This is a genomic window from Cryobacterium sp. RTC2.1, assembly GCF_035018685.1.
Taxonomy (GTDB): Bacteria; Actinomycetota; Actinomycetes; order Actinomycetales; family Microbacteriaceae; genus Cryobacterium; species Cryobacterium glucosi.
Genome location: NZ_JASJXJ010000007.1, coordinates 1 through 52,883 on the forward strand (window position 1 = coordinate 1; position 52,883 = coordinate 52,883).

Below are 52,883 nucleotides of genomic sequence, written 5' to 3' on the forward strand. Positions count from 1 at the left end.
CGCCCGCACTGATTGCGGTGAGCACCCCGTCGTGCCCGAGCAGGCCCTGGACCCGGGTGAGCGCGTGGTGGATCCGCTCGTCTGGCCCGGAGTCCCAGAGACCCTGCTCGTGATCGGCTGTCGAGTCCACGCGTTCGGGGATGATCCGCACCCGGGTGATGGCGGCTTCGAGCTCGCTCGCACCGGGGCCGGCCCCCTGCAGTTGCCACCGCACCCGGTCGGCGATGTCCGCGCCGGTGAACCAACGCGGATGCCGCCACGAACGCGTGTGCACGGCTCCTGCCCCCGCCGCGGCCTCGGTGCACACCTCGATCGTGACTTCGGTGCAGACCAGGCGCGAGGCGGCGAGGTCGCCGACGAAGGCGTCGAGTCCCGCCCGGATGGCGAAGGTGACCTGGTCGACCCGGTCGAGGGGAGGTTCCCAGTCGAAGGCCACCTCCCGGTGGCGGGGAGGGACCCGGGGAACGACTCGGCCATCGTCCGCCGCCCCTGCGATCCGGTGGGCGCGGGCCGCTGCCGCTCCGAACCGGTGCCGCACCCGGTCGGCGGGGAGCGCCGCGAAGTCCCTCAGCGTGTGCACGCCCAGGCGGCGCAGCAGGGTCGCGAGGTCCCTGTCGATGAGCCCGGCGTCGACGAGGGTCGTGACCGGGCGGACGGCGAGAAAGGCCGCTGACCCCCCGGGGAGAACCACCCTGACCGGGGTGGGGGCCTGGTCCCTGGCGACCTGTTCCGCGGCGAAGGCGCCGTCCGCGATGCCGACCCGGGCGCCGGGGATCCCGAGCCCCACGACGCACGCGACGAGGGCGTCCGCGGCCGCCTCTTCGCTGCCGTAGAACCGGGCAGGCCCGCGGGAGCGGATGGCGCAGAGTCCGGGACGCAGGACCTGCACGCCGGGTGTCGTGTCCTCGAGCCGCTCGATGACGGGTTCGAAGGCCCGGTCGTCGAGTACGCGGTCGTAGCCGAGCACGACGAGCTCCGGGCAGCGGAACTGGGCCTCGCGTGCGGCGAGTCCTCTCCGCACGCCCGTCGTGCGGGCCGCCGGCGAGCAGGCAAATACGATGCCGCGGTCGACGAGCGCGAGGGGCACGTCCTCCGGGAGCCCGGCGCGCACCCTGGCCGCCGTCACGGGCCAGTCGGGGCACCAGAGCACCAGGGTGCGCTCGGGTCCGTGCGGGTGCCCCACTGTCGTACCGGTGAGTGCTGTCATTGTCAGACCGCCTCGCTGTACCGGTGCGCGCCGAAGGGGATACCGAGGCGGGGCGGGTCGACGGACTCTGCCTCCGCCGGGCCGCCGGCGAGCGACATCCGTGCGGTGCGGGGTGCGCCGGAGCGCGCGGACGCCGCGACGGTCACCTCGCGTCCCGTGAGGTGACCGTGACCGTCGCCGAGCCCGGTCCAGGTGCTTGAGCGCACGGAGAGCCTCGCCTCGGCCTGCGGCCAATCGCCGGCGACGAGGAGTGTGCACCCGCGTTGCCGGAGCCGGGCGGCGAGCCGGGAGGCCTCCGCCTCCGAGACCCGCCGCGTCGGTCGCACCGCGACGACGGGGAGAACGTCCGCGAGGGCCGCCGTGACGGTGAGCCACTGGTCGCCCGGCGCAGGGACCAGGACGAGGCGCGTGAGGTCGATGCCGAGGCTCGTCGCCGCTTCGGGGCCGAGGTCGGGCAGCCCGATGATCCCGCACCAGGACCCGGCCTGGGACGGCCCGGCGAGGAGCGCGAGAATGAGGGAGACGGAGCCGTCCACGGTGTAGACCGACCCGGGCCTGAGCGCGCCGCCCGGCAGGAGGCCGGCGAATCCCGTTGCCGCCTGGCGGCTTTCGAGTCCCGCCCGAGTGGATTCCATCCCGCGGATGCGCGCCTGCAACCCGGCCGCGAGTTCTCGCGGGTCGGGTCCGCTGCGGGGGACGGGGAAACTGGACACCCCACCATATTCGAACAGACATTCGATTAAGTCAAGACGATCCGGGGCGGGCGGATGCACGGCCGATGCCCGGGGAGAGGGTTGTCGGTGGGCCGCGCTAGCCTGAGACCATGTGTGGTCGATTCATCATCACGGACACGGCGCCGGACCTCGCCGCGATGTTCGACGTCGAGCATGAGGGCGAGGACCTCCCGGAACCGTCGTGGAACATCAAGCCAACCGAGCGGATTCCGATCGTGCTCGAGTCGGCGAAATCAGGCGCCGTCGTGCGCAGGATCGAGTCTGCGCGCTGGTCGCTCGTTCCCTCCTTCGCGTCGGCGCTCGTGTCGAAGTTCCCGACGTTCAACGCCCGGTCGGAGACGGTGGGGGAGAAGCCCACCTTCCAGCCCTCCCTCGCATCGCGGCGTGCTCTCGTGCCCGCCACCGGTTACTACGAATGGCACACCGAAGGCACCGTCAAGACCCCGTACTTCGTGCACTCGGACGATGGGCTGCCCCTGGCCCTCGCCGGTCTCTACGCGTGGTGGCGCAACCCTGCCCTCACGGAAGACGACCCGGCGCGATGGGTGCTGAGCGCCACGATCCTCACCCAGGAGTCGAGTGGCCGTCTCCGGGGCCTTCACGAGCGGATGCCCGTCGTGCTCCCGGAGGAGACCTGGGACCAGTGGCTCGACCCGCACACGGTCGGCGACCAGGAGTTCGTGGACGCGGCCGTGGCCGCCTCCGCGGAATCCGTGGAGGGTTTGCGGTTCCACGAGGTTGCGCCCCTCATCGGCGACGGGCCCGAACTCATCGAACCGGTCGCCTGAGCGGCTACGCTCGTCATGGCACGGAACGGCCGGGCCGGTGTCGAAAGGACCCCTATGAAAATTGTCGCCTTCATCGTCGCGATGGCCGTGTTCGTCTTCGGACTGTGGCTCTTCGGGTTCGCCTTCACGGTCACCGCGGGCCAGTTGCCCATCTTCTTCGGCGGGATCCTCTGCGTGGCCCTCGCCGTGGCGATTCCCGTCCAGATCCTGCGCGACTGAGCAACCCCGTGCAGGCCGAACAGCGTACCGATCCCCTCGCCTTCCACGGTGAGGGCCCCGTATGGTCCCCGTCCTGGGGCGGCCTGCGCTGGCTCGACATGTTCGCGGGAGACATCCTCTCGCTGGACGGTGACACCGTGCATCGCAGGCACGTCGGCAGCATGGTCGTGACCGTGCGGCCGCGCCGCGCGGGCGGCGCCGTCCTGGCCCTGCAGCGCGGTTTCGCCCTCGAGGATGCCGAAGGGACGATCACCGAACTCGGGGAGCTCTGGAGCGATCCGCTCCTGAGACTCAACGAGGGCGGCTGCGACCCGGACGGCCGGTTCTACTGCGGTTCGATGGCGTTCGACCAGTACCCGGGCGCCGGTTCCCTCCGCCGCCTCGACCCGGACGGCTCGGTCGAGGTCGTCCTGACCGGCCTCACCATCTCCAACGGGCTGGACTGGAGCCCGGACGGCTCCCTCGCCTACTACAACGACACCGCGACGGGCCGGGTCGCGGTGTTCGACTACAGTGCAGAGACGGGCCTGACGGGCCTGCGCAGTTTTGTCGAGATCCCGGCGGAGTCCGGCTTTCCCGACGGTCTCACCGTCGACAGCGACGGCGGGGTCTGGGTGGCACTCTACGGCGGGAGCGCCGTGCATCGCTACACGCAGGATGGCCGCCTGGACGAGGTCGTCGAGGTCGCCGCAAGCCGCGTCACCGCGTGCACCTTCGGCGGACCGAACCTGGACGAGCTTTTCATCACGACGTCACGGGAAGGCCTCGACGACGGGGAAGAGGCACTCGCCGGATCGTTGTTCCGGGTGGATGCCGGGGTCACCGGCCTGCCCGTGCGCGCGTTCGCCGGCTGAACGTCCGGCCCAGCGCCTGACCCGAAGCCGGGCTCAGTGCAGCAGCCCGGCGACGAGGTTGATCATCGTCGCAAGGATCACGGATCCGAAGAGGTAGGACAGCAGGCCGTGGCGCAGCGCCGTCATCCGGATGATGTGTGTCTTCAGGTTGGTGTCCGACACCTGGAACGTCATGCCGAGGGTGAATGCGAGATAGGCGAAGTCCCCGTAGCTCGGCGGCGCTGTCTGGTTGAATTCGATCCCGCCATCCGCCCCCTCGTAGTAGAGCCGGGCATAGCGGAGGGTGAACAAGGTGTGCAGAAGCGTCCAGGACAGCACGACGCTCAGCACGGACAACAGGGCCAGCACGACCTGCGCTGCTCCCGTCGTGGAATGCGTTTCGACGAGCAGAAGGCCGAGCGCGCCGAGGCTCGCGAGGCTGATCAGGAGCACGAGCAGGTCGGACACGCCCCGGGACGGGTCCTCACGGGTCGCATGCGTCGCGGTCGTCGCGGCGTCCATCGGCCCGATCACGATCCAGACCCAGGCGATGAACGTCACGCAGGCCGCTGCCCAGCCCACGATCGGGGCGAGCACCCAGTCGCCCCCGATCGACGCCACCACCCCGGCGGCAAGGCCGATCACGGCCATCACGATCAGGCGGGTGCTCGAGCGACGCACCGTCAGGCGTTCCCAGGTCTTCATGGGCCGATCGTCCCACAGATCCGTCAGGATCCCGTGAGCGGCTCGGGTGGGGCGAGATGACAGAAACGGTCGATAAGGTGAAGAGAACGTCTGACACAGGTCAGACCCCGGACGGCGGCTTGCCGCACACGATCGAACGAAAGAGACCGCGAGGATGTCAGAGAGCCCGGCGGCGGCATCACCCTATGAGGTGCTGGGCGTGAGCCCTGAGGCGACCAGCGAGGAATTGCGACGCGCCTACCGCAAGAGGCTGCGTCTCACCCACCCGGATGTCGGGGGTCGCGCCGCCGACTTCCAGGCCGTCCAGGTGGCGTGGGAACGGATCGGCAATCCCGAGAGCCGGGCCGATTACGACAGGCGCCGGTACCCGGACAACGAGCACGGGACCGTGCACACCGGCTCCGCCTCCGGTTCGTCCGGTTCCGGTTCGTCCGCAGGCTCGGCGCGCGCTTCGTCGGCGGCGACAGGTCCGCGTGCGCGGATGTACGGACACCCGGGGGGCCACGCCCGGCAACGGTACCTCGAGCTCCTGCGCGAGTGGGTCGGCCGCGGGACCGTCATCGACGATCCGTACGCGCCCCAGCTCGTCCGCTCCGCGCCCCGCGAGATCCGGCACTGCCTGGCCCGCGCCCTCGCCCAGGAATCGACGGCACACCTCGTGTCCCTGCTCGGCATCGGCTACACGGCCTGGCACGACGTGCTCGCGGGCTCCCACCCCGACCCGATCGACCATGTCGTCCTCGGCCCCGCCGGGCTGTTCGCAATCCTCTCCGAGGACTGGGGCGCCTCCGTCGAACTCCGGCGCGGCGAGCTCCTCGCGGAGACCCTCCGGCCGGAGGACCGTCCCGTTCATGAATTCGAGGATGCCGCGCGGGCGCTCTCGCGCGCCCTTGGCGTGCGCTTCACCGCCCTCGTCGTCGTGCTCCCCGACGACGCCCTGTCCGACCCGCTTGCGGTACCCGGCCGCGGCCGGCGTCCCACGGTCGTCATCATTCCGCGGTCGCGGCTCGTCGGCCTGTTGCGCGAGGGGCTGCCGGGGATGGATCGGGGCAGCTTCGAGAAGGTGTTCGACCTGCGCAGCCGCCTGCAGGACGGCATCCGCTTCGTCACCGACTAGCGGCCCGCGCCACTCGGCCCGGGTCTAGCGCAGGCCGAGTGTGTCGACCCAGTAGGCCAGGAAGTTCGCGCCGGCGGCGTCGTGGATCAGGTCACCCTCGATGATCACGGGGTACGGTCGCTCGAGGACCCCGTCGGACGGGCGCACATCCACGTGGGCGACCTCGTACCCGGCGGTGTGCAGGTGGTCGGCCATCAGGTAGTCGCTGCGTGAGTCGCCGACGGAGCGCCACACCCGGGGGAGCGGGCCGGTCTCGGCGAAGAAGGCGAGGGCGCGTTCGGCGCCGTGGTCTTTGTCGAGGGTGACGGATTCGATGTCCGTCGAGATGATCGTGGGATCGATCCGGAACGGCACAGCACCCGACGCGTCCGGGGAGACCCGGTCACCGAAGCGGACCCCGAGCCCGAGGCCCGTGAGGATCGCGAATGAGGCCTCGTTGAAGTCGGCAGCGGCCGCCGCGTAGTCGGAGTCTGCGGCATCCGTGCGTTGTTCGACCGAGACCATGGCCTGCTTGGTCTCATCGAAGAACATGGTGTCGGCGAAACGGTCGTGCACGAGCGAACGGATCGCGTCGACGGCGGCCGCAGGCAGTGCGACGCTCGGGTCGACGACAACGTCGCCCATTCCCGCTGCGGTGATCGGGAACCAGACGGCGCCCTTCTCGCAGACACCGTACATGCGCATGGTCTCCGGGAGGCCGGCCGCGAGGAGGGGCGTGATGACCTGCTCGCGAATGAAGAGCGCCGACCGGCCGGTGATGAAGGCGATCGGCACGTTCGCGGCCGCGAGCGTGATCAGGTCGGCGATGATGCTGTCGCGCCGGATCGTTCGGGTGACCGGACTGGCGATCGGCCCGTCGACGTCGAGGAGGAGGCCGAGGGGAGGGAGGCTGTCTGGCATGGCTCCATTGTTTCATGGGCCGCCCGGTGCATGGCCCGCCCGGTGCACGGCCCGCCCGGTGCGCGGCCGCCCGTCGACGGGCGTCAGCCGGTCGTGACGCGCACATCACCGTTGGTGGTCTGGGCGATGATCGTGCGCCGTGCGGAGGGATCGCTCGGGACGGAGCCTGTGTCGACGTTCCCGTTCGTCGTCCGCGCGTCGACGAGGTAGGAGAGTCCGGCTGCCGGCATGCGCACCGTGATCGAACCGTTGGTGCTGCGGGCCTCGACGGCCTCAGGGGCATCCCGGAAATCGACCTCGACGGCTCCGTTCGTGGTCGTGGCGACCACGCGGCGGGAACCGGCATCGCGCACCCTGATCGCGCCGTTGGTGGTGTGGACCTCCACCCGGCCGAGCGTACCCGTCGTCTCGACGGCTCCGTTCGTGGTCGTCAGCCTCAGCGCGCCGGTGAGTGCCGACGCCTCGATCTGCCCGTTCACCCCGTCCGCGGTGAGGGAGAGTGCCGCAGGGAGGGCCACCGTCATGTTCAGGGAGCAGAAGCCGAGCCACTGGCTCGGGCACCCGCCGGTGACCTCGGTCACGCCGTTCGCCGTTGTGATCGCCAGCGTCGGCGTGGCGCCGAGCGAACTGCCGTCTGCCCGCACGTGCACCTGCGAATCGGGGCTGGGTTCGAAGCGGATGGCGGAGTTCGGAACCCGGACAGCCACGCTCGACCCGGCCTCGGCATCCGCTGCGAGATGGACGGGCGTGCCGACCGCGCCGCCGGTCAGAAGAAGGATGAGCAGTGCGGCCCCGGCCAGGATGACGACGCCGAGCACAACGACGGCGACGATGAGGCCTGCCCGCCCTCCGCGGCGCCGATCCGGCTGCGGGGGCACGGCCGGCTGGGGTGGCACCGGCGTTCGGGGCTGGACCGGTGGACGTTCCGGCGGCATTGCGCTCGCGTTCATGCAGCAGACCATACCCGTGTCCTGCCCTCCCGGTACGGAGCGAGGCCTGGGCAGCGGTCAGCTGACGTGCACCGCCGGACGGCGCTTGACGTCGCGCTCGGCGACGCGGAGCACCTCGCGGGTCACCGGGGCGACCTCGCCGTTTCCGAAGAACAGGAACCTGGCCATGTTGGAGATCGGGCTGCCCTCTGTCCACTCGAAGTAGATCGTGGGGACGATGCCGGTCACGTCGCGAATTTCGAGGAGCACGGAAGCCAGGGTGTTGGGGATGTTGCCGCTGTAGACCTCGAGGACCCGGTAGCCGTGCTTGACGACGCCGCGAACGAGGAGGTCCTCCTCGAACTCGGAGGAGTCGGTGCCGTGCACCTCGAGGAAGATGGTCTGCGAGTCGCGGGGAATGTGCGAGTACCGGCGCTCGTCGCGGTCCTTGTGCCGGTACTCGTGTTCGCTGCCGTCGTCCGGTTCGTTCGCGATGACCCGGACTGCGCCGTCGGCGGCATCCGCTTTCACGAAAGCGAGGGCCCTCTCGTCGAGGGCCACGGATGTCGCCCGAAGCTGGAAGGACCGGCGTACCCGGGAGATCAGCGAGATGAGCAGGATCCCGGCGATGAACAGCCCGGCGATGCGCAGGCCGTCCGGGCGTTCGATGACGTTGAGGACGGTCGTGTACGCGAAGACGAGGGAAATGGCTCCGAAGCCGATCGTCCGCTTGCGCTGGCCCTGCCTGCGGGCGGACAGGGTCACAGCGGCGGACGCCGACGTGATCAGCACGAGAACGCCTGTCGCGTATGCGCCGCCCTGGGCGTCGACGCTGGCCTGGAAGACGACCGTGATGATGAACGCGATCGCGGTGAAGACGAGAACGAGCGGCCGCACGGCGCGAGCCCACTGCGGTGCCATGCCGTAGCGCGGCAGGTACCGGGGCACGAGGTTGAGCAGTCCGGCCATGGCGGACGCCCCGGCGAACCAGAGGATACAGATGGTGCTGACGTCGTACACGGTTCCGAACACCGGGCCGAGGAACTCGTGTGCGAGGTACGCGAGCGCGCGCCCATTGGCCTGCCCGCCCGGCTGGAATTCGGCCTGGGGGATCAGGAACGTCGTCATGAAGCTCGTCAGGATCAGGAAGCCGCTCATGATCACGGCGGCCGTCGTCAGCAGGCGGCCGGCGCCGCGGATGCGCCCTGCGGGACGCTCGGGTGTGTCCGTCGGGTCGCCGGTGATCTGCGGCATCACGGCGACGCCGGTCTCGAAGCCGGAGAGGCCGAGGGCGAGCTTCGGGAAGACGATGAGGGCGATCCCGACCATGATCAGCGGATCACCGTGCTGGGCGTTGAGCGCGCTCCACCAGTCGGTGATCATCACCGGCCGGCTCGCGATCTGCGCCAGGGAGACGCACACGACCACGAGGTTGAGCGCGAGGTAGACGCCGACGAGCACGACGGCGATGCCGATCGCTTCCTTGAAACCCTTGAGGAACACGATCGCGAGGAGCGAGATCAGGGCGAGGGTGATGCCGATCTCGTTGCCGTGGAACCATTCGGGGGCGAAGGGATTCTCGATGGCGTGTGCCGTGGCATCCGCCGCGGAGAGGGTGATCGTGATCATGAAGTCGGTGGCCGCAAAGCCGAGCAGGGCCAGGACGAAGAGCTTGCCCGCCCACCAGGGCAGGAGGTGTTCGAGCATGTGGATGGACCCGGAGCCGTTGAAGCTCTCGCGGGCGACCCTGCGATACACGGGGAGCGCGCCGAGCAGGGTCAGCAGGACGAGGACGATCGTCGCAAAGGGGGAGAGCAGGCCGGCCGCGAGCGCGGCGATGGCCGGCTGGTAGCCGAGCGTGGAGAAGTAGTCGACGCCGGTGAGGCACATGACGCGCCACCAGCTGTGCGTCTTCTCCGCTGTGCGGGCGTGCGGACCCTGGTGCGGGCGCTCACTGTCCTGAAGGAGCCAGTGCGAAAGACGGTCCCGCCGGGTGGTGACGGGTCGGGGAACCGCGGTGGAGCCGGCCTCCGTCGAGGAGTGAGGCATACGAGGGGCCCTTACTGGTCTGGAGGTCGCGTAGTGCAGAGATCAGCCTACGCGCACGAAAGGCCTGCTGGCACGTTCCTCAGCACCGAATTGACGCCGGATACCGCGGTGGTGTCGGGGATGTCGTCCGGGGTACCGTCCCGGGTGATGTCGGCGGACCAGACCCGGCCGGCGGCGATTATCCTTGAACACGATGATTACGAGACGAATGGCCGCCTTGCGACTGGATATTCCGCTCGAGATGGCGCAGCGACACGACCTTCCCTCGCGCCTGACCGAAGCGGAACTGGCCGAGATTGAGAACAACCCGCCGGACTGGCTGGTGCAGTCGCGGGCCAACCGCACGGGCAAGAAACCGGTCTGGGTCGAGCTCCGCTGCGACGTCTGCGGTTTCTCGGAGGCGGCCCGCCCGAAGAAGTGGTGGCCGGCCTTCACGTACCTCACGTGTGACGACCATGGCGCAGACGAACTGCCGGAGCCTGCCGCCGGTCTCAGCCGTACAGAGGTCGACGGTGTCGGCACCCGCTTCATCGGAATCGTCGACGAGACCCCCTGACCGGATCGGCCTCAGGCCCGGGCGCGCCGGGGCATCGACACCGCGGCGACCACGGTCAGCGCGGCGGTGATGGCGACCGCGACGAAGACGGCGACGGATGCCGCCTGAACGCTCGCGGCATCCCGCACGCCCGATGCCGACGAGCCGATGATCCCGTTCGCCACTGCGCCGAAGATCGCGACACCGACGGCACTGCCGATGGACCGGGAGAACAGGTTCGCGCCGGTCACGACGCCGCGCTCGTCCCATTCGACGCTCGACTGCGCCGCGATGAGCGTGGGTGTCGCGACGAGGCCGAGGCCGAGGCCCACGACGAAGCAGCTCAGCGCGGTCACCACCACCATCGGAGTGCCGGCCGTCCCCGCGAGGAGCAGGGCGCCGAACAGGACGATGGACACGCCGATCAGCGCCGTGTTCCGGAAGCCGATCCTGAGGTAGAACCGGCCGGACAGCGCCGCGGAGATGGGCCAGCCGACCGTGAGGGCGGCGAGAGCGAGTCCGGCGACGAGCGGCGGCGTGCCGAGCACGCCTTCGAGGTAGGTCGGAACGAAGGAGGTCAGCCCGATCAGGATCGCGCCGACGCCGACCGAGATCAACGCGGTACTGAGCAGCAGGCGCCTGCTGAACGCCCAGAGCGGCAGCACCGGTTCTGCGGCACGACGCTCCGCCAACCCGAACAGGACGAGGAGCACGGCCCCGGTCGCGAAGGCCGCGATGCTCGGCACGGAATCCCAGGCCCAGGCCTGACCACCCTCGAGGACCGCGAGGATCAGAAGAGTGAGTGCCGTCGTCAGGAGGACGGCGCCGAGGTAGTCGACGCGGTGCCGGCGGGCCGTCACGGTCTCGTGGAAGGTGCGTTGCAGCATCCAGGCAGCGATGAGGCACAGCGGGATGTTCACGAAGAAGATCCAGCGCCAGGACAGGAACTGCGAGAAGATCCCGCCGAGGCTCGGTCCCACCACCGAGGAGATCGCCCAGACGCTTGCGAGGTAGCCCTGCACCTTGGCCCGTTCGACGACGGTGTAGATGTCCCCGGCGATCGTGATCGCCATCGGCTGCACGGCGCCGGCGCCGAGGCCCTGGATCGCCCGGAACGCGATCAGCGCAGGCATGCTCCAGGCCAGGCCGCAGAGCACGGACCCGAGAAGGAACAGTCCGATGCCGATCATCACGATCGGTTTCCGGCCGAGCGTGTCCGAGAGTTTCGCGTAGACCGGCACGGAGACGGCCTGCGCGAGCAGGTAGATCGAGAACAGCCACGGAAACTGGGCGAATCCGCCGAGGTCGCCGACGATCGTCGGCACCGCTGTGGCGAGGATCGTCGCGTCGATCGCCACGAGCCCCGTCGTCAGCATCAGGGCGATCAGGATCGGGCCGCGCGCGGATCGGAAACCTACTTCAGTCGTGCTCATGCGGCCTCCGTCGTCATTTCGGTACGAGGGATGTAATCGGCGCCGACGGTTCCGCATTCCCATTCCAGAATAAGAAGTCCGAGCCGAGGCAAAAGAGAAGGCCCCCGGACGAATCCGGGGGCCTTCCTGCACTGTCTCAACCAGCGCTCGTCCGTTCGCTGAAGTTATCAGCGACCGGAAGTCTGGACCGAGTCTAGTCGACGTCCGGGACCGGGCCGGTGAAGCGGATGCGCGGGCTCAGGCGCGCCGCAACGCTGCGCCGTCGAGACGGTACGTCGTCCAGCCGTCGAGGGGCCGGGCGGCGAGAGACTCGTAGAAGCCGATCGCGGGCGCGTTCCAGTCGAGGACATCCCATTCCAGGCGCGCGTACCCGCGCTCGACGCACAGTGCCGCGAGGCTGGTGAGGAGTGCGGTTCCATACCCGCCGCCCCGGTGGGCCGGCCGTACGTACAGGTCCTCGAGATGGATGCCGTGCACGCCCTCCCAGGTCGAGAAGGTCAGGAACCACACGGCCATCCCGGCCAGGGTACCGGCCTCCTCGCCGTCGATGACGAACGCGTGGACCGCGGGCTCGTCGCCGAAGAGGGCGGCGAGGAATCCCTCCTCCGTCGCCGCGACCGCGTCGGGTTCGCGTTCGTATTCGGCGAGTTCGACGACCAGCCGAAGGATCTCGGGAACATCGGCGGGCACGGCGGGACGGATCGGCTTCATCCGACCAGCGTACGGGACCTCCCGCTGGCCGGCGCTAGTCCTCCGACGGCCTCCGGCGCTGCTGTTTCGTCGCCGAACGCTGTTCCTTGGCCGCGAGGCGCCGACGGTTCGAACCCCTGGTCGGTTTGGTCGCCCGGCGGCGAGCGGCATCCGGGGCCAGGGCCGCGGACACGAGTTCGGCGAGCTTGGCCAGGGCGATCTCGCGGTTCCGGAGCTGGGAGCGCTGCTCCGACGCTGCGACCGTGATCACCCCGCCGACGAGTCGCCGGTCGAGTCGCGCCAGGAGCCTTGCCCGCTGGTCGTCGGACAGGGACGGCGACAGGGCGACGCTCCAGGACAGTTCGACGCGGCTATCCGAGGTGTTCACGTGCTGCCCGCCAGGCCCCGGCGACCGCGAGAACCGCCAGCCGAGTTCCGATGCGGGAATCGTGAGCGCGGGTGACACCTCCAGATCCATGGTCCCAGCGTGCCACAGCAGAGTGGAGCCGGCGGGGTATGCATCCGGTGGGCGTGCGGTGTGGCACCCCGGGGTCTACCTTTGCTAGGGTAGCCGTGGGCGCCAATGAGAGCGCTCTCACACAGGTTTGGGTCTGGTGCATCGATGGATTCCGATATTTTCGGATCCCGTCGCTATCCGGTCCTCCGCATATCGCAAAGGTGCACACATGAGGTTCGGTCATTTCGACGACGAGGCCAGGGAATACGTGATCGAGACCCCGCTCACGCCATACCCGTGGATCAACTACCTGGGCAGCGAAGATTTCTTTTCCCTGATTTCTCACACGGCCGGCGGGTACACGTTCTATAAGGACGCGAAGATGCGTCGCCTGACGCGGTATCGCTACAACGACATTCCCACCGACTCCGGCGGACGATATTTCTTCATCAACGACGGCGGCGACGTCTGGACGCCGAGCTGGCTGCCGATGAAGAAGGACCTCGACTTCTTCGAGACCCGCCACGGCATGGGGTACACCCGGATCACCGGCGAGCGCGGCGGCCTGCGCGTCTCCACCCTGTACTTCGTACCCCTCGGCGAGACGGCCGAGGTGCAGAAGGTGACGATCACCAACACCTCGGACCACGTCAAGACCTTCTCCCTCTTCTCGTACCTCGAGTTCTGCCTCTGGAACGCCCAGGACGACCAGACCAACTACCAGCGCAACCTCTCCCTCGCCGAGGTCGAGGTCGAGGGCAGCACGATCTACCACAAGACCGAATACCGCGAGCGTCGCGACCACTACGCCGTGTACTCGGTGAACGCCGAGATCGCCGGGTTCGACACCGACAGGGAGACCTTCGTCGGGCTCTATGAGACCCTGGCCGAGGCGAAGGTCCCGAACGCCGGCACGGCGCAGAACTCGATGGCGTCCGGCTGGTACCCGATCGGTTCGCACCAGGTCGACTCGACCCTGCAGCCCGGCGAGACCCGCGAGCTCGTGTTCGTCGTCGGCTATGTCGAGAACACGGAGGAGAACGGCCAGGGCAAGTGGGCCGACGATGCCAAGCAGGTCATCAACAAGACACGGGCGCACGAACTTCTCGCCCGGCTCGACACGACCGAGAAGGCGGATGCCGCGTTCGAGGCCCTGGGGGAGTACTGGACCACCCTGCTCTCCGCGTACACCGTGACCTCGCCGGACGACAAGCTCAACCGGATGGTCAACATCTGGAACCAGTACCAGTGCATGGTCACATTCAACATGTCCCGCTCGGCCTCCTACTTCGAGACCGGAATCGGGCGCGGGATGGGCTTCCGAGACTCGACCCAGGACCTGCTCGGCTTCGTACACCTGATCCCCGACCGCGCCCGCGAACGCATCCTCGACATCGCCGCCACCCAGCTTCCGGACGGCTCGGCCTACCACCAGTACCAGCCGCTCACCAAGCGCGGCAACAACGAGCTCGGGAGCGGCTTCAACGACGACCCGGCCTGGCTGATCATCGGGGTGGATGCCTACCTCAAGGAGACCGGGGACTTCAGCATCCTCGACGAGGTCGTGCCGTTCGACAACAACGACGCGCTCGCGCAGACGCTCTACACCCACCTCACGCGCTCCTTCGAGTTCACCCTCAACAACCTCGGCCCGCACGGCCTGCCCCTGATCGGGCGCGCCGACTGGAACGACTGCCTGAACCTGAACTGCTTCTCGACGACGCCGGGCGAGTCTTTCCAGACCACGGAGAACCAGGCAGGCGGCGTCGCGGAGTCGACATTCATCGCGGCCCAGTTCGTGCTCGCTGCCGGACAGTACGCGACCATCGCCGAGCGCGGCGGCGACACCCAGCAGGCCGACCGCGCCCGCAAGGCCGCTGCGACCATGAGCCAGGTGCTGCTCTCCGACGGCTGGGACGGCGAGTGGTTCCTGCGCGCTTACGACTTCTACGGCAACAAGGTCGGCACCCACGAAGACACCGAGGGCCAGATCTGGATCGAGCCGCAGGGCTTCGCGGTCCTCGCCGGCGTCGGCGTCGAGCACAACGCGGACGGAACCCCGTCCGCTACAAGCCCCGCGTTCCGAGCCCTCGACTCCGTGGACCGCCTGCTCGGCTCCGCACACGGACTCGTACTGCAATACCCGGCGTACAAGAGCTACCGCATCGAACTCGGCGAGGTCTCGACGTACCCGCCGGGCTACAAGGAGAACGGCGGAATCTTCTGCCACAACAACCCGTGGGTCATCATCGGCGAGACGGTTCTCGGCCGCGGCGCCAAGGCCTTCGACCACTACCGCAAGATCACGCCGGCCTACCGTGAGGAGATCTCCGAGGTGCACCGCCTCGAACCGTACGTGTACGCGCAGATGATCGCCGGCAAGGAGGCCTCCCGGCACGGCGAGGCCAAGAACTCCTGGCTCACCGGCACAGCCGCGTGGAACTTCGTGACGGTCTCCCAGTACCTCCTGGGCGTGCGCACCGACTACGACGGCCTCGTCGTCGACCCGCAGCTCGGACCGGACGTCGCTGAATTCACCGTCACTCGCCGGGCCCGCGGTGCGACCTACGTCATCACCGTTGCCAACTCGGGCAGGGAGGGGTCGCGCGCGAGCCTCGAGGTCGACGGAGTGGCCATCCAAGGCCGCACCGTGCCGTACGCCCCTGACGGCGCCGTCGTGCAGGTGCGCGCCACCCTGTAGTCACCCCGGCCGGCATTCGCCCGGTGCGCCCGAGAGAGTCTCCGGCGCACCGGGCGTTCTGCGTCACCGGGAAATAAACCGTGTCCGACCGCGGAAGTGCCTGGCTATCCGGGTCCGGGGTGCTTATATGAGCACGTGGATCAATGGACGGGGGGACTGCCGCCTGCTGCGCATGCCCGCATCGCTGGACAAAAGGCCAGTCGAACAGCGGGGTCGCTGCTCTCGGTCGCCGCGGCGGCGAGCATCCAGAGCGTCGGGCTGACCGCCGTCGGCGAAGTCTTCGGCTGCGCCGTCATGAACCTCGGGTGGAAGGGCAGCGGTTGTGCCTGGTGGACGTCGGGGGCGAAGATGGGGAGATCGTCGATAGGCCAGGTTTCGCCCGTGACGACCTCAGGCGGCGGGTCCACCTGGGGCAGCTTCGCCCCCCTACGTCGGCGCATACGAACGCGGCTGGTATGGCGCACTCAAGCGGATGCGCGTCGAAGCGCAGGCACTCGGGGCGCACGGAGTCGTTGACATTCGCATCCGTCGCACCCGCGTCGAGGGCACGGCCTGGGAATTCAGCGCCCTCGGTACGGCCGTGCGCTCCACGGATTCCTCTCTCGTGCCTTCTCCCGGATCCGCGGCCGACCCCTGGTACACCAACCTGAGCGGAGAAGACTGCGCCGCGGCTCTCCTGGCCGGATATCTCCCGCACAGTGTCGTGCTCGGGATGTCCGTGTCGACGAAGCATGAGGATTGGCAGCTTCAGCAGCAGCGCACCAGTTGGATCAACGGCGAAGTGACCGGGATGACCAGGCTGGTCCAGGCGGCGCGGCGCGAAGCCAGGGAGCGGCTCGCGCGCCGGGTCACGCACACGGGTGCGGCAGATCTCGTCGTGACCGACACCACGCTGTCCGAGTTCGACACCGCGTGCGGCGGCTCGGATGCGCGAGACCTGCACGCCGAATTCGTCGTCGTCGGCACCACCCTGGTGGCGTTGCCGCGCGCGCGGAACCGGTCGGCCGTTCCTCCGCCCCTGACCGTGATGCCCCTGCGCGATTCCCCGCAACGCCCACGAACGCCTGAACGATGATCTCCCCAGCACCCACGACGAGCGAACGGACGACCACCCCATGACGGACCCATTCTCCGGCGTCTCCCTCTCGGCGAGCGCCCGGGCGCGCCTGGCCGACGGCAAGAAGCATCTGTTCACGTCCGACCTGTCCGTCAACGAGTTCCTCCTGGTGCGGCAAGCCGGATTCCGCCCGGTGGGACTCGTGCTCGGTTCGAGCGTCTACCACGTCGGGATCCAGACGCGACGCTGGGGCCAGAACATGGAGCTCGACAAGCTCAGTGCCGCGATGTACCACGCTCGGGAACTCGCGATGACGCGCATGGAGGCGGAGGCCGACGCCCTGGGCGCAGACGGCATCGTGGGCGTTCGGCTCGAGATCGAGTTCAAGGACTACGGCAACAACCTTGCCGAATTCGTGGCCATCGGAACAGCCGTCGTGGCAGACCACGCCCCGGCGAGCGGTACCTGGCGCAACAACAAGGGTCTTCCGTTCACCTCGGACCTCTCCGGCCAGGACTTCTGGACCCTGATCCAGTCGGGCTACGCACCGCTCGGCCTCGTGATGGGAACCTGCGTCTATCACATCGCCCACCGGGGAACGATAGCCGCCCTCAGCAGCCTGGGAGCGAACGTCGAGATCACCCAATTCACGGAGGCGCTGTACGACGCTCGCGAACTGGCCATGGGGAGAATGCAGACGGAGGCCGAAACCCTCGCGGCTGACGGCATCGTCGGAGTGCAACTCCTGTCGCTGCCGCACCGGTGGGGCGGGCACACCACGGAATTCTTCGCGATCGGAAGCGCGGTCCGCGAACTGCGCGAGGATCACGTCATCGCCACTCCGAGCCTCGTGCTTCCCCTGACGGACGGTGGCCGCTGGTGACCCTCGAGCAAGCCACGGCCGACCCCCAGGCGTTTCTGGCCGGCCTCGCCGACGGAGCCATACGTGCGCTGTCCGCACCGGTGGCCGCGAGTGTCCTGACGGTGGAACGGAACCGCTCGCTGGCAGACCGCCTGGCCGGCAAGCCCGGGTCCATCCGTGAGATTCGACTTGGGGCGAACAGTGAGACCCTGACCCTCACTCACCTCGCGGGACCCCGGTTCCTCGCCCAGGCCCAGAAGGTTTCCGGCGGCGTCGTGATCTCACGGCGGACCCTGACCCTCGGCGAATGGCTCAGCGTCTTCGCCGGCCGTATCGCCGCCGTGGCGGGGGATGCCGCGGGCGAGGCTTCCGCGGCGGCGCACGCACTCCACACCCTCGGCATCGAGTCGACAGGGTCGGACGTACGGGTTGCCGATGCGACCCTCGACGTCGATCTGAGAAGCCTTCCGGCGCGGGTGGAGTCCCGTCTCCCGCCGGAAGCCGTGACGGCCGTCCGTCGGATCACCGGGCTGCTGCTGGAGACACTGCCGAGGCTGGCGGGCAACCTGGAAGCCGAGATGACGGCCAGGCGAACGGCGACCTCGTATCTCCCCGAGACTCTGCGCACGTATCTTGCGCTCCCTGCCGAGTGGGCGCACAATCACGTCTTCGCCGACGGCACCACGCCTGACACGGCACTGGCCGCTCAGTTGACCGTTCTCGAGACGGCCGTCACCGAGATGTACGACGCGGCCGTCCGTGATGATGCCGAAGGTCTCCTGATCAACGGCCGGTTCCTCTCCGCTCGTTTCGCCAGGTCCAGTCTCGATCTCTCGTAACGGCGATGCGTGCGGGCTGGGCGATCGAGGACTAGCTTGGGTGGGTGTCCACTCCCTCGATCGACGCACACACCATTCACGCCGCCGGCGTCGAGCGGCTGCTCGCGAGCTATCGGGCGGTCCCGCCGACGGCCTCCGTCCGGCTCGCGAAGCACACCTCGAACCTGTTCCGGTCACGCGCGAAGTCGGACGCCCCGGGCCTCGACACGTCGGGATTGACGGGCGTCATCGCGGTCGATACCGAAGCGCGGACGGCCGACGTGGCCGGCATGTGCACCTATGAGGACCTCCTCGCCGCGACCTTGCCGCTCGGGTTGGCTCCGCTCGTGGTCCCACAGCTGAAGACGATCACCCTCGGCGGTGCGGTCACGGGCCTCGGCATCGAATCGACGTCCTTCCGCAACGGCCTTCCGCACGAGTCGGTGCTGGAGCTGGACATCCTCACCGGAACGGGCGACGTCATCACGGCGTCGCCGGCTGAGCACGAGGACCTCTTCCGCGCTTTCCCGAACTCCTACGGCACGCTCGGGTACGCGGTGCGCCTGCGCATTGAGCTGGAGCAGGTTGACCCCTTCGTCGAGATCCGGCACCTGCGGTTCCACTCGCTCCCCGCCCTCGTCGCGGCGATGGGCCGCATCGTCGCGACCGGTGACCTGGACGGCGACCGCGTCGACTACCTCGACGGCGTGGTGTTCAGCGCCGACGAAGGCTACCTCTGCGTGGGCGCCCAGACCGCCGCGTCCGGCCCGGTGAGCGATTACACCGGGCAGAAGATCTACTACCGGTCCATCCAGCACGACGCCGGCACCACGGTCGACCGGCTCACGATCCACGACTACCTGTGGCGGTGGGACACGGACTGGTTCTGGTGCTCGGCGGCATTCGGCGCACAGCGTCCGCTCGTCCGCAGGCTCTGGCCCCGAACGCTTCGGCGCAGCAGCTTCTACGGGAAGCTGATGCGCTACGAACAGCGATTCCAGATTGGGGATCGCCTCGAGTGGCTGCGGAATCGTCCACGCCGGGAACGAGTCGTGCAGGACGTCGAGATACCGATCGAGCGCTGTGCGGAGTTCCTGGAGTGGTTTCTGGCCACTGTGCCGATCGAACCGATCTGGCTCTGCCCGCTGCGGCTGCGTGACGACGGCGGCTGGCCGCTGTACCCGATCCGGCCGCGACAGACGTATGTCAACGTCGGGTTCTGGTCGACGGTGCCGGTGGGGTCGACCGAGGGGGAGACGAACCGTCGGATCGAGGATGCGGTCGGCGAGTTCGACGGGCACAAGTCGCTGTACTCGGACTCGTACTACTCTCCGGAGAAGTTCGACGGACTCTATGGCGGAGACGTCTATCGGAGCGTCAAGGACCGATACGACCCCGATTCGCGTCTCCTCGATCTCTACGCAAAGGCGGTGTTACGACGATGACCACGTTCCAGCAACGAACGCCGGAAGAGGCGGATCAGGCAGGGCGACCTGAACCAGAGGGCAAGCTCGCCCTGGCCGGGATCCTCGAGATCCTGGCCGGCGGTCGGCTCCCGCTTCGGTTCACCGCCTACGACGGGAGTTCGGCCGGCCCGCGAGACGCACCCCTCGGGCTGGAGCTGAGAACGCCGCGGGGCACGACCTACCTGGCGACCGGCCGCGGCGACCTGGGCCTGGCCCGCGCCTACATCGCCGGTGACCTCGAGATCCACGGGGTGCACCCCGGCGACCCGTACGAGCTCCTCAGAGCGCTCACCGGCGACCTGGTCTTCACGCTGCCGTCGCCCCGGGTGATGGCCACCATCATCCGCTCGATCGGAGTCGGCCACCTGCGCCCGATCAAACCGCCGGAACTGGAAGCACCGCCGCGCTGGCGCCGGATCGCCGGGGGACTACGGCACAGCAAGAGCAGGGACGCCGAGGCGATCCACCACCACTACGACGTGTCGAACACCTTCTACGAGTGGGTGCTCGGGCCGTCGATGACCTACACGTGCGCGTGCTACCCGCGCCCGGACGCCTCCCTCGACGAGGCTCAGGAGAACAAGTACCGGCTGGTGTTCGAGAAGCTGCGGCTGAAGCCGGGCGACCGGCTGCTCGACGTCGGCTGCGGCTGGGGCGGCATGGTGCGTTACGCGGCCCGCCGCGGCGTGAGGGCCACCGGAGTGACCCTGTCGGAACAGCAGGCCGGCTGGGCGCAGCGTGCGATCGCCGAGGAAGGCCTCGCCGGTCTGGCCGAAGTCCGGTTCGGCGACTACCGCGACATCGCCGAGACCGGCTTCGACGCCGTGTCGTCGATCGGGCTGCTCGAGCACATCGGCGTGCGCAACTATCCCGCGTACTTCGAGTTCCTGCAGTCCCGCCTGCGCCAGGGCGGGCTCCTGCTCAACCACTGCATCACCCGCCCGGACAACCATTCCGAAGCGTCCACCCGCGGGTTCATCGACCGGTATGTCTTCCCCGACGGCGAGCTCACCGGCTCCGGCCGCATCATCAGCGCCGCACAGGACACCGGCCTGGAGGTGCTTCACGAGGAGAACCTGCGGCAGCACTACGCCCTGACCCTGCGCGACTGGTGCACCAACCTCGTCGAGCACTGGGATGAGGCCGTCGCCGAGGTCGGACTGCAGACCGCGAAGGTCTGGGGCCTGTACATGGCCGGCTCACGGCTCGCGTTCGAGACGGGGGGAATCCAGCTGCACCAGGTCCTTGCGGTGAAGCCGTCGGACGGGGATGGCCTCGGGAGCCTGCCCCTGCGGCCCTGGTGGACTCCCTGATTCGTTGGGGAAGTTCGTTAGGGAAGAAGGATAGTCCGGACCACCGATGTCGTCCTATGCTGAGGCCGTGATCAGTAACTCAGCGGCCAGCGTTGCCAGCACAGCAAAGAACAGCCGCACTTTGCAGATGCTTGCCCGCCTGGGCTTCGCCGTCAACGGCTTGTTGCACATCCTCATCGCCGCGATAGCCATCGCCATCGCGGTTGGTGCCGGAAGCGGTAGTGCAGATCAGTCCGGTGCTCTCGGGCAGCTCGCGACGAGCCCGGGCGGAGTATTCGTTCTGTGGGTTGTGGTCGCGGGACTGGCTGCCCTCGGGCTCTGGCTGCTTTTGGGAGCGTTCCTGATGCGCGGCGCAGACCCCAAACGTCAGTGGTCCCGGCGCGTCACTGAAGCCGGCAAGGCGGTTGTCTACTTCCTTCTTGCGGGGACCGCTTTCACCTTTGCGCAGGGGGGAGCGACGAGTTCCGCCGGCAGTACCCGTGATGCCAGCGCATCGCTTCTTGCGGCGCCAGGAGGCGTGATCGTCCTCCTGGCCGGGGGTCTTCTCGTGCTGGCCATCGGGGTCTACTTCGTGCGCAAGGGTGCGTTGCAGAAGTTCACGGCAGATATCTCGGTGCCGAGCGGGTCGGCTGGAAAGTTTGTCCTCGCTTTGGGAATCGTCGGCTACGTCGCCAAGGGAATCGTGTTGGCCGTCGTGGCGGTCCTCATCGTGGTTGCGGCCATCACCGTGGACCCGAGCCAGTCGACCGGCCTGGACGGGGCGCTGAGGTCCCTCGTCGCTCTTCCGTACGGCGGGCCTATCTTGTCTGCTCTTGGTGCGGGTCTGATCGCCTATGGGCTGTACTGCTTCGTCAGGGCCTGGCGCGCCCGGCTCTGACATCTGAGGTTCACGCGGGTTCAGGTCATTCCGCAGAGTGCGGGATCGTGATCTGGAGCTCCCCGGAAGCCCGAAGGCTTCGCCACGTGTCGTAGGCGATCACGCTGCCCAGAATGACCAGAGAAAGTGATACGGATGCCATGACATCCGTTGCCCAGTGGTAGCCCAAATAAACGCGACTGACCGCCGCGGCGACGATGCACAGGAGCGCGAAGCCGAAGCCTGCCATTGCTCCACGGATGCTTCGACGACGTGAGAACACGAGGTACGCGGTCAACAGCACGAAGTCTGATGCGCCCAGGACGTGTCCGGACGGGAAGGAGAAGGAGGGATCGGGGCCGAAGAGCATGAGATCGGTCGGCGGTCGATGGCGGTCCACCGCATGTCCGATCACCTGCCCCAAGAGGACTCCGACCAACATGGCCGATGCCAGGATGAGTGGACGTCGGCCGTGCTTACCTATGATGCCCCAGACCACGCACACGACGAGAAGAAGGATGGGAAGTGCGACGGGCCCGAAAACGATCGCCAGTCCGATCATGATCGCGGTCAGGGTTGGCGAGCGCATACCGAAGAGCCAGTCCTGCACAGGCGCGTCCACCACGGTGAGTCCGTTGTGCTGCAGGACGGAGGCGAGGATTGCCGTGAAACAGACGACGCCGAAGCCGACCAGAACAATCGACGTCACATAGAATCGCCGGCGAGAGGCGGGCTCCAGCACGCGTTCCTCTGCGATGAATCTGGTGCGCATGCCGTGCAGGGAAGGCCGCTGGCCGTTGGTGCGGGGAGGATTCACGGGGCAATCCCTTTCGCTGATCGTGACCTGCGTTCCTTGGCGAGCGCGCGTTCACCGTCGAGCTTGGCGGCGAGCGGCGCCCACGTGACAATCGCGACGCCGATTCCGAGCAGCAGGGCGCCCAGGGTATCGGTGAGCCAGTGTGCACCGAGATAGGTGCGACTGATCATCATGAGGGCCGTGTAAACGGTCCCGGCGACCACAACCCAGATCCGTGGCAGGAGAATCGCAATGACTGCGGCCATCGTCGCGGCATTCGCAACGTGGCCAGATGGGAAAGATCCGAAATCGAGGTTCGTCAGGAAATTTTCCGGGCGTGCGCGCCCGAAGAATTGTTTCAGGAGTTGGACGGCTGCTCCGGTGACGATGGTCGCGACCAGGTAGTAAGCCGCCGCCCAGGGACGTCGTGCCACAAGCAGCGCGACGGCGACGAGGGCCGGCACGACGAGGGTCGCCACCACGCCTCCTCCGAGGAAGTCCATCGTCAGTGCAAGGACCTGCCAGAGGGGTTCGCGATTCTCAACCAGTTCCCGCATCCATTCCACATCGATGGGCAACGGCAGCCCATGATCACGCGTTGCGATCAGAGCGCCCAGCGCACACGCCAGGGCGACGGCTGCGAGGCCACTGATCAGCGGCCACCGGCGGGAGACGCGGCGTGCACCCGACGTTGCCGCACGTTCAGGACGCGCGCCGGGCGCTGCATCCGAGCGTTCGGTTGAACTACCGGCCATGACTCCAGCCAAAGGATCGTTTGATGGGCACCGACCGGTCACCATGCTCATGCGGTGATCGTGGGTGAAGGCGAGCTTACCTCCCGGGGTACCGGCGGCCCAACTAAGGTGGGGACACGTGAATCCGCGCGGCCGCACGTCAGATCGGACTTCCAGAGTGAACCTGCGAAAACTGCCCAAGGCCCTGCCGATCGCGGTCCTCGTCCTCGAGATGGCCATCCGCGTCGGGGCGGTCATCAGGATTCCGCCGAACCGCCGTCCCACGGCGGCGATGGCCTGGCTGATGGCGATCTTCATTGCGCCGATCCCGGGAGCGGTGCTCTTCAGCCTCTTCGGCAGCAGCAGGCTCCCGAGGGCACGGCGCGAGAAGCAACAGGACATCAACGACTACATCCTCGGTACGACCGCCGGCCTCGACCAGGTCTCCAAGACGGAGACCTGGCCCCAATGGTTCGAATCCGTCGTCGAACTGAACCACACGTTGGGCGCCATGCCGCTCGTCGGCGGAAACGACGCTGTGCTTCTGCCCGACTACGAGGAGTCGATCGCCGCGATGACCGAGGAAGTGATGCGGGCCGAACGGTACGTGCACGTGGAGTTCTACATTCTCAGCCGAGACCGGACGACGATGCCGTTTTTCGACGCCCTCCTCGCAGCCCATGAACGGGGTGTGATCGTCAGGGTTCTGTACGACCACATCTCGACGATCCGGAGCCCGCAGGGCCGGGCGACCCGCCGTTGGCTGAGGAACGTCGGCATCGATTCCCACGAAATGCTCCCCTTCCATCCTTTCAGAACGCAATGGCGGCGCCCGGACCTGCGAAACCACCGCAAGGTGCTCGTGATCGACGGAATCGTCGGATTCATGGGCTCGCAGAACATGGTCGACCCCAGCTACAACACCAGGGGAAACATCAAACGGAACCTGCGGTGGAAGGATCTGATGGTGCGACTGGAAGGCCCCGTCGTCGCGGGCGTCAACGCGATCTTCATCACCGACTGGTACTCCGAGACGGAAGATCTCCTCACCCGTGAGGCAGACCCGATCTATTCCGTGACCACCGAGGACACCCTCGACTGCCAGGTCGTTCCGAGTGGGCCCGGGTTCGAAGGCGAGAACAACCTGCGGGTCTTCAACGCCCTGCTCTACTCGGCCCAGGAACGACTCGTCATCGCCAGCCCCTACTTCGTCCCCGACGACTCCATGCTCTACGCGATCACGACGGCCGCGGAACGGGGAGTAACGGTGCACCTGTACGCCTGCGAAGTCGCCGACCAGGCCCTCGTATACCACGCACAACGCTCGTACTACGAGACCCTGTTGCGGGCGGGAGTGCGCATCTTCCTGTACGAGAAACCGGTCGTCCTGCATGCCAAGCATTTCACCGTCGACGATGAAGTCGCGGTGATCGGGTCGAGCAATATGGACATGCGCTCGTTCAGCCTCAACTTCGAAATCTCGCTGCTGGTCCGGGGGAGACGTTTCGTCGACGCGCTGCGCAGGATTCAGGACGACTACCGGAGCCACTCCCGGGAGGTTCTGCTCGACGAGTGGCTGCAACGTCCGCTTGGCACGCAGGTCCTGGACAACCTCAGCAGGCTCACTGCCACCGTCCAATGACCGCCGCATGGCGCGACCATTCCCGTTCCCGGGGCACAGCGGGTGGGCAGGCACGTCAGCCGTTCTTCAGGACTCGGGCGGCACGATCAGGAACGTATCGGAACGAATCCTTGGGCCACTGTCAGCAAACTGCAGGCTGCACATATCGCAAGGAGCGCTGAGTATCCGATCCGGGCAAAGAAATAGGCCGGACATCCGTTGGATGTCTCGACCTATTTCTTCTCACAGCGAAGAACCTGGACTACCGGATCTTCATTCTGTGCCCGAGGGGGGACTTGAACCCCCACGCCCATAAGGGCACTAGCACCTCAAGCTAGCGCGTCTGCCATTCCGCCACCCGGGCTGGTGCTGGCCAGCCGGTGACCGGCTGACGAGTCAATAATCTAGCACGGATTTCGAGGCCTTCCCGCACAACCCGACCGCACACCCGCACATGACAGTCCGTGAACCCCCGGGACAGCTCCCCGCAGCGACAACCGATAGCGTGAAGTCATGGCTTCCTGGGCAGACGACACCGATCCGGCAACACCCCTCGATCTGACCGCGGAACTCGCCCGCGACCTGATCCGGTTCGACACCACGAACTACGGCGAGGGCCGTTCCAACGGTGAAACGGATGCCGCGGAGTACGTCGCCGAGCACCTCAGGGGCCTCGGCCTCGCGCCGGAGCTCTTCGACTCGGAGCCGGGGCGCACGAGTGTCGTCGTGCGCGTGCCCGGCCGGAACCGCGACGCGGGCGCCCTGGTCGTGCACGGCCACCTCGACGTCGTCCCCGCCGACCCGGAGACCTGGTCGGTCGACCCTTTCGCCGGTGTCATCAAGGACGGCCTGCTCTGGGGCCGGGGTGCCGTCGACATGAAGAACATGGATGCGATGATCCTCGCGGCACTGGGCGACATCCTCGGCGCGGGCGAGGCACCGGCCCGTGACCTCATCGTGGCGTTCTTCGCCGACGAAGAGGCCGGGGGAGTGCTCGGCTCGCACTACCTCGTCGACACCCGCCCGGAGCTCTTCGCAGGCGCCACCGAGGCGATCAGCGAGGTCGGCGGGTACTCGATCACGCTCGGCGGCCAGCGCGCCTACCTGCTGCAGACGGGGGAGAAGGCCCTGATCTGGATCAAGCTCGTCGCCCGCGGCGACGCCGCCCACGGCTCGAGGCTCATCCGGAACAACGCCGTCACCAAGCTCGCAACGGCCGTCGCGGCGATCGGCCGCCGGGAGTGGCCGATCCGGCTGACCGACACCACGACCCAGCTGCTCGCCGAGATCGCCCGGATCCTCGACGTCGATCCGCAGCGCGTCGGCCCGGACGAACTCGCGCTCGCGACGGGAACAGCGTCCGGGTTCATCCAGGCCAGCCTCCGCACCACGACCAACCCGACGCTGCTCAAGGCCGGGTACAAGCACAACGTGATCCCCGACCTCGCCGAGGCGCTCATCGACATCCGCACTCTGCCCGGCGAGGAGGACGCGGTGCTCGCCGAAGTTGCGAGCCTCGTCGGCCCGGACATCGAGATCGTCGTGATGCACCGCGACATCGGCCTAGAGACCGACTTCGGCGGCCCGCTCGTCGACGCCGTGGTCGGCAGCCTGCACCGGCACGACCCGGGCGCCCCCGTGCTTCCCTATCTCCTGTCAGCGGGCACCGACAACAAAGCCCTGTCCAAGCTTGGAATCCGCGGGTACGGGTTCGCCCCGCTGCGCCTTCCGGCTGAGCTGGACTTCCCCGGAATGTTCCACGGGGTCGACGAGCGGGTTCCGCTCGACGCGCTAGTCTTTGGCAGGCGGGTCCTTACCGACCTGTTGTCGACCTACTAGCAAAGCGAGCTCCGGTGAACTTCCTCAACGCCATCATCCTGGGACTCGTGCAGGGTCTGACCGAGTTCCTCCCGGTTTCGTCCAGCGCCCACATCCGCATCGTCGGCGAACTCCTCGGCATGGGCGGGGACCCGGGCGCCCGGTTCACCGCGATCATCCAGATCGGCACGGAGGCGGCCGTCGTGCTGTTCTTCTGGCGGGACATCTCGCGCATCGTGACGCACTGGGTCAAGTCCCTGTTCGGCAAGATCCCGCGCAGTGATCCCGACGCGCGGATGGGCTGGCTCATCATCTTCGGATCGCTCCCGATCATCGTGCTCGGCCTGGTCTTCCAGAACCAGATCGAGTCCACCCTCCGCAACCTGTGGATCACGGCGACCGTGCTCATCGTCTTCGGCGTGCTGCTCGGTGTCGCCGATGCGGTCGGGGCCCACCGGCGCCGCCTGAAGGACATCACGGTCACGCACGGCGTCATCTACGGCTTCGCCCAGGCGCTCGCGCTGATCCCTGGCGTCTCCCGTTCCGGCGGAACGATCACGGCCGGCCTGTTCATGGGCTACGAGCGCCGCGCCGCCGCCCGTTACGCATTCCTCCTCGCCATCCCGGCTGTGCTCGGCAGCGGCTTCTACGAGATGTACAAGGCCATCGCGCACCCCTGCCTCGAGGGCGCCACCAACTGCACCCCGGAGATCTTCGGCCCGGCCGAGACCGCGGTCGCGACCGTCGTCGCCTTCGTCGTCGCCTTGTTCGTCATCGGATTCTTCATGAACTACATCTCCAAGCGCAGCTTCCTGCCCTTCGTCATCTACCGCATCGTGCTCGGCTTCGCTCTGATGGCCCTGCTCGCGACCAACACCATCGCGGCTTAGGGGCCCTGGAATGCGCGCCTGGCGACACCCCGACATCCCCGTCCTCCCCGGAAACTCCGAAGCACCGCACCTGTACGACACGGCGACGGAAGCACTCGTGCTCGCGGAACCGGTCGACGTCGCCCGGCTCTACGTCTGCGGGATCACGCCGTATGACGCGACGCATATCGGCCACGCGAACACCTACCTCGCCTTCGACACCCTCCAGCGGGTGTGGCTCGATGCCGGCTACCGCGTGCACTACGCACAGAACGTGACGGATGTCGACGACCCGCTCCTGGAGCGGGCGACGGCCACCGGCGTCGACTGGCGCGACCTCGCTGCGTCCCAGGTCGACCTGTTCCGCACGGACATGGAAGCCCTCGGCATCATCCCTCCGGACAACTACGTCGCCGTGACCGAGGTCATCGAAGAGGTTGCCGACGCGGTCGCCCAGCTCTGGGACGACGGTCTCGCATACGCCGTTGCCGTCGATGCCGCCGAGCTCTCGGACACCGCAGGTCCGGCGGAGGCCGCGGGCTCAGACATCTACTTCGATATCGCCGCCGCAGAGCGGGTGGCGCCCTGGCAGCTCGGCGACGAGAGCAACCTCGACCGCGAGCAGATGCTGACCCTGTTCGCCCAGCGTGGCGGCGACCCCGACCGCGAAGGAAAGCGCGACGCCCTCGACCCGCTGCTCTGGCGTGCCGCCCGGGTGGGCGAACCGGCCTGGGACTCGCGCGTCGGCGCCGGCCGTCCCGGCTGGCACATCGAATGTTCCGTGATCGCCCTCACCGAACTCGGCACAGACTTCACCGTTCAGGGCGGCGGCTCGGACCTGATCTTCCCGCACCACGACATGAGCGCCGGCCATGCGGCCGCCCTCTCGGGGCATCCGCTCGCCGGCGTGTACAGCCACACCGGCATGGTCGCATACCAGGGCGAGAAGATGAGCAAGTCGCTCGGCAACCTCGTGCTCGTTTCGGCGCTACGCGCCGGGGGCACCGACCCCCGGGCCATCCGCCTGGCCCTGCTCGCGCAGCACTATCGCAGCGACTGGGAATGGACCACCGACTCGCTCTCCGCCGCCGAGGCGCGCCTCGAGGCCTGGACGAGGGCCTTCGGTCGTGCCACCGGAGACGCGACGGCCGCCGCCGCCGATGGCAGGGTGGACGAAGACCTGGTCGACGACGTCAACACGGATGCCGTCGCGAACGCGGACGAGGTCATCGTCGCGCTGCGCGCAGCGCTCGTCAACGACCTCGACACCCCGGCCGCGCTGCGGATCCTGGACGCCGCCGCAGAAGCGGGCACGGCTGCGCCGGAACTGGTGGCCCTGGCCATCGACGCCCTGCTGGGCATCACCCTCTAGGTCGGCCGAGGGCTACGGCTGACGCGGCACGTCAGGACCCGGACGCCCGTCCGCGCGCCCGGACTGGCCGTCGCGACCGTCGCCGCGCTTACGGAGGTACTTCTCAAATTCCTGGGCGATCGCCTCGCCGCTCGCCTCCGGCGAGTCGACTGTGTCCCTGGCCTGCTCGAGCTGGTTGATGTACGCCGCCATCTCCTCGTCGTCTGCCGCGAGGGTGTCGATGCCGGTCTGCCATTCCTCGGCCTCGGTGACGAGGTCGCCGCGTGGGATGACCACGTCGATGATCTCCTCGAGCTTGTCGATCAGGGCGAGCATCGCCTTCGGCGACGGCGCGTTGTGCACGTAGTGGGGGACGGACGCCCAGATCGAGAGGGTCGGGATGCCGACGAGCTCTGCCGCGTGCGAGAGCACGCTCAGGATCCCGACGGGACCCTCGTAGCTGCTGCGCTCGATCTGCAGCTCGCTGCGCACCTCGGGGTTCTCGCTCGAGACAAAAATGGAGATGGGGCGCGTGTGCGGAACGTCCGCGAGCATGGCGCCGAGGAAGACGATTCCGCCGATGTCCGCAGCGAGGGCCGCGTCGAGCACCTCTGCGGTGAATCCCTTCCAGCTGCGGCTCGGCTCTGTGCCGAGCAGGAGGTAGATGTTGCCCGCATTGCTGCCGCTCACGCGCAGCTGTGCGTCGTCGGCGAGGGGCTCCCCGACGACGCCAGGCTCTGCAGGACCGAACAGGGTCGCGCCGGGCCATTCGAGCTGGCGGTGACCCTCGTCATCCGTGGAGATCGTCGGCCGGTTGAACTGGTAGTCGAAGTAGACCTCGGGGTCCACCTCGAAGAGGGAGGACACGTCGAGGAGGTCCCTGAGGATGCCAACGGCACCGGTCGCGGCCTCACCCGCGTCGTTCCAGCCTGCAAACGCCACCACAAGGAGGCGTCCGCCCAGGAATCCATTGCCATCTGTCACTGCGTGAAACCTCGATCTGCCGGGGCGCCCGGAAAAGCACCGTCAGTCAAGGATAAGCGGTGCCCCTTACACTTGGACCCTGTGAACCCGTTCCGTCCTCTTTCGCCCCTGCCCGCGGCCGTGCTGTGGGATATGGACGGCACGATCGTCGACTCGGAACCGTACTGGATGCGTGCCGAAACCGAGCTCGTCGAGAGCTTCGGCGGTGTCTGGACGCACAGTGATTGCATGCTTCTGGTCGGAAGCGGCCTGCTGGGCTCCGCGGCCATCCTGCAGGATCGCGGTGTCCGCCTCGACGCCGAAGTGATCGTCGACCGTCTGACCACGCGGGTCCAGGGCCTCCTCAGTGAGTTCGGTGCACCCTGGCGCCCCGGCGCCCTCGAGCTGATGACGGAGGTCAAGGCCGCGGGCATCCCGATGGCCCTCGTGACCATGTCGGAACACCGGATGGCGCAGCAGGTGTCCGACCAGGTCGGATTCGCCGCATTCGATGCGATCGTCGCCGGTGACATGGTCCTCCAGAGCAAACCGCACCCTGAGGCCTATCTCTCGGCCGCCCGGTTGCTGGGTGTCACCCCCGCCGACTGTGTTGCCGTCGAGGACTCCCTGCCCGGCATTGCGGCGGCCGTCGCCTCCGGCGCCGTTGTCATCGCGGTCCCGCACATGGTCGAGATCGAAGCGAGCGCCCGGTACGAACTGTGGCCGACCCTGCACGGACGCACGCTGGCCGGCGTCCACACTGTCTTTGCCGAGCGGCGCGCTGCCGTCGCCGAGGTACCCGCGCGGCCCGGTTCCGGCTCGCATCCGACCGAGGACGACATCCACGCATGAGCGACACCGACAACATGAGCGAAACCGGCACCATGAGCGCCGGCAACGGCATCACCCCGAACGGCGAATACACCCAGGTCATCCAGAGCAGCGGGCCCTTCCGGGTCGGCGATCGCGTGCAGCTCACCGGCCCCAAGAACAAGCTCAACACCATCACGCTCGAGCCGGGCAAGGTCTTCCACACCCACAGGGGAATCCTCGCGCACGACGACATCATCGGCCTGCCCGATGCATCCGTCGTCGTGAACAACGTCGGGGTCGAGCACCTCGCGCTGCGCCCGCTGCTCAACGACTTCGTGATGTCGATGCCGCGGGGAGCCGCGATCATCTACCCCAAGGATGCGGCCCAGATCCTCGCCCAGGCGGACATCTTCCCCGGTGCGACGGTCGTCGAGGCCGGGGTGGGCTCTGGTGCGCTGTCGCTGTGGCTGCTCCGCGCGATCGGGCCGGCCGGGCACCTCGCCTCCTTCGAACGCCGGGCGGAGTTCGCCGATGTCGCGAGGGACAACGTAGCGACCTTCCTCGGCGCCGACCCGACGAACTGGACGATCACCCTCGGGGACCTTGCAGACGCACTGCCGTCCGCGGTCCCCGACCAGACCGCCGACCGGGTCGTGCTCGACATGCTCGCCCCCTGGGAATGCCTCGAGGCCGTCTCCGCCGCCCTCAAGCCCGGCGGCGTGCTCCTCTGCTACGTCGCGACCGTGACCCAGCTCTCCCGGGTGGCCGAGGCCATCCGTGGAACCGGGTTCTACACGAACCCGGATTCGAACGAGACCATGGTGCGCGGCTGGCACGTCGAGGGTCTCGCGGTCCGCCCGGACCACCGCATGATCGGGCACACCGGGTTCCTGATCACGGCACGGCGTCTCGCCCCCGACACGATCCTGCCCGAGCTCAAGCGCCGGCCCTCCAAGACCGACTTCTCGGATGCGGATGTCGAGGCTTGGACCCCTGGCGCACTCGGCGAACGCAGTGTGAGCGGAAAGGTCATGCGCAAGCGGGTCCGGATCGCGGAGGCCGGCGCAGCCACCTCCAAGGCCAGAGGCCTCGACGGTCGGGGCCCGGCCATCGTCGCTGCGCCCCTCGACCTGCACGGAACCGCCGAGACCACCGCCGAGACCACGGCCGACACCACGGCCGACACCACGGCCGACACTGCAGCCGACACTGCAGCCGACGCCGCGACCGACACCGCAGCCGACGCCGGTTAGGATAGGCTCCGGCCGTGTTCGGCCTCCCGACTGTGGGCGCCAGAGGGCGCCGCACGCTGAACGTCCCACACTGAAATGAGATCCTGTGCGTAGAGCTTCTGCCCTCATTGCGACTGCCGGCCTGCTGCTTGCCGCCCTCACCGGGTGCAGCAGCAGTGCGGATGCCGCGTCGAGCTGCGTCGCACCGATCAGCGATGGCGCCGCCTCGAAGCTCGTCACGGTCAGCGACAACCTCGGCGCCGTTCCGAAGGTCGACTTCCCGACCCCGCTCATGACGGGGACGACCCAGGGCAGGGTCATCGTCCCCGGCTCCGGCGACAGGCTTGTCACCGGCCAGCAGGCGAAGATCGAACTGAACGTCTACAACGGGACGACGGGCTCACCGATCCAGGTCAGCAAGTACGACAGCACGAGCGCGAACGTGCTCACCCTCAACGACCAGACCATCAAGGGCATCACCGACGGGCTCGCCTGCGCGCAGGCCGGCTCGCGCATCGCCGTCGTCGTCTCCCCGGACGACGCGTTCGGACCCCAGGGCGGCAACTCCACCCTCGGGATCGCCGCGACGGACTCCCTGGTCTTCGTGATCGACGTTGTGAAGACCTACCTGCTCCGGGCGAACGGTGCCGACCAGACTCCGATCAACGGCCTTCCCGCCGTCGTGCTCGACGCCAACGGCACCCCCGGGATCACGATCCCGGGCGGCACGCCGCCGGCCGACCTTCAGGTCGCCGTCCTGAAGAAGGGCACCGGCGACACCGTCAAGGAGGGCGACACGGTCACCGTGCACTACACCGGCGTCCTCTGGGCGGAGAAGAAGGTCTTCGACTCCAGCTGGACGAAGGGCGCGCCGGCACAGCTCCTCGCCGTCGACGGCTCGAAGACCCAGGGCGGCGTCGTCCCTGGCTTCGCGACCGCGATCATCGGACAGACCGTGGGCTCGCAGATCCTCACCGTTGTCCCGCCCGCGAAGGGCTACGGAGACGCAGCGCAGGGAACCATCCCGGCCGGCTCCACCCTCGTCTTCGTCATCGACATCCTCGGCATCGGCTAGCCCCACCGCTCCACTGCCGCACGCGTCACCCTCCGTTCACGAGAGCGAGGGTGCCGCGTGCTTTCGGGTGACCGGCCCGTGCTTTCGCCGGTGAGCCGGGTCTTCATGGATGCCCCACGAATCTCTGGTCAGGACCACGCGGCCGCCTGGGGCCGCGTGGGGGTCGCCTGAGTGGAACCACGGGCAGGTGAATCAACCGTCTTCAGGTATGAAACTCGAAATAAGAAGCACAAAATTATGTGAGTAAGTCTCGCATTCGTGTTCTATTCGGGGTAGAATCGGGGTATGGCAGGAGCTTCAGATCCCCAGTCACACACCCCGCAGGCCCACGATTCAGTGGCCGCGGGCGATCAGCCCATCACGGTGGGCCGCGTATCCACCGAGTCGGCCCATCCGGTTGCGGTCGCCGAAGGTCTCGAGGGCGCGGAGGGTCTGGTCGGCTCGGTGTCGTCGGTGCATGCGGATGCTGTCGCCCGGCTCGTGGAGGCGCAGGCGGTTCTCGCCGATGCCCTGGCGGCGATCCCGGTCGGGCTGCTCAGCGATACAGAAGCTGTCTCGGCGCTGAGTACCGTGGAGGCGATCGGGCGGACGGTGGATGCGGCCCGGGTGAGCACGGCGACGGATGTGGACCGGAGGGCCCGGGTCCTCGGCCGGGAGGGTCTGGCCTGGCGGATGGGCTGCACGGGCCCGTGGGATGTCCTCACCCGGGTGACGCGGGTGTCGGCCCGGGAGGTGAAGCGGCGCACGAAGCTCGGCGACGCGGTGTTGCCGCGGCCGTGCGGCGGGAGCAGCTGGTTGCCGCCCTTGTTCCCGACCGTTGGGGCCGCCCTGGCAGCGGGGGAGATCGGGGTGGAGACGGCGGAGTTGATCGTGGCCGGGTTGCAGGTGATCAGTCACCGGGTGGCGCCGGATGACCTGTTGACGGCGGAGCGGGCCCTGGTCGCCTCTGCGGCGGGGCTGATCACCCCGGAGACGGAGAACCTGGCCGGGGCGGGTGTCGCGGTGACGACGGACTTGATCCGGGGCATGGTCGCGCAGTGGCAGGCGGCCCTGGACCCCGACGGGGTCCTCCCAACCGAGGACCTGTTCGAGGCGAAGTCCAACATCGGCTTCGGACAACTCAAGAACGGGCTCTACCCCGTCAAGGGCGGGGTGACGCCGGAACTGTTCGGGGTGATGAACACCCTCTTCGACGCCTTCCTCAGCTTCCACGCCCGCCCGGCGTTCCCCACCGCCGAGGAACAGGCCCTCATGGACTCGGGGCAGATGATCCCCGGCGCCGAGACCGCGGGTACCGACGCCGACACGGGCCCGGATCTGGACGTGATCGAGGCAGAGCTGCGGGAGCGCCGGGCGGATACCCGCACGGGCGGGGAGAAACGCGCCGACATCCTCCGGGCGTTGTTCGAACACGCCGCCCGCGACGAGGACACGCCCAGCATGGGCGGATCCGCCCCGACGGTGATGGTGCACGTGAACGCGGCCGACCTCGCCTCCGGGGTCGGGGTGGGATGGATCGACGGGGTCGAGGCCCCGGTATCGCTCAAGACGGTGCACCGGCGCATCTGTGACGGCGGCTTCCAAGGGGTCCTCTTCGGGGCGAACAACGAAGTCCTCAAGCTCGGTCCGGAGCGGCGCTATTTCAACCGGGCGCAGCGCCGGGCGATTACCGCCCGGGACGGCGGCTGCATCATCCCCGGGTGCAAAGCCCCGGCGCACTGGGCCGAAGTGCACCACGTGAAGCCCTGGGCGCAGGACGGACCGACCAACGTGGACAACGGTGTCCTACTGTGCTGGTTCCATCACCACACCATCGACACCTCCGGGTGGGAGATCCGGATGGTCAAGGGCTCACCCCAGGTGCGGGCCCCCGGACTCATCGACCCGCAACGGCTCTGGCGGCCACCGAACCGGCACCGCGCCCACCAGATCCTCACCTGACCACCCAACCGCGCATGACCGGGGCTGCTGCTAGGCTGAACAGCGGTAACAGCCATCCTTTAACAACCGTCCGGTGAGGCGGGGAAGGAGGCCTTCGTTTTGTCACGCATTGTGCTCAACCAGGCTGAAATAACCCGGGCTTTGACTCGGATCTCCCACGAGATCCTGGAGTCCAACCGGGGACCGGACAATCTCGTCATCCTCGGCATCCCGACCAGGGGCGTTGCACTCGCCCGGCGGATCGCCGACATCATCGAGCGGATCGAACCCGCCGCGGCACCCGTGAGTTCGGGTTCCCTCGACGTGACGATGTACCGCGACGACCTCGCCCACACCCGCACCCGCACACCGTCCCGCACCCTCGTACCCGCGAGCATCGACGGCGCGACTGTGGTGCTCGTCGACGACGTGCTCTACTCCGGCCGCACCATCCGCGCGGCCCTTGACGCTCTCGGCGACCACGGCCGTCCCGCGATCGTGCGCCTCGCAGTCCTCGTCGACCGCGGCCACCGGGCGCTGCCGATCCGCGCGGACTTCGTCGGGAAGAACCTCCCGAGCTCGACGGAGGAACGCATCAACGTGCACCTCCTCGAGGTCGACGGCGACGAATTCGTGAGCATCGACGGGGGGAGCGCAGAATGAAGCATCTGCTCTCCACCAAGGACCTCAGTCGCGACGACGCCATCACGCTCCTCGACATCGCAGAAGACATGGCGGATGTCTCCACGCGCGAGGTGCGCAAGCTCCCGACACTCCGCGGCAAGACCGTGGTGAACCTCTTCTTCGAAGACAGCACCCGCACCCGGATCTCCTTCGAAGCCGCCGCGAAGCGCCTGAGCGCTGACGTGATCAACTTCAGCGCCAAGGGCTCGAGCGTCTCGAAGGGCGAAAGCCTCAAAGACACCGCCCAGACGCTCGCCGCGATCGGCGCAGACGGCGTCGTGATCCGGCATCCGGCATCCGGTGCCCCCCAGGTACTCGCGACGAGCGGCTGGATCGACGCCGGCATCATCAACGCCGGGGACGGCACCCACGAACACCCGACCCAGGCGCTCCTCGACGCGTTCACCATCCGCCGTCGCCTGCACAAAACCGCGTCGCGCGGCAAAGGCCTCGACGGCGTCACGGTGACCATCGTCGGCGACGTGCTGCACTCGCGGGTCGCGCGCTCCAACCTGTGGCTGCTGACGACGCTCGGAGCCGACGTCACGATGGTCGCGCCACCCACCCTGTTCCCGATGGACATGACCGGCTGGCCGGCGGCGGTGAGCTTCGATCTCGACGACGCGATCGACGCAGGGCCCGACGTGATCATGATGCTCAGGATCCAGCAGGAACGCATGAATGCGGCCTTCTTCCCCAACAGCCGCGAGTACTCGCGGCGCTGGGGACTCGACGATGAGCGCTTCGCCCGGCTCGCGCCGACTAGCATTGTCATGCACCCCGGCCCGATGAACCGCGGCCTGGAGATTTCCTCAGCCGCTGCAGATTCGGCCGCATCGACCGTGCTCGAGCAGGTCGCGAACGGTGTTTCGATACGTATGGCGGCACTGTACCTGCTCATGTCGGGCGACCGGGAGGAAAGCTAAATGAACAACACGGCCACCCGCTATCTGATCCGAAACGCGAGCCTCGCCGACGGCACCCGCACCGACCTGTTGCTCTTCGGCGGTCGCATCCAGGAAATCGGCACCGCGCTCTCACACGCCGGCGCGACGGTGATCGACGCCGACGGCCTCGTCGCCCTTCCCGGACTCGTCGACCTGCACACCCACTTGCGCGAACCCGGCTACGAGCAGAGCGAGACGATCCTCACCGGCAGCCAGGCCGCCGCGATCGGCGGCTTCACGAGCGTCTTCGCAATGGCCAACACCTCGCCGGTGCAGGACACCGCCGGCGTCGTCGAACAGGTGCTCGCCCTCGGTGAACGGGCCGGGTACGTCACGGTCCAGCCGATCGGCGCCGTCACCCTCGGGCTCGCGGGGGAGCGGCTCGCCGAGCTCGGCGCCATGGCGACCAGCCGCGCCCGGGTCCGGGTCTTCTCCGACGACGGCTTCTGCGTCTCCGACCCGCTGCTGATGCGTCGCGCCCTCGAATACGTCAAGGCCTTCGACGGCGTCATCGCCCAGCACTCCCAGGAACCGCGCCTCACCGAGAAGGCCCAGATGAACGAGGGCGCACTCTCGAGCGAACTCGGCCTCGCCGGCTGGCCTGCCGTCGCCGAGGAATCCATCATCGCGCGCGACGTGCTGCTCGCCGAGCACGTCGGGAGCCGCCTGCACGTCTGCCACGTCTCGACAGCAGGCGCCGTCGACGTGATCCGCTGGGCCAAGGCGCGCGGCATCAACGTGACCGCGGAGGCCACCCCGCACCACCTGCTCCTCACAGAGGACCTGGTCCGCGGCTACGACGCCCGCTACAAGGTCAATCCGCCGCTGCGCCGCCGCGAAGACGTCGACGCCCTCCGCGCCGGCCTCGCCGACGGCACGATCGACATCGTCGCAACCGATCACGCCCCGCACCCCGTCGAGTCCAAGGACTGTGAATGGGATGCGGCCGCCAACGGGATGGTCGGACTCGAATCCGCGCTCTCGGTCGTGCAGGCATCCGTCGTCGACACCGGACTTCTCGACTGGCGGGACGTGTCCCGGGTGCTCTCGGCCACCCCGGCACGGATCGGGCGCCTCGCGAGCCAGGGCAGGCCGCTCGAGGTCGGCGCCCCCGCCAACGTCACCCTCTACGACCCGGCAGCGAGCCGGGAGTTCGGCAGGGACGACCTCGCCGGCAAGAGCACCAACTCGCCATACCTCGCGATGACCCTGCCCGGTCGGGTCGTCGCCGTCTTCCACCGCGGCACGGCGACCGTGCTCGACGGGGTCCTCAGGGCCCCCGCTGAACTCGGCGGACGAGAGGAACCCCAGCATGGATAGCACCATCCCCGCCATTCTGATCGGTCTGGTCCTCGTCGCCGTGCTCGCGCTCATGCTCCGAAGCTGGCGTGCACGCACCCGCCGCGATGCCGCGCTGGCCGCGGGCTACCCGCTCCCAGGACCGGAATCGGCCGATGCCGTGCTCGCAACGGCCGAAGCGTTCTACGTCGCGACCACACGGGAAGGCCGACAGCTCGAACGCCTGAACATCCGCGGCCTCGGCTTTCGGGCCCGCGCCCTGGTCACCGTGACCGGGACCGGCGTTCTGCTCGATCTCGTCGGCGAGAACCCGGTCTTCATCCCGATGGCGGCCGTCACCGGACTCGAGGACGCCACCTGGACCATCGACCGCGCCGTCGAGACCGGCGGTCTGCTCCTGCTCCGCTGGCGCCTCCAGCCGCAAGCGGATGCCGCAGGCCAGGTCGTCGACAGCTACTTCCGCATCCTTGACCCCACCGACCGCGCCCGCGTGAGCGCGTCGATCCGAACCGAAGCGGCGGGTGCCCTGCACCCGGACGCGCACGACGAAAGCGAGGCGTAGCGTGAGCGACACCGAGGCCCAGGCCCAGGCGGCACCCGACGAGACGACACCGACGACACCGGAGACACCCACCACGCCGACCACGGCTCCCGCCGTGCTCGTCCTGGAGGACGGCAGGCGCTTCGTCGGCCACGCATACGGCAGCCGAGGACAGACCCTCGGCGAGATCGTCTTTGCGACCGGAATGACCGGCTACCAGGAGACCCTGACCGACCCGTCGTACGCCGGCCAGATCGTCCTGATGACCGCCCCGCACATCGGCAACACCGGGGCCAACGACGAGGACATGGAATCCTCCCGGATCTGGGTTGCCGGGTTCATCGTGCGCGAACCGGCCAGGATCGCCTCGAACTTCCGCTCGACGCGCACCCTCGACGAGGACCTCACGAACAACGAGGTCGTCGGGATCAGCGGCATCGACACCCGGGCGATCACCCGGCACATCCGCTCGGCCGGCGCCATGAAGAGCGGCATCTTCTCCGGGCCCGCCTTCGACCTGTCGGCAGGCGAGCAGCTCGAACTCGTCCGCGGCGGCGCCCCCATGCGCGGCCGCAACCTGTCAGACCAGGTGTCGACGGTCGAACCGTTCCAGATTCCGGCGAAGGGCGAACGGATCGGCTCCGTCGCGGTGCTCGACCTCGGCGTCAAGACGTCGACGCTGAACTACCTCGCCGAACGCGGCTTCGAAGTGCTCGTGCTGCCCCAGTCGGTCACGGCGGAGCACGTGCTCTCGCTCAATCCGACCGCGCTTTTCTTCTCCAACGGACCCGGTGATCCTGCGGCGTCCGATGCGCACGTCACCCTGCTGCAGGAGGTCCTCCGCGCCGGCGTGCCGTACTTCGGCATCTGCTTCGGCAACCAGCTCCTCGGCAGGGCGCTCGGCTTCCGCACCTACAAGCTCCCCTTCGGCCACCGCGGCATCAACCAGCCCGTGCTCGACAAGACCACCGGCCGCGTCGAGATCACGTCGCAGAACCACGGCTTCGCCGTGGACATGCCGATCGAAGGCGTCAGCGACTCCCGCACCGGCTTCGGCCGCGTCGAGGTCAGCCACTACAGCCTGAACGACCAGGTCGTCGAGGGCATCCGCTGCCTCGACATCCCCGCGTTCTCCGTGCAGTACCACCCCGAGTCTGCGGCAGGCCCGCACGACGCCAACTACCTCTTTGATCGGTTCAGGGACATGGTGACCGCCCACACGGCGGCCACCGGAGCAGGAGACGCCAAGTAATGCCCAAGCGCGACGATATCAACAGCGTCCTGGTCATCGGAAGCGGGCCGATCGTCATCGGCCAGGCCTGCGAATTCGACTACTCAGGAACCCAGGCCTGCCGCGTGCTGCGCGCAGAGGGCGTCAGGGTCATCCTGGTCAATTCGAACCCGGCCACGATCATGACGGACCCCGACTTCGCGGATGCGACCTACATCGAGCCGATCACTCCGGAGATCCTCGAGACGATCATCGCGAAGGAACGCCCCGACGCCATCCTGCCGACCCTCGGCGGCCAGACCGCGCTCAACGCGGCCATCCAGTTGCACGAGCGCGGCATCCTCGAGAAGTACGACGTCGAACTGATCGGAGCGTCCTTCGAGGCCATCCAGAAGGGCGAAGACCGCCAGATCTTCAAGCAGCTCGTGCTCGACGCCGGCGCAGACGTCGCCCGCTCGCACATCGCGCACACCGTCGATGAGGCCATCGGCTTCGCCGAAGACCTCGGCTATCCGCTCGTGGTGCGCCCCTCCTTCACGATGGGCGGCCTCGGCTCCGGATTCGCGTACACCGAAGAGGAACTGCGCCGCATCGTCGGCGACGGCCTGCACCAGAGCCCGACCACCGAGGTCCTCCTCGAGGAATCCATCCTCGGCTGGAAGGAATACGAACTCGAGATGATGCGCGACACGGCCGACAACACGGTCGTCGTCTGTTCGATCGAGAACGTCGACCCGGTCGGCGTGCACACCGGTGACTCGATCACCGTTGCCCCCGCGCTCACCCTCACGGACCGCGAGTACCAGAAGCTCCGCGACATCGGCATCGACATCATCCGCGCCGTCGGCGTCGACACCGGCGGCTGCAACATCCAGTTCGCGATCGACCCGGCCGACGGGCGCATCATCGTGATCGAGATGAACCCGCGCGTGTCGCGTTCGTCCGCCCTCGCGAGCAAGGCCACCGGCTTCCCGATCGCGAAGATCGCGGCGAAGCTCGCCCTCGGTTACCGCCTGGACGAGATCCCGAACGACATCACCCAGGTCACCCCGGCGAGCTTCGAACCGACCCTCGACTACGTCGTGGTCAAGGTCCCGCGCTTCGCGTTCGAGAAGTTCCCCGCCGCAGACCCGCGCCTCACCACGACCATGAAGTCCGTCGGCGAGGCCATGGCGATCGGCCGCACCTACGCATCCGCCCTGCAGAAGGCCTTGCGTTCGCTCGAGAAGCGCGGATCGTCCTTCCACTGGGGTGAGGAGACCCGCACGCTCGAGGAACTCCTCGAGGTTGCCTCGATCCCGACGGACGGCCGCATCGTCACCGTTCAGCAGGCCCTCCGCAAGGGCGCCACGATCGACCAGGTCTTCGAAGCCACCAAGATCGACCCGTGGTTCATCGACCAGATCGTCCTGATCAACGAGATCGCCGCAGACGTCGCCGCCGCCGAACGGCTCGACATGGACATCCTCCGTACCGCGAAGGACCACGGTTTCTCCGACGCCCAGATCGGCGAGCTCCGCGGCTTCGGCGAAGCAGATGTCCGCAAGGTCCGACACATCCTCGGCGTGCGCCCGGTCTACAAGACCGTCGACACCTGCGCGGGGGAGTTCCCGGCCCTGACCCCGTACCACTACTCGAGCTACGACGAGGAGACGGAGGTCGTCCCCAGCGACCGCCGCAAGGTCGTCATCCTCGGTTCAGGCCCGAACCGCATCGGCCAGGGCGTCGAGTTCGACTACTCGTGCGTGCACGCTTCGTTCGCCCTCTCCGAGGCCGGCTACGAGACCATCATGATCAACTGCAACCCCGAGACCGTCTCGACGGACTACGACACGAGCGACCGGCTCTACTTCGAGCCGCTCACCCTCGAGGACGTGCTCGAGGTCATCCACGCGGAGAGCCAGAGCGGCGAACTCGTCGGCGTCGTCGTGCAACTCGGCGGCCAGACGGCCCTCGGGCTCGCGAAGGGGCTCGAGGCGGAGGGAATCCCGATCCTCGGCACCTCGCCCACCGCGATCGACCTCGCGGAGGAGCGCGGCCTGTTCTCGAAGATCCTCGACGAGGCCGGCCTGCTCGCCCCCCGCAACGGCGTCGCCACCGACTTCACCGGTGCCGTCGTCGTCGCTGAGGAGATCGGCTACCCCGTCCTCGTCCGCCCGAGCTACGTGCTCGGCGGCCGCGGCATGGAGATCATCTACGATTCCCTGTCCCTCGCCGACTACTTCGAGCGGATGCAGGGCCAGGGCATCATCGGCCCGTCGCACCCCGTGCTCGTCGACCGGTTCCTGGACGACGCCATCGAGATCGACGTCGACGCGATCTACGACGGCACCGAGCTGTACATCGGCGGCGTCATGGAGCACATCGAGGAAGCCGGCATCCACTCCGGTGACTCGAGCTGCACCCTGCCACCCGTGACCCTCGGCCGTGCCGAGATCAACCGGGTCCGCGAGGCCACCCTCGGGATCGCGCAGGGCATCGGCGTGCGCGGCCTGCTCAACGTGCAGTTCGCCATCGGGGCCGGCGTGCTCTACGTGCTCGAGGCCAACCCGCGGGCCTCCCGCACGGTGCCCTTCGTCGCGAAGGCTCTCGGGATCACCCTCGCCAAGGCCGCCGCGCTCATCATGGTCGGAACCAGCATCGCCGAACTCAAGGCGAGTGGAAAGCTGCCGCTCATCGACGGCTCCCGCGTCCCAATGGAATCGCCGGTCGCCGTGAAGGAGGCCGTGCTTCCCTTCAACCGGTTCCGCACCCCGGAAGGCCACGTCGTCGATTCCGTGCTCGGCCCGGAGATGCGCTCGACCGGAGAGGTGATGGGCATCGACCGTGACTTCCCCCGCGCCTTCGCCAAGAGCCAGCTCGCCGCCTACGGTGGAATCCCGCTCAGCGGAACCGTGTTCGTCTCGGTCTCCGACCGCGACAAGCGTGCGATCATCCTGCCGATGCTGCGCCTGCAGCAGCTCGGCTACGAGATCGCCGCCACGGAGGGCACCGCGGAGGTGTTGCAGCGCAACGGAATCCGCGCGAGGGTCGTCACGAAGTTCAGCGAGAAGCACGATGAGGAAGACACGTCGATCGTCGAGCTGATCCGCCGCGAAGAGGTTCAGATCGTCATCAACACCCCCGGCGGTCGCACCGCCCGTGCCGACGGCTACGAGATCCGGGCGGCGGCCGTCGCCGCGGACCTGCCGTTGTTCACGACGATCGCGGAGCTCAGCGCTGCCGTCGCATCCATCGACGCGATTCGAGGCGGGTTCGAGGTGACATCGCTCCAGGAATATGCACTCACGCGGGAAGCCGCCCTGTGATCGACTCCACGTTCGGCGACCGTGTCGAGGCCGCGTTCGGCCGGTGGGGCCAGCTCTGCGTGGGTATCGACCCCCACGCCTGGCTGTTGTCGGACTGGAACCTGCCGGACACCGCTGACGGCGCCGAGACCTTCGGGCGTCTCGTCGTCGCCGCGTGCGCAGGCAGGGTCGGCCTCATCAAGCCCCAGCTCGCCTTCTACGAGCGTTTCGGGTCGCGGGGGTACCTCGCCTTCGAACGCGTGCTCGCGGATGCCCACGCAGCAGGCCTGCTCGTGATCGCGGACGTGAAGCGCGGCGATCTCGGAACGAGCGTCGCTGCGTACGGTGAGGCCTGGCTCACCCCCGGTTCCCCGCTCGAAGTGGATGCGATCACCGTCAACGCGTACATGGGCGTCGGTTCGCTCGAGCCCGTCTTCGAACGGGCCGCCGCTGCGGGCAAGGGGCTCTTCGTGCTCTCGGCAACCTCGAATCCGGAGGCGAGCGCCATCCAGCGCGCCCGCGTCCCCGACGGCCCGCACGCCGGTGCCACAGTGGCCCGTGCCGTCTTCGACGACGTCGCCGAACGCAACGCGAGGGCGGGGGGAACGGGTCGGCTCGGCTCGATCGGCGTCGTGCTCGGTGCGACACTCGACCTCGCCGATTTCGGCCTCGACCTCTCGGTTGCACCCGTCGGAGGAGCCACCCCGATCCTCGCTCCCGGATTTGGTCACCAGGGTGCGCATGTCGCTGATCTGGGAAACCTCTTTGGGGGGTACGCTCATTCCGTAATAGTGAGTGAATCTCGTAGCGTGTTGTCAGCAGGCCCGGAACGAATCGGACAGGCGATCGCACGCCGAGTACTTGAAGCAGGAGCGGCCCGTGGCTGAGAATCGCCCTACCCCACCAGACGTCGATCGGGTTGCCGCATCGCGCGCAGCCGTGGCAGCGCGCCGAGCGCGCGCAGCGGTCAAGGCCGAGATCGCAGCAGGGAAGCGCACGCCGCTTGCCGTGCTCTCTGCCGCCATCGAGCATCCGGACGGCGTCGAAGGACGCCTGCGCGCGACGGAGTTCCTCGTCAGCATCCCGGCCATCGGTGTCACGAAGATGCGCCGGATCATGACCCAGCTCGAGATCTCGCCGTCCAAACGGCTCGGCGGCCTCGGCAAGCACCAGCGCGACCGCCTGCGCGAATTCCTCGCGAACCGGACCGTGTCCCGTCGTGGATCCACCGACGCACACCTCGTCGTGCTCGCCGGGCCGACGGCGGTCGGTAAGGGTGCCGTCGCCGGCTATATCCGCGAGAACTACCCCGATGTGCATCTTTCCGTGTCGGCGACGACCCGTGCCCCGCGGCCGGGCGAAGTCGAAGGAAAGAGCTACTTCTTCGTCTCCGACGCCGAATTCGACCGCATGGTCGCGTCGGGGGAGCTGCTCGAGTGGGCCGTCGTCCACAATGCCTTCCGCTACGGGACCCCTCGCGAGCCCGTGGAACAGGCACTCGCGAGCGGACACAGCGTCCTCCTCGAAATCGACCTTCAGGGCGCACGCTCCGTGCGCGCGGCCATGTCCGAAGCGCGAATGGTCTTCCTGCTTCCGCCGAGCTGGGATGAACTGGTGCGCCGCCTCATCGGCCGCGGCACCGAAAGCCCCGCGGAACAGGCACGCCGCCTGGAGACCGCGAAGCTCGAGCTGGCGGCCCAGGACGAGTTCGATTTCCGTGTAGTCAACCAGGAGGTCAATGTGGCGGCCCGGGAAGTCGTAGACTTGATGAATCTGCGTAAAGCACCCTCGCTGCTTTAACGCACTCCGACTTATCCGTCTACTCGCCGCAAACGCTCTGAAGGAGTGCCACCTTGGCCAACAAGCCCACCGGTATCATTGACCCGCCCATCGACGACCTGCTCACCAAGGTCGACTCCAAGTACGCGCTCGTGATCTTCGCGTCCAAGCGTGCTCGTCAGATCAACGACTACTACGCTGACCTGCACGAAGGCAGCCTCTTCGACAACGTCGGACCGCTCGTCGACTCGACTGTCGACGACAAGCCGCTCTCCGTCGCCCTCCGCGAAATCAACGAAGACAAGCTCGTTTCCCGACCGATCGTCGAGTAACACGAAGCAGACCAGAAGCACACCAGAAGCGCGCAGGATGTCGCAAGGACGCACGATCGTCGTCGGAATCACCGGCGGCATCGCCGCGTACAAAGCTGTCAACATCGTGCGCGCTTTTGTGCTGCTCGGAGACTCCGTCCACGTGGTCGCGACGCCAGCGGCGCTGCGCTTCGTCGGCAGGCCGACACTCGAGGCGATCTCCCGGAACCCGGTGCACACCGACCTCTACGAGGGCGTCGCCGAAGTCCGCCACGTCGCGATCGGGCAGTCGGCGGACCTGATCGTGGTGGCCCCTGCGACGGCGAACACGATCGCCAAGCTCGCGGCCGGCCTCGCCGACGACCTGCTCGGCAACACGATCCTCGCGAGCACCGCGCCACTCGTGATCGCCCCGGCGATGCACACCGAGATGTGGAACAACCCGGCGACCGTGCACAACGTGCAGACCCTCCGAAACCGCGGCGTCATCGTCGTCGGCCCCGGCGTGGGACGCCTGACCGGATCGGATTCCGGTGCCGGCCGGATGGAGGAACCCGACGTCATCGTCGCTGCGGCCCTCGCCGCCCTGCACCCGGGAACCCCGGCCAGAGACCTCTCCGGCAGGCGCATCGTCATCACAGCCGGCGGCACCAGGGAACCCCTCGACCCCGTCCGCTTCCTCGGCAATCGATCGAGTGGCAAGCAGGGCGTCCGCCTCGCCGAAGCCGCCACCGCGCGGGGAGCGTCGGTCGTGCTCATCGCGGCGAACCTCGAGATCCCGGTGCCCGCGGGCATCGAGACCCGCCTCGTCGGCACCGCACTCGAACTCCAGTCCGCCGTGACCGACGCGGCTGCGGGCGCGGACGCCGTCATCATGGCCGCAGCGGTCGCGGACTATCGCCCGGCCACGGTCCGCGGCGACAAGATCAAGAAAGACGACGAGGGGGACACCCTCACCCTCGAACTCGTCAGGAACCCGGACATCCTCGCGGGACTCGCCGCGGCGAAGACCACCGGTCAGCTCGTGATCGGATTCGCGGCAGAGACGGAGGCGGACCCCGACCGGCTCCTCTCCCTCGGCCGCGAGAAGCTCGCGCGCAAGGGCTGCGACTACCTTGTTCTCAACAGGGTCGGCTGGACCGAAGGGTTCGCCGCGGAACGTAACGAGGTTCGGATCCTCGATTCTGCCGGAGTTATAGTGGCGGAGGCCGCGGGGACAAAAATGTCGGTGGCCGGACGCATCCTTGACGTTGTGGTCGCCGGACTCGGCTGATCCCCTCCATCCATACTTTTCTACCAACGACACAGAGACAGGCCAGATGAGCGATCTTCGCCTCTTCACTTCCGAATCCGTCACCGAAGGTCACCCGGACAAGATCTGCGACCAGATCTCCGACAGCATCCTCGACGCCCTCCTCACCGAGGACCCGAACAGCCGCGTCGCCGTCGAGACCCTGGTCACGACCGGCCTCGTCCACGTCGCCGGCGAAGTCTCGACGGAAGCGTACGTCGAGATCCCGTCGATCGTGCGCAAGTGCATCACCGACATCGGCTACGACTCCTCCGACGTCTGGTTCGACGGCCGCTCCTGCGGCGTTGAGATCTCCATCGGCGGCCAGTCTCCCGACATCGCCCAGGGCGTCGACGACGCCTTCGAGCACCGCGAACAGGCGAGCGCCGAAGACTACGACCGCCAGGGCGCCGGCGACCAGGGCATCATGTTCGGCTACGCCACCCGGGAGACCCCCGAGCTCATGCCGATCCCGATCTGGATCGCGCACCGCCTCGCCGAACGCCTCGCCGAAGTCCGCAAGTCCGGCGAACTCGACTACCTCCGCCCCGACGGCAAGACCCAGGTCACGATCGGCTACGACGGCATCATCCCGCGCACCGTCGAGACCGTCGTCCTGTCCACCCAGCACGCCCCTTCCGTCACGACGGAGCGTCTTCGCGCCGAGGTCGAAGAGCTCGTGATCCGCCCGGTGCTGTCCCGCGTCGAACTCGATTCCTCGAGCCTGACCATGCTGATCAACCCGACGGGCCGCTTCGAGATCGGTGGCCCCCAGGGCGACGCCGGACTCACCGGCCGCAAGATCATCATCGACACCTACGGCGGATCCAGCCGTCACGGCGGTGGCGCCTTCAGCGGCAAGGACCCGTCCAAGGTCGACCGCTCCGCCGCGTACGCGATGCGCTGGGTCGCCAAGAACGCCGTGGCAGCCGGGCTGGCCGAACGGCTCGAGATCCAGGTCGCATACGCGATCGGCAAAGCAGCGCCCGTCGGGCTCTACGTCGAGACCTTCGGAACAGGGGCACTGCCGGACAAGGAGATCACCGCGGCGATCCGCGAGGTCTTCGACCTGCGACCGGCCGCGATCATCCACCACCTCGACCTGCTCCGCCCGATCTACCAGAAGACGGCGACATACGGTCATTTCGGTCGCGAGCTCCCCGAGTTCACCTGGGAGAGGCTGGACCGCGTCGACGAGCTGAGAAGCGCCTCCGGGATCTGATCATGGGACGCACGGGCCTCGTGGCACGCGTCCTGATCGAGTCGACACTGCCCCAGCTCGACCATCTCTTCGATTACGGCATCCCGGACGACCTCGCCGCGGCCGCGCGGCCGGGAGTGCGGGTCCGGGTGCCCCTGCGCTCGGCGGGACGCGTCGCCGACGGCTACCTGATCGAGGTCCTCGATGCCGGGGGAGCCGTCCTCGCGACCCTGAACGCACCGGTGTCCGGCATCGAGCCCCCGAAGGACGCCGCCGCCGACTTCCATGGCGCCCTGAGCCCGGTCGAGGCCATCGTGTCCGCTGCCCCCGTGCTCACGGCGGAGGTCTGGCGCCTCGCACGTCGCGTCGCCGACCGCGCGGCCGGCAACGCGAGCGATGTGCTCCGGCTCGCGATCCCCCCTCGCGCTGTGCGGGTCGAGAAGGCCTGGCTCGCCGCGCAGGACGAAGCCGCGCAGGACGAAGCCGAACCTGCTCCGGAAGCCGAACCCGCGGCATCCGCCGGTTTCGCTGACTACCCGGCCGGTCTGCTCGACGCGGCCCTGGCCGAGCAGAGGCGCCTCAGCGTGGCCGCCGTACCCGCCCTCGTCGCCCTGCCGGACGGGCGCACCGTCGGCCACTGGGCCACCACGATGGCCGAACTCGCCACGGCAACCGTTCGGAGCGGGCGAAGCGCCATCCTCTGCGTTCCCGACTACCGCGACCAGGACCAGCTCCAGGCCGCCCTCGATGCCTGCGCGCCCGCGGGAACCGTGAGCAGGGTCGATGCCCGCCAGCCCAACCCCGAGCGCTACCGCGCCTTCCTCGCCTGCCTGGAACCCACCCCGCGGATCATCCTCGGCAACCGGTCTGCGGTCTACGCGCCGGCGCACAACCTCGGGGCGATCCTGCTCTGGGACGACGGGGACCCCCTGCACTCCGAACCGCTCAGCCCCTACGTCCATGCCCGCGACGCAGCACTGGTCCGCCAGGCCCTGAGCGGGTGCGCACTGATGTTCTTCGGGCACACCCGCAGCGTGCCCGTGCAGCGGCTCCTCGAACTGGGCTTTCTCGGCGAGGCGCATCCCCTGAGCCCTCGGCATCCCCGGGTGATCCCTACTGAATTCCAGCTCAGTCCCGACCGCCAGGAGCGGACCAACCGGATCCCCTCCGCCGCCTGGCAGGTGGCCAGGGCCGCCCTCGCTGACGGACCCGTCCTCGTCCAGGTCGCGAGCCCCGGGTACGCGCCGACCCTCGCCTGCCAGACCTGCAAGAAGTCGGCCCGCTGCACGCACTGCCAGGGACCGCTCGCCCTCGCGAGCGCGAACGCCGTGCCGTCCTGCCGTTGGTGCGGCAAGCTTGCGGCAGGCTGGAGTTGCCTGCACTGTGAGGGCAGGTCCCTGCGGGTGGTGTCGCTCGGAACCGGGCGCACCGCCGAGGAACTGGGCCGCGCCTTTCCCGGCGCGCTGGTCCTCGTCGCCGACGGGGAGCATCCGCTGCAGCAGATCGGGGCCGCCCCTGCCCTCGTCGTCGCGACGCGCGGTGCCGAGCCGATCCCCGAAGGCGGCTACCGGGCGATCCTCCTGCTCGACGGTGAGAAGATGCTCGCCCGCGAGTCCCTCGGCGTCGCAGAGGACTGCCTGCGCTGGTGGAGCAACGCAGCAGCCCTCGCCGCCCCCGGCGCGTCCGTCATGCTCGCCGGCGTCGGAGGGGCACTCGCGACGGCGCTCAACGCGTGGCAGCCCGGTGCCTTCGCAGCGGCAGAACTCGCTGACCGCAGGCAGCTGCGCTTCCCGCCCGCCGTGCGCGTCGCCTCTGTGACGGGGACCGCCGCCGATGTCGCAGCGGCGGTCGAGGATCTCACGGACGTTCCCGGCCTCGATGTGCTCGGTCCTGTCACAACCGTCGACCCCCTCGTCCGGGCCGTCGTGCGGTTCAACTACGTCGACGGCGACGACGTCGCCAGGCTCGTGAAGGCGGCGATTGTGCGCAATGCAGCGCGCCGCCGCCGGGCCAAAGGCGCCGCCTTCCGCCCGGCACCTACACTCAAAGTACGATTCGACGACCCGGAGCTGCTCTAAATGAAACTCGTATTCGCGGGCACGCCCCAGGTGGCGGTGCCCAGTCTCCAGGCCCTTGCCGACTCGCCGCACTCCATCGCGGCGGTCATCACCCGGGCGGATGCCCCCCTCGGCCGGAAGCGTGTGCTCACCCCGTCACCCCTCGCGCAGGCCGCTGCCGGGCTCGGACTTCCGCTGCTCAAGACCAATCGCCTCGACGCTGCGGCGACGGAACGAATCGAAGCCATCGAACCCGACCTCGGCGTCATCGTCGCATACGGCGGGCTCGTGCGGGAACCCCTGCTCTCCGTTCCCCGCCTCGGCTGGATCAACCTGCACTTCTCCCTGCTGCCACGCTGGCGCGGGGCAGCGCCCGTGCAGCGCGCCATCATGGCCGGAGACGAACGGACGGGAGCCGCGGTCTTCCAGCTCGTCGCCGAGCTCGACGCCGGCGCCGTGTTCGCGAGCTTCTCCGAACCGATCTCCCGGCACGCGACCGCCGGCGGGCTCCTCGACTCCCTGAGTCACAGCGGTGCCGTGCTGCTCAGGAACGTCGTCGACCAGCTCGAGGCCGGCACGATCGAGGCGGTGCCCCAGGTGGGCGAGCCCACCACGGCCGCCAAACTCGGCCTCGCCGACGCCAGGATCGACTGGGCCGCATCCGCTGCGGTCGTCTACAACCGGGTGCGCGGCGTGACGCCGGAACCCGGAGCCTTCACCATGCTCGGCGAAGCGCGCCTCAAGGTCCTCGACCTCGCGCCGACCCACGGCGCCCAGCCGCTTCCGGCGGGCGTGATTCGCGAATTCGACAAGAAAGTGCTGGTTGGAACCGGGACGGAGCCGCTAGAGCTCGTCACGGTGCAACCGGCTGGAAAGACACAGATGAAGGCAATCGACTGGTGGCGCGGCATGGCGGCGACGGACGTGGTCGCCTCATGAGCGTCCAACAGCACCAGGGCTTCGTCCAGCCCGCCCGCCGCGTCGCCTACGACGTCATCGCGGCCGTCCGTGAGTCGGACGCCTACGCGAACCTGTTGCTGCCGACCCGTATCCAGCGGGCCGCCCTCAGCACGGCGGATGCCGCCCTCGCCACCGAACTGACCTACGGCACCCTGCGCATGCAGGGCTACTACGATCTCGTGATCGCGGAAGCGGCCGGCCGGCCGGTCTCCGCGATCGACCCGGCCATTCTCGACGTACTGCGCCTCGGCGCCCACCAGCTGCTCGCGACGCGCGTCGCGACCCACGCCGCCGTCAACGAATCCGTCGAACTGGCCCGCCAGGTCGGCTCCCGTGCAGCGACGGGCTTCACCAACGGCGTGCTTCGCACCATCTCCCGCTCGACCCCGGAGGAGTGGCGCGAACGGGTCCTCGCCGGAGCAGGCTCCGCGGACGACCGGCTCGCCGCCGAACACTCGCACCCGGTGTGGGTCGTGCGCGCATTCAGGCAGTCGCTGCGCCTCGAAGGCCGTGAGGACGAACTCGAAGACCTGCTTATCGCCGATAACGCCGCCCCCCGGGTCAACATGGTCGCGCTGCCTGGCATCACGACAGCAGAGGAGACCGCCGGCCTCGGCCGACCCAACGAGTACTCCCCGGTCGGGTTCATGCTCGCGGGCGGAGACCCCGTTCACCTCGTCACCGACCACGACGGCCGCATCCGGGTGCAGGACGAGGGTTCGCAGCTCGCAGCACTCACCCTGAGCCGGGCCCGCCCCATCACGCCGGGAGAACGCTGGCTTGACCTCTGCGCCGGACCCGGCGGCAAGGCGGCCCTGCTCGCCGCAGAAGCGCGCGCGGGTGGCGCCGAACTCGTTGCAAACGAGCTCGTTCCGGCGAGGGCCACGCTCGTGCGCCGCGCCCTCTCCGCGGTCCCGGGCACCGTTCCGGTCTGGGAACTCGACGGGACCCGCATCGCCGTCAACCACTCCGAGGAATTCGACCGCATCCTGCTCGACGCACCGTGCACGGGTCTCGGCGCACTGCGTCGCCGGCCGGAGGCGCGCTGGCGCAAGCTTCCGCGCGACGTCGCCGAACTCTCCGACCTGCAGTCCGGCCTCATCGACGCGGCGCTCGGCGCACTGAAGCCCGGCGGCCTCCTTGCATACGTCACGTGCTCACCGCACATCGCGGAGAGCCGCGGCATTGTCGCCACGGCGCTGAAGAAGTGGGGAGACCGGGTGCGGGCCGTCGACACGGCCGCGGTCGTCCAGGGATTCAGCGGCACCCCGCTCGACCTGCCGGGCGACGGAACGAGCGTGCAGCTGTGGCCGCACCGCCACGGAACCGACGCGATGTTCATCACCCTGCTCGAGCGCACCGCTTAGCAATACTCGTGAGGTGTCGCATATCGACGTTCGCCGGGCGAATGAAGGTCGATGTGCGACACCTCACGGAGTGGGGTGGCATGCCTGCGGCGATAGGGTGAAGGCATGCCGATCAGGATCAGCCCCAGCATTCTCGCCGCAGACTTCGCGAACCTGGAACGCGACCTCGGTCGCATCCGCACCGCCGACCTCGTGCACGTCGACGTGATGGACAACCATTTCGTGCCGAACCTCACCTTCGGGCTCCCCGTCGCCGAGCGCATCATGCAGGTCTCTGCGCTGCCCGTCGACGCGCACCTCATGATCGAGGATCCGGAACGGTGGGCACCGAAATTCGCCGAGGCCGGAGCGTTCTCCGTGACCTTCCACGGTGAGGCGACGACCAACCCGGTCGCGCTTGCGCGCAAGCTCCGGGCAGCAGGCGCCCGCGCGGGCATCGCCCTGAAGCCGGGCACCGCCATCGAGCCGTACCTCGAGTTCCTCGCCGAATTCGACCAGGTCCTCGTGATGACCGTCGAGCCCGGTTTCGGCGGCCAGAGCTTCCTGCCGTCGACCATGCGCAAGCTCCGCACGGTGGCGGATGCCGTCAGGGCCAGTGGCAGGGACATCTGGCTGCAGGTCGACGGCGGCATCACGGAGGAGACCATCGTCGTGGCCGCAGAGGCGGGCGCGGATACCTTCGTCGCCGGCTCGAGCGTGTTCGGTTTCCCGGATCCCGAGGCCCGGATCGCTCTCCTGAGGACTGCTGCGACCGCGCACTCGCACGCGCACTAGTAACCTAGGGGAGTGAAAACATTCGACAACCTCTTCGCTGAACTGGGCGAAAAAGCACTCAACCGGCCGGAAGGCTCCGGAACCGTCCGTGAACTCGACGCGGGAGTGCATGCCATCGGCAAGAAGATCGTCGAAGAAGCTGCCGAAGTCTGGATGGCAGCGGAGTTCCAGAGCGACGAGGAAACCGCCGCAGAGATGAGCCAGCTGCTCTACCACGTGCAGGTCATGATGCTGGCGAAGGGGCTCACCCTCGCCGACGTCTACAAGCACCTCTGAACCGGCCGCCGCACCGG

47 protein-coding genes, 1 tRNA gene and 1 pseudogene are annotated in these 52,883 nt (G+C 68.2%); 36 read left to right on the forward strand and 13 right to left on the reverse strand.

Annotated elements, in window-relative coordinates; translation table 11 throughout:
• The coding region (locus QN357_RS01960) for a DNA polymerase Y family protein (RefSeq protein WP_323504365.1) at positions 1 to 1,207 on the reverse strand (1,207 nt) is incomplete at its 3' end.
• A gap of 2 nt (positions 1,208 to 1,209) precedes the next feature.
• Positions 1,210 to 1,920, reverse strand: coding sequence for a hypothetical protein (locus QN357_RS01965; protein ID WP_322135817.1), 711 nt, complete (start codon positions 1,918 to 1,920; stop codon positions 1,210 to 1,212).
• Positions 1,921 to 2,030: 110 nt separating this feature from the next.
• Between QN357_RS01965 and QN357_RS01970 the strand changes: the two genes are divergently transcribed.
• From QN357_RS01970 to QN357_RS01980, 3 genes are read left to right on the forward strand one after another with little or no spacing between them, the layout of a single operon-like run.
• A complete protein-coding gene (locus QN357_RS01970) occupies positions 2,031 to 2,729 on the forward strand; it encodes an SOS response-associated peptidase (protein WP_134446589.1) in 699 nt (232 codons plus the stop codon).
• A 54-nt stretch (positions 2,730 to 2,783) separates the two neighbouring features.
• Positions 2,784 to 2,948 (forward strand): hypothetical protein, encoded by a 165-nt coding sequence (locus QN357_RS01975; RefSeq protein WP_166787273.1) that lies wholly within the window; start codon positions 2,784 to 2,786, stop codon positions 2,946 to 2,948.
• 8 nt (positions 2,949 to 2,956) lie between these two features.
• Positions 2,957 to 3,802: an SMP-30/gluconolactonase/LRE family protein gene (locus QN357_RS01980; protein WP_134446588.1), complete on the forward strand. Its 846-nt coding sequence runs from the start codon at positions 2,957 to 2,959 to the stop codon at positions 3,800 to 3,802.
• Between the two features lie 33 nt (positions 3,803 to 3,835).
• Here the strand turns inward: QN357_RS01980 and QN357_RS01985 are convergent, their stop codons facing one another.
• Positions 3,836 to 4,486 carry a DUF1345 domain-containing protein gene (locus tag QN357_RS01985; protein ID WP_134446587.1) on the reverse strand — a complete coding sequence of 217 codons (651 nt, stop codon included), beginning with the start codon at positions 4,484 to 4,486 and terminating at the stop codon, positions 3,836 to 3,838.
• A 154-nt stretch (positions 4,487 to 4,640) separates the two neighbouring features.
• Here QN357_RS01985 and QN357_RS01990 point away from each other — a divergent pair, with 154 nt between their 5' ends.
• The gene (locus QN357_RS01990) at positions 4,641 to 5,603 is read left to right on the forward strand and encodes a J domain-containing protein (RefSeq protein WP_134446586.1); all 963 of its coding nucleotides are present in this window, start codon (positions 4,641 to 4,643) and stop codon (positions 5,601 to 5,603) included.
• A gap of 24 nt (positions 5,604 to 5,627) precedes the next feature.
• On the opposite strand, the gene QN357_RS01995 is transcribed toward QN357_RS01990, so the two are convergent.
• From QN357_RS01995 to QN357_RS02005, 3 genes are all read right to left on the reverse strand, one after another.
• Positions 5,628 to 6,503: a hypothetical protein gene (locus QN357_RS01995; protein WP_134446585.1), complete on the reverse strand. Its 876-nt coding sequence runs from the start codon at positions 6,501 to 6,503 to the stop codon at positions 5,628 to 5,630.
• Positions 6,504 to 6,586: 83 nt separating this feature from the next.
• Positions 6,587 to 7,453, reverse strand: a complete 867-nt coding sequence (locus QN357_RS02000; RefSeq protein ID WP_166787272.1) for a DUF4097 family beta strand repeat-containing protein — start codon at positions 7,451 to 7,453, stop codon at positions 6,587 to 6,589.
• Positions 7,454 to 7,510: 57 nt separating this feature from the next.
• Positions 7,511 to 9,481 (reverse strand): amino acid transporter, encoded by a 1,971-nt coding sequence (locus tag QN357_RS02005; RefSeq protein WP_416172941.1) that lies wholly within the window; start codon positions 9,479 to 9,481, stop codon positions 7,511 to 7,513.
• A 193-nt stretch (positions 9,482 to 9,674) separates the two neighbouring features.
• Here QN357_RS02005 and QN357_RS02010 point away from each other — a divergent pair, with 193 nt between their 5' ends.
• A complete protein-coding gene (locus QN357_RS02010; RefSeq protein ID WP_134446583.1) occupies positions 9,675 to 10,037 on the forward strand; it encodes a hypothetical protein in 363 nt (120 codons plus the stop codon).
• 11 nt (positions 10,038 to 10,048) lie between these two features.
• Here the strand turns inward: QN357_RS02010 and QN357_RS02015 are convergent, their stop codons facing one another.
• The 3 genes from QN357_RS02015 to arfB all read right to left on the reverse strand — a co-directional run bounded on the left by QN357_RS02015 (position 10,049) and on the right by arfB (position 12,617).
• Complete coding sequence (locus QN357_RS02015) at positions 10,049 to 11,449, reverse strand: MFS transporter (protein ID WP_134446582.1); 1,401 nt, start codon at positions 11,447 to 11,449, stop codon at positions 10,049 to 10,051.
• Positions 11,450 to 11,686: 237 nt separating this feature from the next.
• A complete protein-coding gene (locus QN357_RS02020) occupies positions 11,687 to 12,160 on the reverse strand; it encodes a GNAT family N-acetyltransferase (RefSeq protein WP_134446581.1) in 474 nt (157 codons plus the stop codon).
• Positions 12,161 to 12,194: 34 nt separating this feature from the next.
• Positions 12,195 to 12,617 (reverse strand): alternative ribosome rescue aminoacyl-tRNA hydrolase ArfB, encoded by a 423-nt coding sequence (gene arfB / locus QN357_RS02025; protein WP_134561116.1) that lies wholly within the window; start codon positions 12,615 to 12,617, stop codon positions 12,195 to 12,197.
• Between the two features lie 208 nt (positions 12,618 to 12,825).
• On the opposite strand from arfB, the gene QN357_RS02030 reads away from it, so the two are divergent.
• The 7 genes and pseudogenes from QN357_RS02030 to QN357_RS02060 all read left to right on the forward strand — a co-directional run bounded on the left by QN357_RS02030 (position 12,826) and on the right by QN357_RS02060 (position 21,690).
• On the forward strand, positions 12,826 to 15,297 hold the full coding sequence (locus QN357_RS02030) for a GH36-type glycosyl hydrolase domain-containing protein (protein WP_322140812.1): 2,472 nt from the start codon (positions 12,826 to 12,828) through the stop codon (positions 15,295 to 15,297).
• Between the two features lie 436 nt (positions 15,298 to 15,733).
• Positions 15,734 to 16,372, forward strand: a pseudogene (locus tag QN357_RS02035) (heavy metal-binding domain-containing protein); the annotation flags it as partial.
• 40 nt (positions 16,373 to 16,412) lie between these two features.
• A complete protein-coding gene (locus QN357_RS02040) occupies positions 16,413 to 17,237 on the forward strand; it encodes a heavy metal-binding domain-containing protein (RefSeq protein ID WP_134561113.1) in 825 nt (274 codons plus the stop codon).
• Positions 17,234 to 18,055, forward strand: a complete 822-nt coding sequence (locus QN357_RS02045) for a hypothetical protein (RefSeq protein WP_134446576.1) — start codon at positions 17,234 to 17,236, stop codon at positions 18,053 to 18,055. Before QN357_RS02040 ends, QN357_RS02045 begins: the two co-directional genes overlap by 4 nt.
• Positions 18,056 to 18,099: 44 nt before the next feature.
• Complete coding sequence (locus tag QN357_RS02050) at positions 18,100 to 19,479, forward strand: FAD-binding oxidoreductase (RefSeq protein ID WP_322140811.1); 1,380 nt, start codon at positions 18,100 to 18,102, stop codon at positions 19,477 to 19,479.
• Positions 19,476 to 20,813, forward strand: coding sequence for a class I SAM-dependent methyltransferase (locus QN357_RS02055; RefSeq protein WP_322135826.1), 1,338 nt, complete (start codon positions 19,476 to 19,478; stop codon positions 20,811 to 20,813). The genes QN357_RS02050 and QN357_RS02055 overlap by 4 nt, the downstream gene beginning before the upstream one ends.
• Before the next feature lie 67 nt (positions 20,814 to 20,880).
• Positions 20,881 to 21,690, forward strand: coding sequence for a DUF1206 domain-containing protein (locus tag QN357_RS02060; protein WP_323504366.1), 810 nt, complete (start codon positions 20,881 to 20,883; stop codon positions 21,688 to 21,690).
• A gap of 25 nt (positions 21,691 to 21,715) precedes the next feature.
• On the opposite strand, the gene QN357_RS02065 is transcribed toward QN357_RS02060, so the two are convergent.
• Both QN357_RS02065 and QN357_RS02070 read right to left on the reverse strand, forming a co-directional pair.
• Positions 21,716 to 22,486, reverse strand: a complete 771-nt coding sequence (locus tag QN357_RS02065; RefSeq protein WP_241987330.1) for a phosphatase PAP2 family protein — start codon at positions 22,484 to 22,486, stop codon at positions 21,716 to 21,718.
• The gene (locus QN357_RS02070; protein ID WP_134446573.1) at positions 22,483 to 23,220 is read right to left on the reverse strand and encodes a phosphatase PAP2 family protein; all 738 of its coding nucleotides are present in this window, start codon (positions 23,218 to 23,220) and stop codon (positions 22,483 to 22,485) included. Before QN357_RS02070 ends, QN357_RS02065 begins: the two co-directional genes overlap by 4 nt.
• Positions 23,221 to 23,431: 211 nt before the next feature.
• On the opposite strand from QN357_RS02070, the gene cls reads away from it, so the two are divergent.
• Complete coding sequence (cls, locus tag QN357_RS02075) at positions 23,432 to 24,841, forward strand: cardiolipin synthase (protein ID WP_322141117.1); 1,410 nt, start codon at positions 23,432 to 23,434, stop codon at positions 24,839 to 24,841.
• 260 nt (positions 24,842 to 25,101) lie between these two features.
• Here cls and QN357_RS02080 read toward each other — a convergent pair.
• Positions 25,102 to 25,184 (reverse strand) — tRNA-Leu (locus QN357_RS02080).
• A gap of 149 nt (positions 25,185 to 25,333) precedes the next feature.
• On the opposite strand from QN357_RS02080, the gene QN357_RS02085 reads away from it, so the two are divergent.
• The 3 genes from QN357_RS02085 to mshC are packed head-to-tail and all read left to right on the forward strand — an operon-like array spanning position 25,334 to position 28,879.
• Positions 25,334 to 26,659, forward strand: a complete 1,326-nt coding sequence (locus tag QN357_RS02085; RefSeq protein WP_134446572.1) for a M20/M25/M40 family metallo-hydrolase — start codon at positions 25,334 to 25,336, stop codon at positions 26,657 to 26,659.
• A gap of 14 nt (positions 26,660 to 26,673) precedes the next feature.
• A complete protein-coding gene (locus tag QN357_RS02090) occupies positions 26,674 to 27,528 on the forward strand; it encodes an undecaprenyl-diphosphate phosphatase (protein ID WP_134446571.1) in 855 nt (284 codons plus the stop codon).
• A gap of 10 nt (positions 27,529 to 27,538) precedes the next feature.
• Positions 27,539 to 28,879 (forward strand): cysteine--1-D-myo-inosityl 2-amino-2-deoxy-alpha-D-glucopyranoside ligase, encoded by a 1,341-nt coding sequence (gene mshC, locus QN357_RS02095; RefSeq protein ID WP_322140810.1) that lies wholly within the window; start codon positions 27,539 to 27,541, stop codon positions 28,877 to 28,879.
• 12 nt (positions 28,880 to 28,891) lie between these two features.
• On the opposite strand, the gene QN357_RS02100 is transcribed toward mshC, so the two are convergent.
• The gene (locus QN357_RS02100; RefSeq protein ID WP_134446569.1) at positions 28,892 to 29,842 is read right to left on the reverse strand and encodes a PAC2 family protein; all 951 of its coding nucleotides are present in this window, start codon (positions 29,840 to 29,842) and stop codon (positions 28,892 to 28,894) included.
• Positions 29,843 to 29,923: 81 nt separating this feature from the next.
• On the opposite strand from QN357_RS02100, the gene QN357_RS02105 reads away from it, so the two are divergent.
• From QN357_RS02105 to QN357_RS02200, 20 genes are all read left to right on the forward strand, one after another.
• Positions 29,924 to 30,673: an HAD family hydrolase gene (locus QN357_RS02105; RefSeq protein WP_255454103.1), complete on the forward strand. Its 750-nt coding sequence runs from the start codon at positions 29,924 to 29,926 to the stop codon at positions 30,671 to 30,673.
• Positions 30,674 to 30,705: 32 nt separating this feature from the next.
• Positions 30,706 to 31,887 carry a tRNA (adenine-N1)-methyltransferase gene (locus QN357_RS02110; protein ID WP_322137311.1) on the forward strand — a complete coding sequence of 394 codons (1,182 nt, stop codon included), beginning with the start codon at positions 30,706 to 30,708 and terminating at the stop codon, positions 31,885 to 31,887.
• Positions 31,888 to 31,972: 85 nt separating this feature from the next.
• Positions 31,973 to 32,941: an FKBP-type peptidyl-prolyl cis-trans isomerase gene (locus QN357_RS02115; protein ID WP_134561108.1), complete on the forward strand. Its 969-nt coding sequence runs from the start codon at positions 31,973 to 31,975 to the stop codon at positions 32,939 to 32,941.
• 285 nt (positions 32,942 to 33,226) lie between these two features.
• The gene (locus QN357_RS02120; protein ID WP_323504367.1) at positions 33,227 to 34,882 is read left to right on the forward strand and encodes an HNH endonuclease signature motif containing protein; all 1,656 of its coding nucleotides are present in this window, start codon (positions 33,227 to 33,229) and stop codon (positions 34,880 to 34,882) included.
• A gap of 99 nt (positions 34,883 to 34,981) precedes the next feature.
• On the forward strand, positions 34,982 to 35,524 hold the full coding sequence (gene pyrR / locus QN357_RS02125) for a bifunctional pyr operon transcriptional regulator/uracil phosphoribosyltransferase PyrR (RefSeq protein WP_134448752.1): 543 nt from the start codon (positions 34,982 to 34,984) through the stop codon (positions 35,522 to 35,524).
• Positions 35,521 to 36,471, forward strand: a complete 951-nt coding sequence (locus tag QN357_RS02130; protein WP_134448751.1) for an aspartate carbamoyltransferase catalytic subunit — start codon at positions 35,521 to 35,523, stop codon at positions 36,469 to 36,471. Before pyrR ends, QN357_RS02130 begins: the two co-directional genes overlap by 4 nt.
• Positions 36,472 to 37,812, forward strand: a complete 1,341-nt coding sequence (locus QN357_RS02135) for a dihydroorotase (RefSeq protein ID WP_134448750.1) — start codon at positions 36,472 to 36,474, stop codon at positions 37,810 to 37,812.
• Positions 37,805 to 38,353, forward strand: coding sequence for a hypothetical protein (locus tag QN357_RS02140; RefSeq protein WP_134448749.1), 549 nt, complete (start codon positions 37,805 to 37,807; stop codon positions 38,351 to 38,353). Before QN357_RS02135 ends, QN357_RS02140 begins: the two co-directional genes overlap by 8 nt.
• Before the next feature lie 94 nt (positions 38,354 to 38,447).
• Positions 38,448 to 39,584 carry a glutamine-hydrolyzing carbamoyl-phosphate synthase small subunit gene (gene carA / locus QN357_RS02145; protein ID WP_134448760.1) on the forward strand — a complete coding sequence of 379 codons (1,137 nt, stop codon included), beginning with the start codon at positions 38,448 to 38,450 and terminating at the stop codon, positions 39,582 to 39,584.
• Entirely contained in the window at positions 39,584 to 42,871 is a 3,288-nt protein-coding gene (gene carB, locus QN357_RS02150; RefSeq protein ID WP_134448748.1) for a carbamoyl-phosphate synthase large subunit, read from the forward strand. The genes carA and carB overlap by 1 nt, the downstream gene beginning before the upstream one ends.
• Complete coding sequence (pyrF, locus tag QN357_RS02155) at positions 42,868 to 43,737, forward strand: orotidine-5'-phosphate decarboxylase (RefSeq protein WP_322140826.1); 870 nt, start codon at positions 42,868 to 42,870, stop codon at positions 43,735 to 43,737. Before carB ends, pyrF begins: the two co-directional genes overlap by 4 nt.
• Positions 43,730 to 44,650, forward strand: coding sequence for a guanylate kinase (gene gmk / locus QN357_RS02160; protein ID WP_134448747.1), 921 nt, complete (start codon positions 43,730 to 43,732; stop codon positions 44,648 to 44,650). The genes pyrF and gmk overlap by 8 nt, the downstream gene beginning before the upstream one ends.
• 53 nt (positions 44,651 to 44,703) lie before the next feature.
• Positions 44,704 to 44,961, forward strand: coding sequence for a DNA-directed RNA polymerase subunit omega (gene rpoZ / locus QN357_RS02165; RefSeq protein WP_134448746.1), 258 nt, complete (start codon positions 44,704 to 44,706; stop codon positions 44,959 to 44,961).
• A 37-nt stretch (positions 44,962 to 44,998) separates the two neighbouring features.
• A complete protein-coding gene (gene coaBC / locus QN357_RS02170; protein ID WP_134560068.1) occupies positions 44,999 to 46,213 on the forward strand; it encodes a bifunctional phosphopantothenoylcysteine decarboxylase/phosphopantothenate--cysteine ligase CoaBC in 1,215 nt (404 codons plus the stop codon).
• 46 nt (positions 46,214 to 46,259) lie between these two features.
• Positions 46,260 to 47,453 carry a methionine adenosyltransferase gene (metK, locus tag QN357_RS02175; RefSeq protein ID WP_134448744.1) on the forward strand — a complete coding sequence of 398 codons (1,194 nt, stop codon included), beginning with the start codon at positions 46,260 to 46,262 and terminating at the stop codon, positions 47,451 to 47,453.
• 2 nt (positions 47,454 to 47,455) lie between these two features.
• A complete protein-coding gene (locus tag QN357_RS02180) occupies positions 47,456 to 49,510 on the forward strand; it encodes a primosomal protein N' (protein ID WP_322140825.1) in 2,055 nt (684 codons plus the stop codon).
• Positions 49,511 to 50,428: a methionyl-tRNA formyltransferase gene (gene fmt, locus QN357_RS02185; RefSeq protein WP_322140824.1), complete on the forward strand. Its 918-nt coding sequence runs from the start codon at positions 49,511 to 49,513 to the stop codon at positions 50,426 to 50,428. It begins immediately after the preceding gene.
• Positions 50,425 to 51,816, forward strand: coding sequence for an RsmB/NOP family class I SAM-dependent RNA methyltransferase (locus tag QN357_RS02190; RefSeq protein WP_322135780.1), 1,392 nt, complete (start codon positions 50,425 to 50,427; stop codon positions 51,814 to 51,816). Before fmt ends, QN357_RS02190 begins: the two co-directional genes overlap by 4 nt.
• A gap of 105 nt (positions 51,817 to 51,921) precedes the next feature.
• Positions 51,922 to 52,590 carry a ribulose-phosphate 3-epimerase gene (gene rpe / locus QN357_RS02195; protein ID WP_134448740.1) on the forward strand — a complete coding sequence of 223 codons (669 nt, stop codon included), beginning with the start codon at positions 51,922 to 51,924 and terminating at the stop codon, positions 52,588 to 52,590.
• Between the two features lie 12 nt (positions 52,591 to 52,602).
• The gene (locus QN357_RS02200; protein WP_134448739.1) at positions 52,603 to 52,866 is read left to right on the forward strand and encodes a phosphoribosyl-ATP diphosphatase; all 264 of its coding nucleotides are present in this window, start codon (positions 52,603 to 52,605) and stop codon (positions 52,864 to 52,866) included.
• Positions 52,867 to 52,883 lie beyond the last annotated feature (17 nt).

What these genes read in the sequence shown, in the direction of transcription:
- QN357_RS01970 (WP_134446589.1), top strand. Translation starts at nt 2,031, where the DNA reads ATGTGTGGTCGATTCATCATCACGGACACGGCGCCGGACCTCGCCGCG.
- QN357_RS01975 (WP_166787273.1), top strand. Translation starts at nt 2,784, where the DNA reads ATGAAAATTGTCGCCTTCATCGTCGCGATGGCCGTGTTCGTCTTCGGA.
- QN357_RS01985 (WP_134446587.1), bottom strand. Translation starts at nt 4,486, where the DNA reads ATGAAGACCTGGGAACGCCTGACGGTGCGTCGCTCGAGCACCCGCCTG.
- QN357_RS01990 (WP_134446586.1), top strand. Translation starts at nt 4,641, where the DNA reads ATGTCAGAGAGCCCGGCGGCGGCATCACCCTATGAGGTGCTGGGCGTG.
- QN357_RS01995 (WP_134446585.1), bottom strand. Translation starts at nt 6,503, where the DNA reads ATGCCAGACAGCCTCCCTCCCCTCGGCCTCCTCCTCGACGTCGACGGG.
- QN357_RS02000 (WP_166787272.1), bottom strand. Translation starts at nt 7,453, where the DNA reads ATGAACGCGAGCGCAATGCCGCCGGAACGTCCACCGGTCCAGCCCCGA.
- QN357_RS02005 (WP_416172941.1), bottom strand. Translation starts at nt 9,481, where the DNA reads ATGCCTCACTCCTCGACGGAGGCCGGCTCCACCGCGGTTCCCCGACCC.
- QN357_RS02010 (WP_134446583.1), top strand. Translation starts at nt 9,675, where the DNA reads ATGATTACGAGACGAATGGCCGCCTTGCGACTGGATATTCCGCTCGAG.
- QN357_RS02015 (WP_134446582.1), bottom strand. Translation starts at nt 11,449, where the DNA reads ATGAGCACGACTGAAGTAGGTTTCCGATCCGCGCGCGGCCCGATCCTG.
- QN357_RS02020 (WP_134446581.1), bottom strand. Translation starts at nt 12,160, where the DNA reads ATGAAGCCGATCCGTCCCGCCGTGCCCGCCGATGTTCCCGAGATCCTT.
- arfB (WP_134561116.1), bottom strand. Translation starts at nt 12,617, where the DNA reads ATGGATCTGGAGGTGTCACCCGCGCTCACGATTCCCGCATCGGAACTC.
- QN357_RS02030 (WP_322140812.1), top strand. Translation starts at nt 12,826, where the DNA reads ATGAGGTTCGGTCATTTCGACGACGAGGCCAGGGAATACGTGATCGAG.
- QN357_RS02040 (WP_134561113.1), top strand. Translation starts at nt 16,413, where the DNA reads ATGACGGACCCATTCTCCGGCGTCTCCCTCTCGGCGAGCGCCCGGGCG.
- QN357_RS02055 (WP_322135826.1), top strand. Translation starts at nt 19,476, where the DNA reads ATGACCACGTTCCAGCAACGAACGCCGGAAGAGGCGGATCAGGCAGGG.
- QN357_RS02070 (WP_134446573.1), bottom strand. Translation starts at nt 23,220, where the DNA reads ATGGCCGGTAGTTCAACCGAACGCTCGGATGCAGCGCCCGGCGCGCGT.
- cls (WP_322141117.1), top strand. Translation starts at nt 23,432, where the DNA reads ATGGCCATCCGCGTCGGGGCGGTCATCAGGATTCCGCCGAACCGCCGT.
- QN357_RS02085 (WP_134446572.1), top strand. Translation starts at nt 25,334, where the DNA reads ATGGCTTCCTGGGCAGACGACACCGATCCGGCAACACCCCTCGATCTG.
- mshC (WP_322140810.1), top strand. Translation starts at nt 27,539, where the DNA reads ATGCGCGCCTGGCGACACCCCGACATCCCCGTCCTCCCCGGAAACTCC.
- QN357_RS02110 (WP_322137311.1), top strand. Translation starts at nt 30,706, where the DNA reads ATGAGCGCCGGCAACGGCATCACCCCGAACGGCGAATACACCCAGGTC.
- QN357_RS02120 (WP_323504367.1), top strand. Translation starts at nt 33,227, where the DNA reads ATGGCAGGAGCTTCAGATCCCCAGTCACACACCCCGCAGGCCCACGAT.
- QN357_RS02130 (WP_134448751.1), top strand. Translation starts at nt 35,521, where the DNA reads ATGAAGCATCTGCTCTCCACCAAGGACCTCAGTCGCGACGACGCCATC.
- QN357_RS02135 (WP_134448750.1), top strand. Translation starts at nt 36,472, where the DNA reads ATGAACAACACGGCCACCCGCTATCTGATCCGAAACGCGAGCCTCGCC.
- QN357_RS02140 (WP_134448749.1), top strand. Translation starts at nt 37,805, where the DNA reads ATGGATAGCACCATCCCCGCCATTCTGATCGGTCTGGTCCTCGTCGCC.
- carB (WP_134448748.1), top strand. Translation starts at nt 39,584, where the DNA reads ATGCCCAAGCGCGACGATATCAACAGCGTCCTGGTCATCGGAAGCGGG.
- coaBC (WP_134560068.1), top strand. Translation starts at nt 44,999, where the DNA reads ATGTCGCAAGGACGCACGATCGTCGTCGGAATCACCGGCGGCATCGCC.
- metK (WP_134448744.1), top strand. Translation starts at nt 46,260, where the DNA reads ATGAGCGATCTTCGCCTCTTCACTTCCGAATCCGTCACCGAAGGTCAC.
- QN357_RS02180 (WP_322140825.1), top strand. Translation starts at nt 47,456, where the DNA reads ATGGGACGCACGGGCCTCGTGGCACGCGTCCTGATCGAGTCGACACTG.
- fmt (WP_322140824.1), top strand. Translation starts at nt 49,511, where the DNA reads ATGAAACTCGTATTCGCGGGCACGCCCCAGGTGGCGGTGCCCAGTCTC.
- QN357_RS02190 (WP_322135780.1), top strand. Translation starts at nt 50,425, where the DNA reads ATGAGCGTCCAACAGCACCAGGGCTTCGTCCAGCCCGCCCGCCGCGTC.
- rpe (WP_134448740.1), top strand. Translation starts at nt 51,922, where the DNA reads ATGCCGATCAGGATCAGCCCCAGCATTCTCGCCGCAGACTTCGCGAAC.